The 56771-nt window shown below is 50.0% G+C and carries 60 protein-coding genes and 1 pseudogene (2 of these 61 running past the window's edge); 33 read left to right on the plus strand and 28 right to left on the minus strand.

From position 1 onward, the window contains the following. The 14 genes from BQ7489_RS05665 to BQ7489_RS05730 all read left to right on the plus strand — a co-directional run. Window positions 1-1669: the 3' portion of a hypothetical protein gene (locus tag BQ7489_RS05665; protein ID WP_029429258.1), read on the plus strand. Its footprint begins 887 nt before the window's first position; only the last 1669 of its 2556 coding nucleotides appear in the window; its start codon lies beyond the left edge, outside the window; the stop codon is at window positions 1667-1669. Next, window positions 1666-2388: a hypothetical protein gene (locus tag BQ7489_RS05670; protein WP_004294455.1), complete on the plus strand. Its 723-nt coding sequence runs from the start codon at window positions 1666-1668 to the stop codon at window positions 2386-2388. Before BQ7489_RS05665 ends, BQ7489_RS05670 begins: the two co-directional genes overlap by 4 nt. 19 nt (window positions 2389-2407) lie before the next feature. Then, window positions 2408-3175: a DUF5045 domain-containing protein gene (locus tag BQ7489_RS05675; RefSeq protein ID WP_004294454.1), complete on the plus strand. Its 768-nt coding sequence runs from the start codon at window positions 2408-2410 to the stop codon at window positions 3173-3175. Between the two features lie 13 nt (window positions 3176-3188). Beyond that, window positions 3189-4322 (plus strand): hypothetical protein, encoded by a 1134-nt coding sequence (locus BQ7489_RS05680; protein WP_007219889.1) that lies wholly within the window; start codon window positions 3189-3191, stop codon window positions 4320-4322. 27 nt (window positions 4323-4349) lie between these two features. Beyond that, entirely contained in the window at window positions 4350-4964 is a 615-nt protein-coding gene (traK, locus tag BQ7489_RS05685) for a conjugative transposon protein TraK (RefSeq protein ID WP_004294450.1), read from the plus strand. A gap of 13 nt (window positions 4965-4977) precedes the next feature. Then, a complete protein-coding gene (locus tag BQ7489_RS05690) occupies window positions 4978-5361 on the plus strand; it encodes a hypothetical protein (protein ID WP_004294448.1) in 384 nt (127 codons plus the stop codon). A gap of 72 nt (window positions 5362-5433) precedes the next feature. Beyond that, window positions 5434-6585, plus strand: coding sequence for a conjugative transposon protein TraM (gene traM / locus BQ7489_RS05695; RefSeq protein ID WP_072530311.1), 1152 nt, complete (start codon window positions 5434-5436; stop codon window positions 6583-6585). Window positions 6586-6598: 13 nt separating this feature from the next. Beyond that, a complete protein-coding gene (locus tag BQ7489_RS05700) occupies window positions 6599-6952 on the plus strand; it encodes a hypothetical protein (RefSeq protein WP_004294446.1) in 354 nt (117 codons plus the stop codon). Further along, window positions 6949-7791, plus strand: a complete 843-nt coding sequence (locus BQ7489_RS05705) for a DNA-methyltransferase (RefSeq protein ID WP_004294445.1) — start codon at window positions 6949-6951, stop codon at window positions 7789-7791. The genes BQ7489_RS05700 and BQ7489_RS05705 overlap by 4 nt, the downstream gene beginning before the upstream one ends. Continuing rightward, window positions 7770-8621: a conjugative transposon protein TraN gene (gene traN, locus BQ7489_RS05710; protein ID WP_004294444.1), complete on the plus strand. Its 852-nt coding sequence runs from the start codon at window positions 7770-7772 to the stop codon at window positions 8619-8621. The genes BQ7489_RS05705 and traN overlap by 22 nt, the downstream gene beginning before the upstream one ends. After that, entirely contained in the window at window positions 8618-9130 is a 513-nt protein-coding gene (locus BQ7489_RS05715; RefSeq protein WP_004294443.1) for a hypothetical protein, read from the plus strand. The genes traN and BQ7489_RS05715 overlap by 4 nt, the downstream gene beginning before the upstream one ends. A 58-nt stretch (window positions 9131-9188) precedes the next feature. Further along, window positions 9189-9809: an Lcl C-terminal domain-containing protein gene (locus BQ7489_RS05720; RefSeq protein WP_017140658.1), complete on the plus strand. Its 621-nt coding sequence runs from the start codon at window positions 9189-9191 to the stop codon at window positions 9807-9809. A gap of 4 nt (window positions 9810-9813) precedes the next feature. After that, on the plus strand, window positions 9814-10302 hold the full coding sequence (locus tag BQ7489_RS05725; protein ID WP_004294441.1) for a hypothetical protein: 489 nt from the start codon (window positions 9814-9816) through the stop codon (window positions 10300-10302). Window positions 10303-10309: 7 nt separating this feature from the next. Beyond that, complete coding sequence (locus BQ7489_RS05730; RefSeq protein ID WP_004294440.1) at window positions 10310-12496, plus strand: type IV secretory system conjugative DNA transfer family protein; 2187 nt, start codon at window positions 10310-10312, stop codon at window positions 12494-12496. Window positions 12497-12681: 185 nt separating this feature from the next. Here the strand turns inward: BQ7489_RS05730 and BQ7489_RS05735 are convergent, their stop codons facing one another. From BQ7489_RS05735 to BQ7489_RS05765, 6 genes are all read right to left on the minus strand, one after another. Then, window positions 12682-14334: an ATP-binding protein gene (locus tag BQ7489_RS05735; protein ID WP_004294439.1), complete on the minus strand. Its 1653-nt coding sequence runs from the start codon at window positions 14332-14334 to the stop codon at window positions 12682-12684. Between the two features lie 273 nt (window positions 14335-14607). After that, on the minus strand, window positions 14608-14820 hold the full coding sequence (locus BQ7489_RS05740; protein WP_004294438.1) for a hypothetical protein: 213 nt from the start codon (window positions 14818-14820) through the stop codon (window positions 14608-14610). Window positions 14821-15061: 241 nt separating this feature from the next. Then, complete coding sequence (locus BQ7489_RS05750) at window positions 15062-15439, minus strand: hypothetical protein (protein WP_004294437.1); 378 nt, start codon at window positions 15437-15439, stop codon at window positions 15062-15064. A gap of 34 nt (window positions 15440-15473) precedes the next feature. Beyond that, entirely contained in the window at window positions 15474-15746 is a 273-nt protein-coding gene (locus tag BQ7489_RS05755) for a hypothetical protein (protein WP_004294436.1), read from the minus strand. Window positions 15747-15756: 10 nt separating this feature from the next. Then, window positions 15757-16059, minus strand: a complete 303-nt coding sequence (locus BQ7489_RS05760) for a hypothetical protein (protein WP_004294435.1) — start codon at window positions 16057-16059, stop codon at window positions 15757-15759. After that, complete coding sequence (locus BQ7489_RS05765) at window positions 16041-16238, minus strand: hypothetical protein (protein WP_004294434.1); 198 nt, start codon at window positions 16236-16238, stop codon at window positions 16041-16043. Before BQ7489_RS05765 ends, BQ7489_RS05760 begins: the two co-directional genes overlap by 19 nt. Window positions 16239-16608: 370 nt before the next feature. Here BQ7489_RS05765 and BQ7489_RS05775 point away from each other — a divergent pair, with 370 nt between their 5' ends. Further along, window positions 16609-16923 carry a helix-turn-helix domain-containing protein gene (locus tag BQ7489_RS05775; protein WP_004294432.1) on the plus strand — a complete coding sequence of 105 codons (315 nt, stop codon included), beginning with the start codon at window positions 16609-16611 and terminating at the stop codon, window positions 16921-16923. Beyond that, complete coding sequence (locus BQ7489_RS05780; protein WP_072530314.1) at window positions 16920-18218, plus strand: type II toxin-antitoxin system HipA family toxin; 1299 nt, start codon at window positions 16920-16922, stop codon at window positions 18216-18218. The genes BQ7489_RS05775 and BQ7489_RS05780 overlap by 4 nt, the downstream gene beginning before the upstream one ends. Window positions 18219-18282: 64 nt before the next feature. Here the strand turns inward: BQ7489_RS05780 and BQ7489_RS05785 are convergent, their stop codons facing one another. The 15 genes from BQ7489_RS05785 to BQ7489_RS05860 form a co-directional block, all read right to left on the minus strand. Beyond that, the gene (locus tag BQ7489_RS05785; RefSeq protein ID WP_004294430.1) at window positions 18283-18759 is read right to left on the minus strand and encodes a hypothetical protein; all 477 of its coding nucleotides are present in this window, start codon (window positions 18757-18759) and stop codon (window positions 18283-18285) included. Window positions 18760-19222: 463 nt separating this feature from the next. Next, window positions 19223-19738 carry a DUF4313 domain-containing protein gene (locus BQ7489_RS05790; protein ID WP_004294429.1) on the minus strand — a complete coding sequence of 172 codons (516 nt, stop codon included), beginning with the start codon at window positions 19736-19738 and terminating at the stop codon, window positions 19223-19225. Window positions 19739-20268: 530 nt separating this feature from the next. Next, window positions 20269-22014: a ParB/RepB/Spo0J family partition protein gene (locus BQ7489_RS05800; RefSeq protein ID WP_004294427.1), complete on the minus strand. Its 1746-nt coding sequence runs from the start codon at window positions 22012-22014 to the stop codon at window positions 20269-20271. A 39-nt stretch (window positions 22015-22053) separates the two neighbouring features. Beyond that, window positions 22054-22317 (minus strand): hypothetical protein, encoded by a 264-nt coding sequence (locus BQ7489_RS05805; RefSeq protein WP_007219653.1) that lies wholly within the window; start codon window positions 22315-22317, stop codon window positions 22054-22056. 462 nt (window positions 22318-22779) lie between these two features. Next, window positions 22780-23034, minus strand: a complete 255-nt coding sequence (locus BQ7489_RS05815) for a hypothetical protein (RefSeq protein ID WP_004294425.1) — start codon at window positions 23032-23034, stop codon at window positions 22780-22782. A 6-nt stretch (window positions 23035-23040) separates the two neighbouring features. After that, window positions 23041-23796: a ParA family protein gene (locus tag BQ7489_RS05820; RefSeq protein ID WP_004294424.1), complete on the minus strand. Its 756-nt coding sequence runs from the start codon at window positions 23794-23796 to the stop codon at window positions 23041-23043. 374 nt (window positions 23797-24170) lie between these two features. Further along, the gene (locus BQ7489_RS05825) at window positions 24171-25925 is read right to left on the minus strand and encodes a hypothetical protein (RefSeq protein ID WP_004294423.1); all 1755 of its coding nucleotides are present in this window, start codon (window positions 25923-25925) and stop codon (window positions 24171-24173) included. 6 nt (window positions 25926-25931) lie between these two features. Continuing rightward, window positions 25932-27236, minus strand: coding sequence for a hypothetical protein (locus BQ7489_RS05830; protein ID WP_004294422.1), 1305 nt, complete (start codon window positions 27234-27236; stop codon window positions 25932-25934). A gap of 13 nt (window positions 27237-27249) precedes the next feature. Beyond that, window positions 27250-28146, minus strand: a complete 897-nt coding sequence (locus BQ7489_RS05835) for an SH3 domain-containing protein (RefSeq protein WP_004294421.1) — start codon at window positions 28144-28146, stop codon at window positions 27250-27252. 26 nt (window positions 28147-28172) lie between these two features. Further along, on the minus strand, window positions 28173-29033 hold the full coding sequence (locus tag BQ7489_RS05840; RefSeq protein ID WP_004294420.1) for an energy transducer TonB: 861 nt from the start codon (window positions 29031-29033) through the stop codon (window positions 28173-28175). Between the two features lie 30 nt (window positions 29034-29063). After that, window positions 29064-29492: an energy transducer TonB gene (locus BQ7489_RS05845; protein WP_004294419.1), complete on the minus strand. Its 429-nt coding sequence runs from the start codon at window positions 29490-29492 to the stop codon at window positions 29064-29066. Between the two features lie 41 nt (window positions 29493-29533). Further along, entirely contained in the window at window positions 29534-30367 is an 834-nt protein-coding gene (locus BQ7489_RS05850; RefSeq protein WP_004294418.1) for an SH3 domain-containing protein, read from the minus strand. A 593-nt stretch (window positions 30368-30960) separates the two neighbouring features. Next, complete coding sequence (locus BQ7489_RS05855) at window positions 30961-31374, minus strand: single-stranded DNA-binding protein (RefSeq protein WP_004294417.1); 414 nt, start codon at window positions 31372-31374, stop codon at window positions 30961-30963. A 51-nt stretch (window positions 31375-31425) separates the two neighbouring features. Then, entirely contained in the window at window positions 31426-31797 is a 372-nt protein-coding gene (locus BQ7489_RS17560) for a hypothetical protein (RefSeq protein ID WP_007219658.1), read from the minus strand. A gap of 44 nt (window positions 31798-31841) precedes the next feature. Further along, window positions 31842-32288: a hypothetical protein gene (locus tag BQ7489_RS05860; protein ID WP_004294415.1), complete on the minus strand. Its 447-nt coding sequence runs from the start codon at window positions 32286-32288 to the stop codon at window positions 31842-31844. An 82-nt stretch (window positions 32289-32370) separates the two neighbouring features. Here BQ7489_RS05860 and BQ7489_RS17565 point away from each other — a divergent pair, with 82 nt between their 5' ends. Further along, the gene (locus BQ7489_RS17565) at window positions 32371-32694 is read left to right on the plus strand and encodes a hypothetical protein (RefSeq protein ID WP_017140666.1); all 324 of its coding nucleotides are present in this window, start codon (window positions 32371-32373) and stop codon (window positions 32692-32694) included. Here BQ7489_RS17565 and BQ7489_RS17570 read toward each other — a convergent pair. The 5 genes and pseudogenes from BQ7489_RS17570 to BQ7489_RS05885 form a co-directional block, all read right to left on the minus strand. Beyond that, a complete protein-coding gene (locus BQ7489_RS17570; protein WP_137570003.1) occupies window positions 32676-32957 on the minus strand; it encodes a hypothetical protein in 282 nt (93 codons plus the stop codon). The two genes, BQ7489_RS17565 and BQ7489_RS17570, sit on opposite strands and share 19 nt — an antisense overlap. Before the next feature lie 145 nt (window positions 32958-33102). Next, window positions 33103-33501, minus strand: coding sequence for a hypothetical protein (locus tag BQ7489_RS05865; protein ID WP_007219661.1), 399 nt, complete (start codon window positions 33499-33501; stop codon window positions 33103-33105). Window positions 33502-34025: 524 nt separating this feature from the next. Continuing rightward, entirely contained in the window at window positions 34026-39002 is a 4977-nt protein-coding gene (locus BQ7489_RS05875; RefSeq protein ID WP_004294413.1) for an N-6 DNA methylase, read from the minus strand. Window positions 39003-39413: 411 nt separating this feature from the next. Further along, a pseudogene (locus BQ7489_RS05880) lies at window positions 39414-40047 on the minus strand (hypothetical protein). A 56-nt stretch (window positions 40048-40103) separates the two neighbouring features. Then, window positions 40104-40328, minus strand: a complete 225-nt coding sequence (locus BQ7489_RS05885; protein WP_004294411.1) for a DUF7688 family protein — start codon at window positions 40326-40328, stop codon at window positions 40104-40106. Between the two features lie 383 nt (window positions 40329-40711). Between BQ7489_RS05885 and BQ7489_RS05895 the strand changes: the two genes are divergently transcribed. Continuing rightward, the gene (locus tag BQ7489_RS05895) at window positions 40712-41881 is read left to right on the plus strand and encodes an ATP-binding protein (RefSeq protein WP_004294410.1); all 1170 of its coding nucleotides are present in this window, start codon (window positions 40712-40714) and stop codon (window positions 41879-41881) included. A gap of 67 nt (window positions 41882-41948) precedes the next feature. Beyond that, on the plus strand, window positions 41949-42767 hold the full coding sequence (locus BQ7489_RS05900; RefSeq protein WP_004294409.1) for a phosphoribosyltransferase family protein: 819 nt from the start codon (window positions 41949-41951) through the stop codon (window positions 42765-42767). A gap of 137 nt (window positions 42768-42904) precedes the next feature. On the opposite strand, the gene BQ7489_RS05905 is transcribed toward BQ7489_RS05900, so the two are convergent. Continuing rightward, window positions 42905-43387, minus strand: a complete 483-nt coding sequence (locus BQ7489_RS05905) for a hypothetical protein (RefSeq protein WP_007219669.1) — start codon at window positions 43385-43387, stop codon at window positions 42905-42907. 152 nt (window positions 43388-43539) lie between these two features. Here BQ7489_RS05905 and BQ7489_RS05910 point away from each other — a divergent pair, with 152 nt between their 5' ends. After that, entirely contained in the window at window positions 43540-44310 is a 771-nt protein-coding gene (locus BQ7489_RS05910) for a LuxR C-terminal-related transcriptional regulator (protein WP_007219670.1), read from the plus strand. 58 nt (window positions 44311-44368) lie between these two features. Here the strand turns inward: BQ7489_RS05910 and BQ7489_RS05915 are convergent, their stop codons facing one another. After that, on the minus strand, window positions 44369-45121 hold the full coding sequence (locus BQ7489_RS05915; RefSeq protein WP_007219671.1) for a M23 family metallopeptidase: 753 nt from the start codon (window positions 45119-45121) through the stop codon (window positions 44369-44371). 140 nt (window positions 45122-45261) lie between these two features. On the opposite strand from BQ7489_RS05915, the gene BQ7489_RS05920 reads away from it, so the two are divergent. The 13 genes in view from BQ7489_RS05920 to BQ7489_RS05980 are tightly spaced (at most 41 nt apart) and all read left to right on the plus strand, a layout consistent with a single transcriptional unit that may run on beyond the window. Next, window positions 45262-46020: a DUF4099 domain-containing protein gene (locus BQ7489_RS05920; RefSeq protein WP_004294405.1), complete on the plus strand. Its 759-nt coding sequence runs from the start codon at window positions 45262-45264 to the stop codon at window positions 46018-46020. A 20-nt stretch (window positions 46021-46040) separates the two neighbouring features. Beyond that, window positions 46041-46265, plus strand: coding sequence for a hypothetical protein (locus BQ7489_RS05925; protein WP_004294404.1), 225 nt, complete (start codon window positions 46041-46043; stop codon window positions 46263-46265). A 24-nt stretch (window positions 46266-46289) separates the two neighbouring features. Next, window positions 46290-47864, plus strand: coding sequence for a hypothetical protein (locus BQ7489_RS05930; RefSeq protein WP_004294403.1), 1575 nt, complete (start codon window positions 46290-46292; stop codon window positions 47862-47864). Between the two features lie 8 nt (window positions 47865-47872). Beyond that, a complete protein-coding gene (locus BQ7489_RS05935) occupies window positions 47873-49321 on the plus strand; it encodes a toprim domain-containing protein (RefSeq protein WP_004294402.1) in 1449 nt (482 codons plus the stop codon). Between the two features lie 41 nt (window positions 49322-49362). Further along, window positions 49363-50766 carry a toprim domain-containing protein gene (locus BQ7489_RS05940; RefSeq protein WP_004294401.1) on the plus strand — a complete coding sequence of 468 codons (1404 nt, stop codon included), beginning with the start codon at window positions 49363-49365 and terminating at the stop codon, window positions 50764-50766. Further along, window positions 50763-51260, plus strand: a complete 498-nt coding sequence (locus BQ7489_RS05945) for a PH domain-containing protein (protein WP_004294400.1) — start codon at window positions 50763-50765, stop codon at window positions 51258-51260. Before BQ7489_RS05940 ends, BQ7489_RS05945 begins: the two co-directional genes overlap by 4 nt. Then, entirely contained in the window at window positions 51241-51936 is a 696-nt protein-coding gene (locus BQ7489_RS05950; RefSeq protein WP_007219674.1) for a hypothetical protein, read from the plus strand. Before BQ7489_RS05945 ends, BQ7489_RS05950 begins: the two co-directional genes overlap by 20 nt. A gap of 28 nt (window positions 51937-51964) precedes the next feature. Beyond that, window positions 51965-52648, plus strand: a complete 684-nt coding sequence (locus BQ7489_RS05955; RefSeq protein WP_004294398.1) for a hypothetical protein — start codon at window positions 51965-51967, stop codon at window positions 52646-52648. A 14-nt stretch (window positions 52649-52662) separates the two neighbouring features. Further along, entirely contained in the window at window positions 52663-53328 is a 666-nt protein-coding gene (locus BQ7489_RS05960; RefSeq protein WP_004294397.1) for a hypothetical protein, read from the plus strand. Window positions 53329-53353: 25 nt separating this feature from the next. Next, the gene (locus BQ7489_RS05965) at window positions 53354-54184 is read left to right on the plus strand and encodes a M23 family metallopeptidase (protein WP_004294396.1); all 831 of its coding nucleotides are present in this window, start codon (window positions 53354-53356) and stop codon (window positions 54182-54184) included. Between the two features lie 23 nt (window positions 54185-54207). Further along, window positions 54208-54492: a hypothetical protein gene (locus BQ7489_RS05970; RefSeq protein WP_029429260.1), complete on the plus strand. Its 285-nt coding sequence runs from the start codon at window positions 54208-54210 to the stop codon at window positions 54490-54492. Window positions 54493-54507: 15 nt separating this feature from the next. Then, complete coding sequence (locus BQ7489_RS05975; RefSeq protein ID WP_004294394.1) at window positions 54508-56313, plus strand: hypothetical protein; 1806 nt, start codon at window positions 54508-54510, stop codon at window positions 56311-56313. 27 nt (window positions 56314-56340) lie between these two features. Then, window positions 56341-56771: the beginning of a zincin-like metallopeptidase domain-containing protein gene (locus BQ7489_RS05980; protein WP_004294393.1), read on the plus strand. Its footprint extends 1906 nt past the window's final position; only the first 431 of its 2337 coding nucleotides appear in the window; the start codon lies at window positions 56341-56343; its stop codon lies beyond the right edge, outside the window.

The raw sequence follows: 56771 nt of genomic DNA on the forward strand, positions 1-56771 counted from the left end.
TCTGGACGAGACAGCGGGAAACTACTACACGCAACGGTGGTATATCGGCCGACGCGAGCAAGGGAGTATCGCCCTGTGCGATTACTACCCGCCGACGGACGATAACAGCATACTGAACGGTGGAGAGTGGACGCGTTTCGAGACGACCGATCCCGGCTTCTATCCCAATGCATCACAACGGGAGCAGGCACTCGCCAATTCGGAACGGTATGCCGGATGGTCGAGAAGCCGGGTACAGCAACTCAACAACCAAAACGACGGCTATACCTATAATATTAACTACTGGCAGAACGGTTACATCATCAGCCGGGGCGGCAAACAGACGAAGAAAGCCTATGCCTACGAAATCCATGTGAAGAAAAGCTGGAACCGGGAGGAAATCATTTACGAGGAGGTGTTCGATTCTTATTCGATGGACCTAAACACGTTCAAGGCGCAACTCAATGCCCGTCTCTCGGAGTTCAACGACAACGAGGAGGGTTATACCTATTATATAGCTTCCGACGCACGGAACTATTATCAGGCAACGGATGCCGCAAAGTTACAGGGCTGCGAGAGCGTGACCATCAGTGTAACCTGCTCGGACGGGGCTACGCTCGGTCAGGGCACGACACAGTACAAATGCCGGAAGTGCGGCAAATCCCTGAACGCCCATTCAAAGGAGTGTGCCATGCAGACCACGGTTACGGAGAACGAATTGGACTTATCCGAGTTGGACGCCATGCTGCAGGAGGCGGAGAAGCAAGTGGCCGTCCTTCAGTCGCAAATCAATGCGTTGGAGAATGAGAATGCCGACCTGCTGAAAAAAATCGCCGAGGCGAGCGTGGAAGATGCGGCGGTGTACCGACAGCAGTACAATGCGAACAAAACACAGATAGACCGCCTGAAAAGCGAGCTGTCCGAATGGCAGAAGAAACAGCAGGAATATACCGACGCAAAAACCGAGGCGGCGGGCGATAACGATGTGGCAACGGACGACTATTACCGCATACCGGCCATCATGCAGGACTGCAAGACGGCTTACAGCCTGTCGTGGCAGGACGGCGGGGCGTGGAACGGCTACACCTATGTCCGTAAGGCGACCATGCCGAATATCAACGGGGTCATCACGTTCAAGGCAACGGTCTCGATAGCCCGCAAACCGAAATATTTCCTCGGTATCAAGATACACCGTGCCATCGTGCAGATCAGTTGGGAACTGACCACGGAATATACCGACACGTATGTGGCCGACGTGCTGACGCTCGACCCGAACCTGTCGGACGCGGAGAAAACGAAACTGGTGAACGACCGTATTGCGGAGATTGCACGGGAGCATCCTTCGTGCAAAATCACGACGGAATACGCCCGTACCCCGCCATTGGAAGAGACTCCGACCGGAGAGGTGTACCATCTGCTGTGGTCGAGCGACCGGCTCGAAATCGCACGGGAAGTGGATTCCCGGATTACAAAAATATATGCAGACCTCGTGTCGCTGGAAAAGATGATGCACTATAAGCGGAGTATCATCGACGTGCTGAAGGACGTGCTGCCCGAACTGGACATGGACGAGGGACGCAGGCTGACGCTCGTGGAGGAATGCCACGAACGTTGGGTGGAGAATGCGCGAAACCTGCGGAACGGAAACGGCAGGAACGGCAAAGACAGCGGAAAGGAGGTGCGGCCATGAAACGTGCCCTGCTGATGACAGTCGTGCTGCTGGCTCTCCTGCCCGGCATCGCCAAGGCGCAATGGACCTTCGACATCGTGTCGGTAGAAGCTTACATCAACGACCACAAAAAACAGCGCAGTCTGCTGCTGGCCCGCAGTACGCTGGAATACAGCAACAAGCTGCTGCACGAATACAGCCGCGAGGAGATCGGCGAGTACAAGGAACTGAATGTGGACTTGGACCGCTATACCCGCGCCTTCGACGTCATCGACGTGATGTACCAGTCCTTGCGGACGGTACTGAACGTGAAAAGCACTTATACGGCGGTCAGCGACCGTATCGGCGATTACAAGAGACTGCTGGAAGATTTCAACGAGAGAATCGTGAAACGGGGACGCATCGACCCCGGCGACGTGGTGATACTGGCTATCAACGAGAAAGCGATACGGGACATCGCCGATGACGGGGAGCAGCTCTACAAGTCGGTAAGCGACCTTGTATTGTATGCCACCGGAGCAGCGGCCTGTTCTACTTCCGACCTACTGCTGGTGCTGGAGGCAGTGAACACGTCGCTGGACGACATCGAGCGACATCTGAACCGGGCATATATCGAGACGTGGCGGTACATACAGGTGCGTATCGGCTATTGGAAAGAGAAGATTTACCGTCCCAAAGTCAAGGAGATTATCGACGGGGCTTTCGGACGGTGGCGCAAAGCGGGACGGCTGGATTATTAACGAACGATGAAAGGGAAAAATGAAACGAACATTATTACTCATGGCGGTTGTGACAATCACAACTGGCGGCATCAAGGCGCAGTCGGTCACTTACAACCACGATTCGCCGAAACAGAATCAGATTACGGTCATGGAAACCGGCACGGGTGCTCTGTCGCCCGAACTCTACTACACGCTGCTGCACAACAAATACAAGAAGTCGGCGGCGAGTAAGAACAAACTGTCGTTCCGCACGCTGGCGGGTGTGAACCTGTACAACCAGACGGACGAGGCGGAAGCCATCGACTCAGCGCTGGTCAAGCGTGCCGAAATCGAGGCGCTGAACGTGGCCGACCGGCAGATCGACCTCGCGTGGCTGGCCGAAGGCGATAAGATAAACGCTCAAATGGAACGGCTTCAGCGTAACATCGACCGAATCCTCCTTGCCGGAGGCACGACGGACGACAAGGAACGGTGGACGGAATACTACCACGTGTACCAGTGCGCCATCAACGCCACCAAGGATGCCTATATGCCCAATGCGCAACGGAAGAAGGAATACCTGCGGATTTATGAGGACGTGGTACGACAGAACGAGATTCTGGTCGGTTTCCTTGCCCGAAGACAGAACGCTACGGTTACGGACGGGCTATTGAACGCAACTGTCGACCGGAGGCTGAACAAAGGCGGTATCGTCCGAGAGGCAATGGGCCGGTGGAACGAATCGCGTTTCACAGTGCGAGGGTCACAATCGGACGGTGGCACGGATACAGGAGACGGAGACGAGACGGTAAACAGAGGGAACTAAAAGCATATAACCTATGGCAGACGGAAACATACTTTCAGATTTCGGTATCGACCTCTTGGAAGAGGAGATCGACGACGTGATTTTTCAGACCAACGAGTTCCTGACCGATGCGACCTTTACGGGGTCACAAGGACCGTTCTGGTGGATATTGCAGATGTGCATGGCGCTGGCCGCACTCTTCGCCATCATCATGGCGGCAGGTATGGCGTACAAGATGATGGTCAAGCACGAGCCGCTGGACGTGATGAAACTTTTCAAGCCGTTGGCCGTGTCGCTCATTCTCTGCTGGTGGTATCCTCCAGCAGATACGGGCATGGCTGGCAGCGGGAGCAACTGGTGCTTTCTGGACTTCCTCTCCTATATTCCGAACTGTATCGGTTCGTACACACACGACCTCTATGAGGCCGAAGCCTCGCAAATCTCGGATAAGTTCGAGGAAGTGCAGGAATTGATTTACGTGCGCGACACGATGTACACCGCCCTTCAGGCGCAGGCCGATGTCGCCCATACGGGTACGTCGGACCCAAACCTCATTGAGGCGACGATGGAACAAACTGGCGTGGACGAGGTTACTAACATGGAGAAGGATGCAGCGAAGCTGTGGTTCACGTCGCTGACTTCGGGGGTCATCGTGGGAATAGACAAAATCATCATGCTGATAGCCCTTGTGGTATTCAGAATAGGTTGGTGGGCCACGATTTACTGCCAGCAAATTCTTTTGGGAATGCTCACCATTTTCGGACCTATCCAGTGGGCGTTCTCGCTCCTGCCCAAATGGGAAGGTGCGTGGGCGAAGTGGCTCACGAGGTATCTGACGGTACATTTCTATGGGGCGATGCTCTACTTCGTGGGCTTCTACGTGCTGCTGCTGTTCGACATCGTACTTTGCATACAGGTAGAGAACCTAACGGCGATAACGGCAAGCGAGCAGACGATGGCGGCTTACCTGCAAAACTCCTTCTTCTCGGCGGGCTATCTGATGGCGGCAAGCATCGTGGCCCTAAAATGCCTGAACCTCGTCCCCGACCTTGCGGCATGGATGATACCGGAGGGTGACACGGCGTTCTCAACCCGAAACTTCGGCGAGGGCGTGGCACAGCAGGCCAAAATGACGGCAACAGGCGCAATGGGTACGGTAATGAGATAACAAAGTAACGATAAATATTCAAACAAAATGGTCATCAAGAATTTAGAGAACAAAATCAAACTGGTCGGAATTATTTGTACCGCCTTTCTTGTGGGCTGCGTCATCATCAGCGTGTCGAGTATCTGGACGGCCCGCACGATGGTTACGGACGCTCAAAAGAAAGTATATGTGCTGGACGGCAACGTGCCCATACTGGTACGCCGCACGACAATGGAGGAAACGCTCGACGTGGAAGCCAAGAGCCATGTCGAAATGTTCCACCACTACTTCTTTACCCTTGCTCCCGACGACAAGTACATCCGCTACACGATGGAGAAAGCGATGTACTTAGTGGACGAAACGGGCTTGGCACAGTACAATACGCTCAAGGAGAAAGGTTTCTATTCCAACATCTTGGGAACGAGTGCCGTCTTTTCGATTTTCTGCGACAGTATCACCTTCAACAAGGAGAAGATGGAGTTCACTTACTACGGGCGGCAGCGTATCGAACGGCGCAGCAATATCCTGATGCGCGAACTGGTTACGGCGGGACAGCTCAAGCGTGTACCCCGGACGGAGAACAACCCGCACGGGCTGCTCATTGTGAACTGGCGCACACTGCTGAACAAGGACATCGAGCAAAAGACAAAAAGCAACTATTAACTCTACCAGTCCTATGAATATCAAAGGATTCAGACGTATGCTGTTCGGCGAGAAGATGCCGGACAAGAACGACCCGAAATACAAGGAGCGCTACGAACGCGACGTGGATGCCGGGCGACGCTTCGCCAAAGCGACACGTATCGACAAGGCAGTGGCCAAAGTACAGGGTTTCGCCAACGCCCACCGGACGCTGTTTCTCGTCATCGTATTCGGCTTCGCCATCTGCGGGCTGACATGGAATATTTACCGCCTGACGGTGGTGTACCGCCATCATCCAGTCCGCCGAACGGCCACGGAAATGCAGGATTCCGTGCTCCGGGAACGGCATAAGATGCTTTCCGTACCGCATGTACGAAGATTCGATACGAAGGAAAGCGGTACGGAAAGGCCGGAATAGAACGGCAGGCTTATGAATATGCCGTTTGAGAGAACTATAAGCAAGTATGTGCAACTCAATTAAAGGGAAACAATGAACAATATCTTCAAGAGAATCAATTTCAGGCAGCCGAAGTATGTGCTTCCGGCTATCCTCTATATCCCCCTTCTCGGCACGTCGTACTTCATTTTCGACCTGTTCCATACCGAGAAGGCCGAGGTACAGGACAAGACACTCCAGACGACCGAGTTCCTGAATCCCGAATTGCCAGACGCCCAAATCAAGGGCGGCGACGGTATCGGCAGCAAGTATGAGAACATGGCCAAATCATGGGGCAAGATACAAGATTATTCCGCTGTGGACAACATCGAGCGGGACGAACCGGACAATAACCAAGAGGAATATGAATCGCAGTACACCGAAGAGGACATCGCCCTGCTTGACCGGCAGGAAAAGGAGAAAGATCTGGCAGCGGAAGCGGCCGATGCCAAGAGGCGGGAGCAGGAAGCTCTCGCAGAACTGGAAAAAGCACTCGCCGAAACGAGGTTGAGAGGACAACGGGAGGTCATGCCGTCCGAAACGGACAGCACCGCAACGGCGGCTCCGCCAGACACGATGACGCAGGCCAAGGGAACCATCGACGAGGAAAGCCGTTCGGTCAAAGCTCCTGCGGAGACGGACAAGGCAAGCGAGGTGGTGAAGAAGGTAAAGACGACTTCGGACTACTTCAACACACTGGCGAAAGACGCTCGGGAACCGAAACTCATCAAGGCGATCATCGACGAGAACATCAAGGCCGTGGACGGCTCGCGTGTGCGGCTGCGCCTGCTGGACGACATCGAAATCAACGAGAGCGTGGTCAGGCGTGGTACTTACCTGTATGCCACAGTGAGCGGTTTCTCTTCCGGACGTGTAAAAGGAAGCATCAACAGCATATTGGTGGAGGATGAACTGGTCAAGGTCAGCTTGTCAATCTACGATACGGACGGGCTGGAAGGACTTTACGTACCCATCAGCCAGTTCCGCGAGACAAGCAAGGACGTGGCGAGCAGTGCCATGTCGGGCAGCATGAACATGAATACCAGCGGATACGGTAACAGCCTCGCCCAATGGGGTATGCAGGCGGTGAACAATGCCTACCAGAAAACGAGTAATGCCATCAGCAAGGCTATCAAGAAAAACAAGGTGAAGCTGAAATACGGGACGTTTGTGTATCTGGTGAACGGACGGGAAAACAGGAACTAAAAGGGCAGTGACAATGGAATCAGATATATCAAAACTTCATAAGGGAACGGACGGCTTCTATTACGAGGACTACATCGCTCCCGATAAGCCCGAAACATTCGTCGGGAAGCTCGTAAGTACCGAATGGTGGCACAAAGGGGTACGATTCGCCCTGATATGCAACTTTCAGGCAGAAGACGGGCGGAGGATTGCCTTATTCGCCTTCCAAAAGCATACCGGTTTTTACGGGCCGAGAGACGGTGCGGTCAATTTCAAACATGTGGAGAAGAATACCCTCTGGGAGTGTGAAATCCGGAAAACCCGGACGGAACGCTGTACCTGGATGAGCGCCCGGCAAATTGTAGAACCGAAAACAGACGCAATATGATAGAGACGGATCGCATTTACCTTATGGACTGCATGGAGGGCATGAAACAGATAGCGGATGGTAGCGTGGACGCCATAATCGCCGACCTACCTTACGGGGTGTTAAATCGCAGCAATCCGTCGGCGAACTGGGACCGCCAGATACCGTTAACAGCCTTGTGGGAGCAATACCGGCGGATTACCAAGCCGGACAGCCCCATTATCCTGTTCGGGCAGGGGCTTTTCTCCGCATGGCTCATGCTGTCGCAACCCCGGCTATGGCGGTACAACCTCGTGTGGCAGAAAGATCGGGTGACGGGACATCTCAATGCCAAACGTATGCCGCTCCGGCAGCACGAGGATATTCTGGTATTCTATAAAAAACAGCCGGTCTATCATCCGCAGATGACACCGTGTCCTTCGGAACGGAGAAATCACGGGAGGCGTAAAACGGAGGGATTTACCAACCGTTGTTACGGAACGATGAAACTCTCACCGGTACGCATAGCCGATGACAAATATCCGACCTCGGTCATCTTCATGCCGAAGGAACACAAGAAAGGTGCGTTCTACCACCCGACACAAAAGCCCGTGGCGTTGATGGAGTACCTGATACGGACCTACACCGACGAAGGCGATGTTGTACTGGACAACTGTATCGGGTCAGGCACAACCGCCGTGGCCGCTATCCGCACGGGACGGCACTACATCGGATTTGAAATCGAACAGGCGTACTGCGAGATTACCGAGCGGCGGATTCAGGAGGAACTGGAATGCAGGAACAAGGCACAAGAGGAAAAAGAGATAAGGGAAGAAAAACAAATCAATAAATCAATGACATGGACAAAAAAGGAATCGTAACGGCATTTCTTCTGGCGGCAGGGCTACTGGGAATGCCGAATGTACAGGCACAACGAACCTACGAGGAGATGGAACAACTTACGGTAAATGAACAGGTAACAACGGTCATCACGGCCTCGGAACCGGTACGCTTCGTGGACATCTCCACCGATAAGGTTGTCGGCGACCAACCGATAGATAACATCGTCCGCCTGAAACCGAAAGAGGGCGGACACGAGGACGGCGAGGTGCTGGCCATAGTGACCATCGTAACGGAACGCTACCGCACACAGTATGCACTGCTCTACACCACACGGGTGCGGGAGGCGGTAACAGACAAGGAAATCCAGTTGCAGGAACGAAACGCCTACCACAACCCGGCGGTCTCGATGTCCACCGTGGAGATGACACGCTTCGCCCGGCGTATCTGGAACTCGCCCGCGAAGATCCGCAACGTCGCCACCAAGGCACACCGCATGACCATGCGGTTGAACAACATCTACGCCGTGGGAGAGTATTTCTTCATCGACTTCTCGATAGAGAACCGGACGAACATACGTTTCGACATTGACGAGATACGGGTGAAGCTGGCGGACAAGAAACTGACCAAAGCGACTAATGCGCAAGTCATCGAACTGGTCCCGGAACTGGTGCTGGAGGCAGGCAAGACGTTCCGGCACGGCTACCGGAATGTGGTCGTGGTTAAGAAAATGACGTTCCCGAACGACAAGGTACTGACCATCGAGATGACGGAGAAACAAATCAGCGGGCGTGCCATCAGCCTGAATATCGACTATGAGGACGTGCTGTCGGCCGATTCGTTCAGCACGGCATTGCTGGAGGAGGAATGACAATGAGAAAGACGATTATCCTGACGATTGCCTGCATGTGCCTCGCCGTCGGTGCGAATGCACAACGGGGCAGCGGCCGCCTTTCGCTCAGTGCGGGGCTGCTGTACAAGAACGGGCTGGACGTGACGCTGGCCTACGAACACGAGATGAACTACCGCCATGCGTGGGAGTTCTTTGCCAACGGCTACCTGCAATGGGCAGAGTGCGAATCCTGCAAGCATGTATGCCCGAAATCTTTCTGGCAGAATTACCGTACCTACGGCTTCGGCGTGGCTTACAAACCCTGCGTCACGAAGGGACGCAACCATTACGGAAGCCTCCGTATCGGGGCTTCGGGCGGAAGCGATACGAGGAAGTTCCTTGTCGGGCTGCATTTCGGCTACGAGCACAACTATGTGTTGCGGGCGGGCTGGACGCTATACTGGCAAGTCAAGGGAGACGTGATGATAAAGGGGGCCGATGTGCTGCGTACAGGGGTCGCCCTTGGTATTAAACTACCTATAAAATAAGGGAAATATGAAACAGAACATTATCAGAAAGGCTTGCCCGATTTTGCAGGCTGTCTTTATGTCCGGGGTGTTGGCCGCCTGTGACGCACATATCGAAGTACCCGACACGGCAGTACGTCCCGGGCACGTCCTCTGTGTGGACGGCAAGGCCGTGCCGTACAGCGAGTACGAAAATTCCGGGAAACAGGCGATTGCCGTCGTCTTCCATACCTATTCCGACGGAGAAACGGAAGGCAACGGGTATGCCGTTTATCTGTGGGACATGGCACCGAAGGCTTTCGCCGACAGCCTCGGCGTCGAGCAGGGTACGTCGGCAGACATCACGGCATACGACGGGAATGCGAACACGAATGCACTGCACGGGACGGACGAAACGACTTCTCCGATGGCCGAATCCGTTTTTGCCCTGTGGAAATACGGGCAGAGCGCCTATGTGCCCTCAGTGGCGCAGATGCGTCTGCTGTACGCGGCACGTGGCATCATCAATCCGGTCATCGAGAAATGCGGCGGAGACCCGCTTCCGACTGAGGCCAACGAGTGCTGGTACTGGACATCGACGGAGGTGGAAGGACAGCAGACGGTCAAAGCATGGCTCTACTCGACAGCCAGCGGAGCCATGCAGGAAACGCCCAAGACGCAGGCGCATAAAGTGCGTCCCATTATAACCATCAACAACTGAATTTATGATTATGAACGGAATTAAAGATTTCAATGCACCACAATATGTGGATATAGTACATCCGGACAAAGGATTTTTCGGGTATCTGTTGAGATGCAAATGTCCTAAGCAAGAGGACGTTTCCGGTAATTACATATTCCTCGATGATGGAATAGACTGCTACGAGAGGTTTCCTTCCGCAAAGAACCGCAGGGAAGAAATCCGGACGGAATGGAACGGTCGTATCAGCCATTACCATGATATTTTCCAAGGGCAGCTCTACTATGTCAATAAAGAATTGATTGAAGGTTTCATTGATTTCATGACTTGTGGCTCTGACGATGCTGTCCGGATTTTCCTTGAGAAGTTTACAGCGGAAGTACGGGCTTCTGCAATATATGACGCTTTAAGGCTTAAACCTCTATATGCAGTTTCCCATGTCTGCCAGCTTACTGCTGATAACCGTATACAATGGCCTCATATCCATGTCCTCTGGGGCATTAAAAAGAATTGACATAGCAATGGAAGAGAGCAAGGAATTACAGGGATTTTACCAGATATTCCGTGCGGTGGTGTATGTTTCCGTCCTCATGGAGTTCTTCGAATATGCCATCGACCCGGCGACCTTGGACCACTGGGACGGCATCCTTTGCAATATTCACGGACGTATTAAGCAATGGATGATATACAACGACGGGAATCTCGTGTACAGCAAGTTAGCCACGATACTGCTTATCTGCATCACCTGTCTCGGAACACGGAATAACAAGCATTTAGAGTGCAATGCACGCACTCAGGTCGTGTACCCGCTTGTAGGCGGTCTGTCGCTGCTCGCCCTGTCGGTATGGCTGTTCAACCACCCGATGGAAATACGACTATACACCCTGCCGCTGAACATCATTTTCTATATGGCGACTTCCCTTGCGGGTGTGATACTGGTACACATTGCACTGGACAACATACCAAAGTTCACCAAGGACGGTCTGATGAAAGACCGTTTCAATTTCGAGAACGAGAGCTTCGAGCAGTGCGAGGAACTGATAGAGACCCCGTACAGCGTGAACATTCCCATGCGGTACTATTACAAAGGCAAATTCCGCAAAGGCTGGACCAATATAACCAACTGTTTCCGTGGAACATGGGTCGTCGGAACACCGGGATCGGGTAAGACATTCAGCATTATCGAGCCGTTTATCCGACAACATTCGGCCAAGGGATTCGCAATGGTGGTCTATGACTACAAGTTCCCGACGCTGGCCACGAAACTTTATTACCACTACAAGAAGAATCAGAAGCTCGGCAAAGTGCCTAAAGGGTGCAAGTTCAACATGATTAACTTCGTGGACGTGGAATACAGTCGCCGAGTAAACCCTATCCAAGCGAAGTACATCAACAACCTCGCCGCGGCGAGCGAAACGGCAGAGACGCTGTTGGAGAGCCTGCAAAAGGGCAAGAAAGAGGGAGGCGGCGGCAGCGACCAATTCTTCCAGACATCGGCTGTGAACTTCCTCGCTGCCTGTATCTATTTTTTCGTGAACTATGAACGCGAACCTTACGATGCCAAAGGGAACAAGTTGTACGCCGAGAAACGGCAAGACCCCGAAACGAAGTTCTGGAAACCGACAGGCGTGGTGCGGGACAAAGAGGGCGGAGAGATCGTGAATCCGGCCTACTGGTTAGGCAAGTATTCGGACATGCCGCACATCCTTTCGTTCCTAAACGAGAGCTACCAGACCATCTTCGAGGTACTGGAAACGGATAACGAGGTAGCACCATTACTCGGCCCGTTCCAGACGGCTTTCAAGAACAAGGCAATGGAGCAGCTGGAGGGTATGATAGGCACGTTACGTGTCTATACCTCGCGCTTGGCGACCAAAGAGAGCTACTGGATATTCCATCGTGACGGGGACGACTTCGACCTGAAAGTGAGCGACCCGAAACATCCGAGCTACCTGTTGATAGCGAATGACCCGGAAATGGAAAGCATTATCGGCGCTTTGAACGCCTTGATATTGAACCGTCTCGTTACCCGCGTAAATACTGGGCAGGGCAAGAACATTCCCGTGAGCATCATCGTCGATGAGCTGCCGACACTGTATTTCCACAAGATAGACCGCCTGATCGGTACGGCACGAAGCAACAAGGTAAGCGTGACGCTCGGCTTCCAAGAGCTGCCGCAGCTTGAAGCGGATTACGGAAAGGTAGGTATGCAAAAAATCATCACGACGGTGGGCAATGTGGTGAGCGGTTCAGCCCGTGCCAAGGAGACACTGGAATGGTTGTCCGGCGACATTTTCGGCAAGGTGGTGCAAATCAAGAAAGGCGTTACGATAGACCGGGACAAAACCTCTTTCAACCTGAACGAGAATATGGACAGTCTCGTGCCCGCTTCGAAAATCTCGGATATGCCGACAGGCTGGATATGCGGACAGACAGCACGAGATTTCATCAAGACGAAAACCGGTATGGGCGGCTCGATGAACGTGCAGGAAGCGGAAGAGTTCAAAACCTCGAAGTTCTTCTGCAAGACGGATTTCGACATGAAGGAAATCAAGAAGGAGGAAGCGGCGTATGTACCGTTACCAAAGTTCTACACGTTCAAGTCGAGGGAGGAACGGGAACGCATTCTTTACCGGAATTTCGTGAATGTGGGAATGGAGGTAAAAGAAATGATAAAGGACGTTCTGAACAAACGAGGGGCTAAATAGGATTCCGATATGAGGGAAAGTAAAAAAAACGCCTGCAATGATTTCGTGTCCATTGCAGGCGTTTCTTGCTCCCTATCTATTGTAGAAAATCCTGTGGTCCAAAACCAGCTTCTTGCGGTCCCTAAAAAAATCATTGATAAACAATGTGTTATAATCTTGCGGCCCAAAATCGGTTTCTTGCGGCCCTACACGAAAGAAGGGAAATCAGGTGTTTTTATATAACGGGTATATTTACCAGCCCCCTCTTTTTGTATAATACCAGCATCTTCCATTTTGGAGATAAATGCCCGAACCTGTTTTTCGGACAATATATCTGCGAATATTTCCTTGAGGGCAGCCCGGTTGATAAAACCATTTTTACGGAAACAATCCGATACCGACTTAAGATGGTTCATATTCAATCCTTTCAGTTTTTCAGCCGCTTCATTCCGGTACTCTTCCGACAAGCGGTAAGCTCCATTTTCGTCTATTACAAGACCTTCTTCAGATAATTTTCTCAAGATATTCCCTTCAAGTCCCTCGTAATCCCTCATTGCGATTTTATACAAAGTCAGCAATTCAAAGACATTCAGTTGTTCAGCAGGTGTCCTTTTGCTCTGCTCGTTCCTGATGAAAACGACAAAATCCTTATCCAGTACGGGAGCCTTGAACGTGAGACTTACCTGATAGGGGTCTGTTCCCGAATAATCCGGCAGTGCCTTTCCCTCCATGATACAGTTGTAGAACATCTTGTCAACCCCTTGGCCGGAACGCTCCACCAATCCTGTCTTCTGCAATATCTCACTCATCAGTTTACTACGCGGAACGCTGTTTACCGTCAAGATGTTATTTATATCCACACCTGAAGGGAAACCACCGGCATTGGTAATGGTTATGCTGTCGGGATATTGCTTGATGACCACATCGCTCTGAATCAACATCGAACGGTGGCAGCAGGCATTCAAGATTGCTTCCCTGATAGCCTCCTTGTTGAATGAAGGTATGTCAAATATATATGGGCCGTCATTGTAATGCAGAAGCGGATTGCTTGCCGGTTGGTTAATGTAATCCCAAACCTTGTCAATGGCTATAAACAGTGGCAGCTGAAATTCCTTGCGTGCGGTGTATTGTATCATCGAGTGATACATCCTGAACTCCACGACAATGTTGTTCTGCGGCAGGTATTTCCGTATGGCTTCGGGCTTTCCGAGCAGGATAAGCGCCGCATAGTTCAACTTTCCGTCTTTCAACAAATCCAAATCCGACAACACCTGTTCGTCGGGGTAAGTCCGGAAAAGTGGATTTTCCTGTTTACGGGCATACTGGCTCTTCATTTCCGCAATGGCTTCCTTATCCAGATCCCCTATGGTAAGCCCCTCGCATATCTTGGCCGAGAAATCCGGTTCCTGTTCCGACAATATCCTGAATATTTCGGCATCGGACATTTCACGCAGGCTTTCTCCGGTACGCATGAGAGGTACGCCCTCAAACCTCAATAGTCTGCCTATCGGCCGGGAGGGTACGGAGAGGACAAGCACACGCTTACCGTCCTCGTAAAGCTCGGTCGCTTCTATCCTTATTCCCAACCTTTCGTAAATTTCATCCGTGAGTTCTCCCACTTTGTCTTGGGCAAAATCCGAGCCGACAACCGTATGAGGCATTTTATCCGCCATACCCAATACCAGCCGCCCGCCTTTTTCATTCGCCAAAGCGACAATATACCCCAACACACACCGCCGCCTTTCTTTCGGATCAACATGCTTTCCACCTGCAAACGGGTAATTCCGCTTTGCTTCCTTAAATTCTATATGGTCTTCGCTTTCGCGTAGTTGTTTCAAATCCTCAATCATCATTTCCATAAATGTAATTTCGGTATAAAATAGAGTGCAAAGGTATAAAAAATGTGGGAGATACAGGGTATTTACAGCTATTTCTCTTAAATACAAATTAAGTACACATCAATAAAAATCGATATGTACTTAATTCATATAAAACTGTTTGCAGGTTCACATCATAAAAGTACAGTACCTCTATCCCAGTGTGAAGTTTGTTTTACGAACGACCGAAATCGCTTACGAACGACAAATTTTGTGTCACATAAAATAGAAGATCACGAAAATAAGGGACTGTTGTCAACCGGCATAAGCTCCGCTGGGCAAATGTTCATTTAGTGCATTTACAATATCTTCTCTTGCCGAATTAGAATCGACGGACATCGTTAATCCTCCTGATTGATTCGGTGATAAACTAAGATTAGTACAGCCATAGTCTCTTTGAATATAGCCATATGCTATTCTCACAGCCTTTTTATCTGTCGTTCCATTGATATTAATTTCATGTGTCATAATGTAAATATGATTAATTTCCTACTCTTTGAAGGGCTTTTCGGATTCCGCCCGTTATTATTTTGTGAACCTGCACCGCAAATATAAGGGGAACAGGCAGCCACAGACAATCCGTTTTACGAACGACCGAAATCATTTACGAACGGCAGATTTTTATCCATTTCCATCGTATCATGCACAGAAAAGCCGTACCCTGTTCGTTTTCCGACAAGGCACGGCTTTCATCCCCCAAAAAGAGGAATCAGACAGTGACAACAGTTACATATAAATTCTGTCGCTCCTGTTCGCAGAATTTATCGTACTCGGCTTTGTCCGTACCGCTTTCGATAGCCCGGTCGATGACACCGCCCAGTTCGTCGAAACAAACCTCGCTGTTCACACATTCCACGTCCATTCCCTTCACAAGATAAACCTCGTAATAATCCGAGCCATTGAGCACGACGATGACATATCCCGCGTGCAGTCGTCCATTTACCTTGATGCGGAGTGCCGGCAACTCCCTGTACAGGGTGGCGGCAAATTCTTCGATACTCCACGACATGAGGACGGTCATGGGGGTTAATGTTACTAACTGTTCCTTAATGATCTGTGCAACCTGCATTACATATTCTTTTTCCATAACTCTAAGTTTATAAATTATCGTTCCAAGATTTTTACTCGAACCAGTCGGGGTTACTCTCTTTGAGTTCGGCAATCAGTTCGTTTTCGGGAAGCTGAATGCTTTTCTCGTCGGTGAAGTAGAAAACCTCGTCGTAGATACTTTCAGCTTCTTTGCTGGCGAAACCTTCGTTTTCGTCATCGAAACTGCAGGGCTGCAGGGCATCCAGCAGGGTGGTCGGGGCAATCAGCAATTCTTCGCCATCGTTGGCTTCCACAATACGGCATACATAGCTCTTGCCGCCAAATTGAATTTCATTTGTTCTCATATTATCCTCCTTATCTTAATGGTATATTACGTCCGTGTTCATTGAGGTATTCCATGATGCGCTTCGCTTCCTCGTGCGAGGCTTGGTTCCGTTCGTCATAACGCCGGTTGTCGTCCGCCATGACCTTGATACACGCCTTAATCAGGCGGTAGAGGCTTTGCTGAAGCGTGGGGTGCATGTCGGGGATTGCCGCTGCGAACCATTCGGGGTTGAAACTGAAACTGTTTACCGCCATTTCCCAATCTTTGGCGAGGCGGTACTCTTTGCTTTCTTTAATGTCCATATTCTTGAATTTTAATAGTTCTCGTTGCATATTCTGTCAAGTTCCCTAATTATGGGTGTCACCTCTTTTCCTGTAAGACTTTCTATGTCATACAGCAAATGCTCCAAGCGGTCATACGCCTTTTCTCCCGCTTTTGTAAATTCTCCGGTGCTGTCGAATGCGTTACCTTCACACCCCAGTTCTTGCAATAATTCTTCTAATGTCTTCATTTGTTGAATTTTTAACGTTTGTTTTTCTTTCCCTCTGCTCGGCTTCCTTGTTACCGGAGCCGCTTCGGGTTTTATGGTGCTTTCCGGGGCTGGCGAAAAAGCCCTTTCCGACGTTTTTTCTTGCCAATTACGCTTCGCAGAAGGAAGAATTTGCAAGAAATGCAATTCAAAACGACGGAATCAGGCGCGACAGCCCATATTTGCACCGATAAAAACCGATGCGGTGACGGACAGGAAAGCCAGACGGAAGAGAATACGGAAACCTGAAAGCAATAGAAAAGGACGACTGGAAGCTAAAAAAGAGAAATTATATATCTATATATGGATAATTGTTCGTATATTTGTATATAAATAGTGATATATTGATATTATGGAAGCAACGAACTATACTACAAACAGTGATATGCTGACACTTCTGGCGTCGCGGGTCAAGGAGTACCGTCTGGCAGCCCGCATGAGCCAAAAGGAACTGGCCGAACAGTCGGGCGTGAGCCAGACGACAATCAGCCATTTTGAACAAGGGGTCAGCCGTAACCTGACCTTGGCCAATTTCATCTCCCTGCTGCGTGCGCTCGGTCAGGAAGAGCGGCTCGCAGAGATTCTGCCGGAACTTCCCATGCCGCCGATGGCGCTTCGGGAAATCGAGAAACTGATACCTAAACGAGTAAGGAGGGGTAAGAAATGATAGAAAGTCTCGATGTAATCCTATGGGATAAAAAGGTCGGCACGCTTGTCGCCAATCGGGAAGGACACCGCAGCAAAGCCTGTTTCTACTTCGACAGCGATTATGTCCGCGACGGCTATGACATCGCCCCGCTCCGTGCGCCGGTAAAAGGGGTTGCCGCACAGCGCGGCCTGCCGGTCTATCCCGATGAAGAGCGGCTTTTCGGCGGCCTGCCGTCGTTCATAGCCGATTCACTGCCCGACCATTGGGGAAACACCGTATTCAACGAATGGGCCAAAGTGCATCATATCCGTATGAGGGACTTGTCCGCCCTCGACCGTCTTGCCTATATCGGACGGAGTGGCATGGGGGCATTGGAATTCGTCCCGCCCACTGCCGAGGAACTGGAGACACCGTTCAAGGTCAAAATCGCCGACCTCTACCAACTGGCCCGGCAGGCTTTCGAAGAAGCCGGACGGTTCAACGTCCCGGTATCGGGCAACCTGATGGTCGAAAGCCTGTTCAAGGTGGGCACGTCCGCAGGAGGGCGACGACCCAAGGCGGTGGTCAACGTCAATTTCGAGGAGGGACAATGTTACTCCGGACAGGTGGCGACCCCTTATCCGGGCTACACGCCGATGATCGTCAAGTTCGACGAACACCAGAAGATGCCGACGACACGGATAGAATACAGCTATTACCTGATGGCCGTGGATGCCGGGCTTCAGATGATGCCAAGCCGCCTGCTGGAAGGCGAGCAGACAGCGCACTTCCTGACCGAGCGTTTCGACCGCCGGAACGGCAAGAAGGTGCATATCCAGACATTGGCTGCCATGAACCCCTCGGCGGATTCTTACGAAGCACTGTTCGAGGTAGCTTGCCGTATCGGCGTGCCGCCGGGGGAACTCCGGCAACTGTTCCGCTCGATGGTGCTGAACGTGCTGGGCGGGAACGTCGATGACCATAACAAGAATTTCAGCTTCCTGATGGGCAATGACGGGGGTTGGCACGTTGCTCCAGCCTACGACTACACGTTCTCGGTCGATCCGGACGCGCCGTATTATGTAAACCGCCACAGCATGACGGTCAACAACAAAACGGAGGGCATTGCAGCAGAGGATTTGATGGAAGTAGCCCGCCGGTACGGTATAAAGGCCGCAGAGCCGTTCATAGAAAAGGCCATAGGTATCGTCTCGCGTTACCCGGAATACGGCCGGGAGGCCGGTGTCGGAGAGGAATGGATAAAGACGATAGAAAAGGAAATCACCGCACGAGTGGAATGCGTGAGCGACAACCGGACGGGCCGATTAAAATAGAACATGAGATTTCATGCAGGGAAAATGAACCCACCCGCTTTTGTGGCAGGTGGGTTTGTCATTGTCATTCCGCCCCTTTCTTGCTTAGGAGGGTCAACTGGTCGGGACGGTCGGGAAACCAATAGGCGTCGCTGTCAAGATACACGCATCTGCCACCGTTCCAAGGCTTCCTGAAAGCCAACACCTCTTTGGGGCCGAATACTACTCCATAATCGTTTGTAAATGCTACCATGTCGCCTACGGCCAAATCGTCCTCCGTTTCCATGACTTCGGAAAGGCGATTGTAAAACTCCATGCCTTCGGCTTCACGTTCCGCTTTCCAGCGCAAAAAATCCTCTTTGTGACTTCTGCCCGTGCTTATCGGCAATAATTCCGAAGGCAAAACCTCCGCTTCCGAAGTACCGGATGAAATCAGAATAATGCTGTCGTCTTCCATGTTTTCCGGTGCAGAAATCACTCGGTAAGCCCCGTCGGACAAACCGTTGTCCGGGTCATGCCAGTAAAGCAGATTCCCGGTCTTGATAAAATCGTATTTTCCCATTGTCTTGTAAGTTATTGATTATTTATTTCCCTTTTTTCGATCCCTTTCCTTCGGAACCGCTTCGGGGTTTTACTGATGCAGTACACGGTCATCGGTACAGCTTCATACGACGGCTCTTCTTGCCAATTACGCTTCGCTTGGGAAGGAAGAATTTGCAAGAAGTGCACTTCAAGCCGGCGAATCAAGCGCGATGTTCGACTTTCGCATCGGATAAAACCCGTGCGGTGAGGGACGGGAAAGCCGGACGGGAGAAACAGGCGGCTCGTGCCGCTATAAAAGGGAAAGAATGCAGTTATAAGAGGAAACGGGTGGTGGGGGGGGGTATTTGGGAGGCTGACTATAAAAGGACGAAAACGGGCGATAAAGACAAAGGAGATAGCGCACCGACTGTGTTATCGGTACGCCATTTTGTACATTCAAATTTCGGAACCCGATGCTTTTCTATTCGTGGAACAATCCTTTTTCAAAAACATTCTTCTCCGAATGGCTCGATGTTCGCTTTTTGAAAAATTTGCGGGTTATGCTGATAAAGAAGCGGCAGGTTCAACATAGCCATAGGGTATTCCACGAAGCCGCTCCTGCGCTTATACTCGGAATCGGTTGCCAGTCCGTTTTTCACCAAGAACTCCATTGCTTCGGGGTAATGATTGACGTCGATAAATGTACGGTCCGGCAGACCGAGTGCGTCCATTTCCTCCAAATTAACGGAAAGCACGATATATTCGTCTTCATCTTCCACCATTACCAAGGTGAGAGCTAACCAACCATTGCGGTAAAACTCTGGTACGAGGTAATACTGTTCGCCTCTGAACTCGTATTCTTTCTGCCTGAAAGAACTGTCCGGCTCTACGATTTCAAATTCATCTTCGCCTGTGGCAAAGGCTATCATAGGGTTACTGGCATCTACATACGCTTCACCTGCTTTGTAACACAAATACTCTTTGTTTTCCGAACGAACGATTGTAAATTGAATTTCCATAAACTTTTTTCGCTATTAATTGATTAAACATCGTTTTTATTTTTTCCCTTCTTTCGGAAGCCTTCAGGCTTCTCCCGTCGGGATTTGATTTTTACGTGCATCAAAGATTGCCTTTCAGGGAGAAACAGGCAAGGAATTTGGACAGAATTTTATAGTTGCGGTATTGAGCGTCCGCGAAATATGGACGATTGAAAATCGGGAAAGCTGCTGAAAAATTGTGTTCAAATAGCGTAGCGGTACTTGAATGTTCCTCCAAGGCAATACCTTTGCACCGGAAAAAGCATGTCCCGACGGGCAGAGCCGTCGGCGAAGGGATTTCCATACAAAAGGAAAACGAAGGGGTAAAAAGGGAGATCTGCCGGTGGCAGGTGCTAAAAAAGACAGCCGGGCTGCACTGCATGGCACAGCCCGGCTTCGGGCATTGCCGTACCGATGTCACGTATGCAGTCCTCACAGTTATCGTTACCTCCTTTTGTAGGTAATATGCAAATCAGCAGAACGGATTTCTCCGCCCTGCTTCTGAATTATGGTCAAGCTGCCGTTTCTTCAGGCTGTGGCAGTGCTTCGGGTTGCGCTTCTGCCGTGACTTGTGTTTCTTCGGTCTCGGCGGCTTCTGTCTGCTTCTCCTGCTGTTCCTTTACCAACAGCACGGCTTTGCGTTCCTCGATACGTTTATGGCGTTTCTCATACACCTCATTGTATTCACTTTCAATTCCGGCGAGCGTGTCGGGCATGTGCTTACGGGCAAAATCGAGCAAGAGGGTGGCGGCAGCGTTACTACCGTATGCGCCTTTGAAGCTCTCTATCAAGAAATCCCTACGGATAACGGCTTTCTGCTTGGCTGTGAGGTTGGCGATGATGTCCATCTTTTCTTCGTCCGTAAGATGTTGATAGACTTCTTTCTCTTCGATACCGAATATCTCGAAGTGTTCCTTGCGGAGAGACGACAGCAGGAAGAAATATATCATCTTTTCTTCGTCCTGCGTGAATTTGCTTTCGGACATATCGACATCCAAAATCTGTTTCTTGGTATCTTCTACCGTTTTCTCACGGGCTATTTCCTTGTTACGCTCGTCCTGCTTCTCCAGTTTCTCCATCGGGGAGAGCGTTTTTTCGGTTGCTTCGTTTGCATTGACGGTGGCACTTGCCTTATAGCGCAGTGTAATTTCTTTCTGCCCGATGCAGATATAAAACGTAAGTTCGCCCGTGTCGATTCGTTCATGGATTGACCTGCATTTTTCCATATAGTTGCTGAAATCCTGCTCGTACTCCTTGTATGCCTGTTCGTATTCCTCGATAGTGTCGTATTCTTCCTTTTCGGGAGCTACGGGCGTTTCGGGGTATGCCGTGGCATAGGTATTTAAATGCTCAACCTCGTACCCCATAGCGGTAAGGCGTTCCACTGCAACCACATTATTGTTGAAATCTTGGTAGCCCAACGATACGGAGGGGTATTGTTCCACAAACTGCAAGGCTTTCTCCACGAGATAGGAGGCGTTCATTTCGGCCAGACAACTCCGGTTGGCGCAATTTCCGCAACCACCCTCGCAGAACAACATCATGTTGTTGGTATTGTGGGGGCATGAGGCGCACAGGGTCTTATCGAATGCGTAACGGCTAAGGTCTGTCGTGAAATCCTGTTCGATAAACTTTGCTACCTCGGCGGCTTTCAGTCCTCGCCAACTGTTGTAAGAATCGGCTTTCAAATGCTTGTCGTACACCTCTTTCTGAATATCCGTACCGTACCGGCAAATTTCGCTCGCCACGCTGATTGTGATTTCGTCCTTTTCCAGAAGTTCGGCTATTTCGGGTATCAGTGAGACGAATTTCAAACGGGTACGGATATAGTTCTCGTTCTTGCCGAACTGCACGGCCAACGACTGCACATCATAGCGACCACTCTCTATAAGTTTTTGGTAAGCGTTGGCTTCTTCTATGGGGGTAACGTCCTTGCGTTGCAGGTTCTCCGTTACGGCCATTTCGGCGGCGGTCTCGTCCGAAACGTTCAGCAAGATAGCCGAAATTTCTTCCAATCCTGCCAAAAGGGAAGCACGATACCTGCGTTCTCCGAAAACAATCTCAAACTTTCCGCTTTCATCAATGGGGCGCACTCCGATAGGTTGCAATACTCCCTGCTGACGAATGCTCTCGGCCAGTTCGGCAAGGCTCACCTCGTCAAAGTACTTGCGTGGGTTATAACTGCTCGGCTGAATGTTTGCCAGTGCTACCGATACGATGTTTTTCTCTGCTACAGATTGAATGTTTGCTGTTTCCATAATTCATAAATTTTAAATTGTTATTAATTGATTGTTTGATTAATTAATGCCGTTTTTATCGGTGTCATACTCGTACATCTGCGGATTGTCGTACCCCTCGAACGATAGCCGGAACGTGTCGAAGTCTTTCCTGCTTGCCAGTCTGACGGTATCGTTTTTCCCGATGAAATAGGGTTCGAGCATTGTCCGAGACGGTGCGCCAAGCGTTACCCTGTCTGCCAACGTGCAAACTTTGTCGGGTTGTTCGGGCATGATATAACCCAGTGCGTACTCGTTGTAAACTACCAATTTGATTTTATCCATATCGCTGTCAATTTTAAGTTGTTTTTTTCTTTCCCTCTTTTCGGTTCCTTTCTCTGCCTGAACCGCTTGAGGTTTTACGGATGCGGTACACGGCTGTCGGTACAGCTTCATACGACGGCTTTTCCTGCCAATTACTCTTTCGCAGAAAGGAAGAATTTGCAGGAAATGCACTTCAAGCCGCCGTATCAAGCGCGACAGCAGACCTTTGCATCTGATAAAACACAACGGTGACGGCAGAGAATGAGACCGGGAAAGCGGTAAAGGAATCGGTAGAAAAGGAATATGCCTGTTAGGGTTAGAAAGGGAATAAAACGGGCAGCATGCCTGCGCTTGCAGGCAGGTAAAAAAGAATAGGCGGTAAGACTATAAAGGAGGAATGCGCCCTATGGAAACAGCGGGCGGGTAGAAAAGGACGCATGGCTGCCGTCTCCTTGGTGGGGAGACGCTGCAGCCATGATCTTTTTACTGTTCGTTCTTTTCCAGGTACTCTTTCATCGCCTCGTTCACGATGTCTTTCAGCGACATGTTCTTCTTGATGGCGAGGAATTTCATGCGGTTATGGATGCTCTTGTTGATGATAAAGTTGCAATGGACCGCCGTTTCTTTTTCCGTGGGGGCTGCTACCGGCTGCTTCCCGCCGGTAGATTTTTTCGTGGGCGACAGCAACCCGTCCAGTCCGCCCTTCATGCTGTCTTTCAGTAAATCGCTCTTGCTCATATCGGGTTATTTTAATTTCAGTACCTCTTGTGCCAGAGCCATGTAGTCCTTAGCTCCGTTGCTGTTCTTGCTATACTCGAAGATGTTCTTGCCCTTTATAGGCGCTTCGGCCAAAGATACATTGTCCCGTATAACGGTCTTGAACACCTTGTCGCAGAATGAATCCTTGACGAGTTCGGCCACGCTCTTGTTCAGCGTCTTACGTTTGTCAAACTGCGTAATGACGATACCGCCAATGGCGAGTTTCGGGTTCAAGCGTTCCTGGACGGTGGTAATCACGTTCATGATCTTGGCCATGCCGCGCATAGCGAGGAACTGTGCCTGTACCGGGATAATCAGGTAGTCTGCCGCAGTAAGGGCGTTCAGTGTCAGCAATCCCAGCGAGGGCGGACAGTCGATAAGGATATAATCGAATTTCCGGTGATCGAGCGATTTGGCTATCAGCCCGCTCAATATCAGTTCCCGTCCCGGCTCGTTGATGAGTTCGGCCTCGGCAGCCGAGAGATCGAGACAAGACGGTACGACGGTAACACCTCCTGCCGTTTCAACTAACGGCAAGGGGTATTTGCCTTTCATCGCCCCGTACACGGTCTGTTCCTCCTCAATGGAGAGGCCGAAGGATTCCGTGAGATTTGCCTGACCATCCATGTCGATAGCCAGCACGCGCTTTTTCTTTTGCTGCAAGGCCGCAGCCAGATTGATGGTGGTGGTCGTCTTTCCGACCCCGCCTTTATGGTTTAGAACCGCAATTATTTTTGTCATAACATATTGCCTTTAAATTCAATACAAAGATAATACTATTTTTAGTAATTACTAAATTTAGTATATACTAATTTACTACAATATATCATTTTAGTATATTAGTATTATAGTATTTACTATTATACTAAATATAGTATATGCTATACAGTAAGGCAGATTTGCTCTGTACTACAGTACTTTTTAAATGCAAGAATTAAGTGTATTCTTCAGAAAAAATCCTTCGAGTACACTTTACAGATGAGTACAAAAAAACAAGAGAATCCATAGCAATTATTGTAGCAATAGATTCTCTTGTCTAATAAGGCTTGGTTTATTTATCAGCAAATTTCAAATGAGAAAGGGTCAGAAAGTAAATCAATAGATATTTTACAAATTTACCAATACTCGATGGTTCGTTTCTCTGTATATTCTTCTGGAGCAGTATATTCATCGCCGACATAGTTCCCATTGTCATCATACTTATCGTATTCGGTGGTGTAGCTTACCTTCCGCTCTATCCAATTCTTGTGCTTGTCGAACTTGGTATAGGTATAGCGATAAGTGGTGTTACCTTCTTCCGGGTGCTCCTGTATCATCGTGGCCGGGTATTTGCTGTCACCTTCATAGCTGTATTTCCAAGTGACGTATGCCATGTGCGAAGTAAACTGATGACTGATGATACGATTGCGCTTATCAAACATATAGGTCTGGTCAAGTTCCGTGTTGGTATCAGCATCTGGACAAATATCCGTCCGCATACCATCTTTTGATTCGATGTTCACCACATAATCTCCCCATCCCTCCACTTTATAGGAAGTAGCTGTGGCATATTGATAGGCCGCTTCGTCTCCGAACTTGTTCTGCATGGCAATCAGATTGCCCGCCTGGTCAAATTTGAGTGATTCCTCATTGCCGTTTACCGACTTGACTTTACCGGACAACCCATAAATATCCGTTCCTTTGTAGCGTAAACTACCCATTAGGGCAGGTTGACCGTTTTCTTTTGCAGCTTTCATGGAAGCAATCGTTTCATCGTCCCAGTAATCAATGCTGCGGACAACTGTCAGGCTGGGAGCCTCACCCGCTTTGACAGCAGAAGAACGATCCCGATTCGATGTAAATCCGTCTCTGAAAGCCTTATAGTAGGTACGCAATGCAGGTATCTCATCGATGTTAGCCGGGAATGTAACGGTAGCTTGTGTCCAGTTTCCTTTTTCATCATATACATAATCGTAGGAGACGGTAAACGTCATGTCATCCACCCGCCAGTTGTTGCCTTTACTTTTATATACACCTCCGCTATACGTCCAAGTAGCCAAGTCTCCGTGTGAGTTATACGCAAAGCTGCTGGTACAAGTCAGTGTTTCGTTCCCCCCGTCAAATTCAACGGGAATCTTCTCTACGGCTTGTGTGCACAGATGGCCTGTATAGACATAGGTTGTCACCGATTGTCCTGTCTTGTAACTGTCGATGTCTTTCAAGAACATGTTCGTGGTCTTCGGTGTTTCAAAAGACTTCAAGTGAGCGAGCGAGTCAAACTGCATCTCATGAAGCGTCACGCCCGATTCATTGACCGTGCCATTCTTTTTTTCGGGCAGGATGGATTGCAATACCCCATTACCGTGATAGGCATACAGAAAAGTGGTTGTGTCATAATGTCCCCGCCCGTTCTTGTCGCGACGTATCAACCGACCTGCACTGTCGTATGTGAAGCCGTCATCTTTTTTCCGGCGTTTGTAACGTCCGTCATCTACCGATTTGATTTGGGTCAGATTGGAATTGCCGTTATATTCATACGAAATGACATCAAATCCGGTTGCACCCACATTGAAAGAAGTGCGCCGCTGTTCGGACAAACGGCCGTTAGGCAAGAACTCGTATTGCGAGGTGCTTGTCACACCCCATTGTGCATTGTGGTATTCGTAGGTGACCAGCTTCGGATAGTTGCGCAATCCCATCTTTGCCCAATCCGTAGGATAGTTTACGAAATAAGGCATCAGATGTTCCGCATTCATATCCACTCTTACCGGATCAAAATACACCTGAAGCGGTGTATAAGGCTGGTTGCTTTCTTCACTGCCACAGCTTGCTGCTCCTATCGACAGCAAGCAAGAAAGACCGACAGCTTGTATGGTCTGTAATGCTTTCATGTTCCGTTATTTTTGATTTGTTGGATGATTTTCCTTGCAGGGGACCTGCTTGGTGACAGGATGATAAGAGATATTCCAGACGGGATAAGCTCCGACCTTATCTACACAGCACGAATACAGATAACAGTTCCCGTGTATCGAACTTTCCGAACCCAGCAATCCGGAGATGTATTTGCATCCTTTTCCCGACACAATGATTTTGCCTTCATTCACCACCTGATGGAAAGAGGAACCTCCGAAACTGCCGATTACTCCTCCGATGGCGGAAAATTCAGCCAGCAGGTCATGCTTGATTTCGATGTTGCCTGCATTGTACAGATCCAACGGATAGATTCGTTCGTAGTTGTGAGGTGTCAGTTCGCCACATACCCCTCCGATATTAAATGTAGCAGATGTATTCTGTGTGTCCAAGCGGATGTTTCCCCAATTATGGAGATGCTCTATATCAGTTTCATTGGTTTTGAAAAGTCCGACAACACCACCGATGTAGCTATGATCAGGTTGGGCATCGGCCTTCCACTGCACGGTCAAATCGCCTTTATTCTCGACGCAGACATTCTCTTTGATAAAGATTTTACCATAATTGGTGGCCCTCCCGATGACTCCACCTATGTAGGCATCACTGCACGGATTAACGGTGAGGTTGCCCTCATTGATTACCTTGCCACGCAAAGCCACTTCCACTTCGGAGCCGTAGCTATCCAGGTCTCCGACAAGTCCACCCAGACAGAGTGTACAGATACCCTTATTGTCAGCGAATGAGATATCCACCTTGCTGGTACAATTCTTGATACACCCATTCTTGAACTTTCCCGCCAGAGAACCGGCAAGCAGGCTATAACCGTCTTCTCTCTTTTGAGCGTCGATGGTCATGTCACCTGCCAATGTCAGATCCTTGACCACAGCTTCTTTTTCACCACCCATTTCTTCAAACAGACCGACATCAAATACTCCTTTGGAACTCTCTTCAATGACCACCCGTATTCCGTCGAAGGTAATGGTATGTCCGTTGCCGTCGAACTCCCTAACCGGGAATTTAATCGGTGTCCATTCACCGCTGATTTCGATGTCCTTCACCAGTTTAATCCGCACTTCATCTGCTGGAATCTCCCTGCCTGCATCGGTGAGCAGCGTTTGTGCTTCCATGTTTTTATCCTTGATTTCGAACGTTTCGTTCAGGAAACGCAGTTCACTCTCTTTTCCGATTTCAAATACCTGTTCCGCCTCGTTGAAATGCAAGGCGGTGACTTTCTCTTCACACGATGTCAGCCAAAAAGGCAGGCAAGCGACAAGGTAAACCATTCTTTTCATGATGCTGCTCTTTTTACATATCTGCTGCATAATTCTCGCCCTCCATGATAAACATTCCCGACTCTTTCCAGTAATACACCACATAAGGCTCTACTTTCGACATTTCATTGATGTCCTGCGTGGGCATTCCACTAAAATAGGTAAAGACCAGTGCGTTACCCTCTATTTTTCCGGCATACGACTCCACGCTTGACATAGGAATGCTTTCACCTTGTGGAGGATACATGGTCGTTTTGACCATAAAAACTTGTTCTCCTTTCTTTTCCAGTGTGAAAGATATTAAGCCGTTGGCATAACTTTTTGTAAAGGCTGATTCTGGGATGGTATTATCTTTCAAGTAAAAAGCATACTCCGGAGAAATATATCCGATACGTTTGTCTTGGGCAGAAAGCTCTACCTTGAACCATCCCTTTTCTTTCCCCAAGAATCTGAAACTTTGTCCACGGTTGGCTTTCATTAAAGGACTACCCGATACAGGGGTGGAACGGACATTGATTTTATCTCCTCCACTGATGAATACATAGTTACATTTATCTTTCTGCTTAAACACTACCGGCTCTGAACCGGGTGGCAAGAAGGACAGTTCCTTCGTGGTGGGATTGTACTTGAACTCCGCTTTTTGTTTTCCCATACTGCTTTCTACGGCAACCGAAGCCTCTGTATTATCAATGTGATAGACGTCTACAATACTATAGGCAAGCCCATAGCCTCCTTCAAACACATTGTAAGCACCGTAACTGCCATCTGTCGGTGTGTTGTACAGGTCTATTTCCAACTGAATCTGGCTGTTGCCTTTCCAATATTCCCATTTGCCCACAAAGGGTTTTGTGTCATCTGCTTGTATAGACGCGTGTACACTCAAGAAGCCACAAACAAGGCTTATCAAACTTAGGCATATCAATTTTTTCATTATGCTGTTGCTTTATATGGTTAAAATTAAAGACTAAAAGTGACATATACGGCAGACTGTACCCGTACAGGCTGTCCGTCTTTGATTCCGGGTGTCCATTCCTTTAAGGACTTGACCACTCTTACGGCTTCGGTATTGAGATTGGCATGAACCTTTTTCACAGCCGTAACATCAGATACCGAACCGTCTTTCTCCACTATAAAGGAAACAAGCACGTCGCCCTGAATCTTCTGCTGTTTGCAGATCATGGGATAACGTATGCTTCGGGCAATATCCGCCAGCAATGCTTGGTTTCCACCGGGGTATTCCGGCTCCTTATCCACCTCGCTGCCTTTGTACACCTTATTGGGGCTTACCTTGGATTGTGCCGGTTCTCGTCTATCTTCCTTCGGAGTGGTTGGCATACCAAATCTTCTTTCGGGAGTATCTTTGTCTGTTTCTTTTTGCTCTTCCAGTTCCTGTTGTAATATTCTTTGCAACACTTCACTGGAGATAAGAAAACCGTTAAACTTGGAAGGAGCGTACCCGGAGAATGCCGATACCACTTCGAAACTGAATGTTTTTCCCTCCTCGATACGTGGGAAATAATAAGTGCCCGCTGTTTTTATCCGATTGCCCGGCATCAGGTAGAACAAGTCTATGGGCAAACTGCGGCTTGTCTTCTGTGCCACTCCCTTTATCTGAAATTTATAGCCGCCATTGGCGCGTCCCGTACAAGTAACGCTGGTAACATGCCAATAACGATCCACTCCGGCATCGCATTTGAACGGCACATTTACCGGATAACTCTTGGGAGGAATGGAAAAACTTGTTTGCGCAAAAGTCGCATGACTCATGAAAAATACCCCTAAGACAATGAGGCATAGTAAAATAGATAATCGCTTCATACGTATATCGTTTTATAGTTTTTAGATTCATCAGAGTTTAAACGTGATAGGCAGAGTGTATTCCACATTTACCGGTTTGCCATCCTGTGTACCGGGAATCCAACGAGGCATGGACTTCACTACGCGGACAGCTTCCTTATCCAAATAAGGATCTACAGACTTGGTAACACGAATATTTGAGATAGAGCCATCGCTCTTGACTGTAAATTTCACCAACACTTTGCCTTGTATTTTCTGTTCCTTGCAAACTGTCGGATACTTTAGATTCTTTGATAAAAATTGTACCAATGCGGTGATACCACCGGGAAATTCCGGAGACACCTCTCTCTTGTTCTGGGAAACTTTTGCCATCGAAGGCAAATCATTGATAGTTCTTGCCTCATTTGCAGCCTGTGTATCCAAACAATTGCCAATCAGCAGTGCGGATAGTAAACTGCTCAAAATAATTTGTTTTTTCATACAGTTTTATTGTTTAATTATCAATACGTTACATTATTCATTTATTTGCGATAAAATCCGGAACTGTCGCGTCCCCATTTGCCGCCAAATTGGTCGGTATAATCACACTCGCTATAGGGAGAATCTTGTGTAAGATGATATAATGTTCCAGAATCAGTAAAACTTGCTGTTTTCAAACCACTTGAACTGCTTGATGATGAACCGCTCCAAGACTCCGTCGCTCCCTTATGCAAGTCTTTAAAACCGAGAATACCCATAATAAGACCTATCCCGTTGCCTATACTGAATCCCCATTGGGCCATATCCCACATGGTACCAGAGTCTATCCAACCCAGCCAATCAAGAATAAAACCTACTGCCAATCCAATCGCTCCAACAATCAAACCTACAACCAGCATCAATGCGAAGAATTGTAACACAATCTTGATAATGTAGATGGCTATGCCTAAAAACAGTATCCACTTTATCGCTGTGAACCAAGCCGATTCTCCTTCGGAATCAAACAACCAAGAGGTTAAGTCCCATGACTCTTCTTTGGTGGAAGTACCCGCTTCGTCTGTTTCTGTTACGGCTTCCAGATACGATGCGCTGACATAACCCTGCCAGCCATTATAATTGATATTAGCCCATCCGTTTTCTATAGATACAACATCAATCACGTTATCCTTAGACAATTGTCCTAATAGTTTTCCGTTTTTATTGGCTGAAGCTCGTACATTAAGACCGTTGGGAGCGGTCACTCGATAATGATCTGCAAAAGATTGCGTACATAGGGAAAAATTAAGGATTAGAAACAAAACCCATTTAACAATGTTTCTGCTAACGAACATATTCTTCAGCATACAAATACTTTGCTGGCTATATCTGTTCATCATAAATTAAGACTCTTGCAGTCCCGTAGAGTCTGCTTGATTAAACCACGAAGCGTGGAACTGCAAATGCCACGTTCTAAGTCGGAGGTCGTAGGAATAACCTTTATTCAGAGTATGGTAATAGCAGCCCACGCTATAGCGTGAGAAACCAATTACGCTTTTCTCTCTGAATAGTCTTGAATTTCCTACGTTCCCGACTTCGAGATAAGCATAACGCTTCTTTCTTTTCTAATATGTCTTGGAAAGAGTTTCCTCAATCCGGCACAAAGGTAGTGAAATTTCATGAAACAGGACCTTATATACCGTGATTTTCTTAAAGTTAGGAGTGGATTTTAAGTCTATTGTGCTAAAACCAATATTAAATAAACTGCAAGAAAGACAAATCTATTAAATAATGGGCTAACATTTTCTGAAAAACTCTGTAAGGATAGAAAAAATGTTTGAGATGTATGAACTCTTAAGAAAGGACGAAACTAAAAAACAAAAATATAGTATCTACTAATTTTAACAAGAATAGGTTTACTAATTTCCTATTTTACTATGATTAGTAAATACTATATTTAGTATCTGCTTATTTTCAGATAGTTGTTATCTTATCAGAAGGGCAAATCCTCCTTTTCGTCCTGCGGGAAATCGGCGGGAGGAACGGGTGCGCTGTCTGCACCGTTTACATCGTTGTCCGCTCCGGCTGCCGCACCCTCGCGTTTTCCGGTATTGATAAAGGCAATGCTTTCTGCCGTGATGGAGAGCTGTATTTGGCTCTCGCCATTCTTGTCTTTCCACAGGGAAGATGACAGCGTACCGTCAACGAGTATGAGTCTTCCTTTCGTCAGATATTCGGACAAATGGATATGGTTGTCCTTGTTGCTACGTACCCTTATCCAAGTGGTAGTGTTTTGTCCTCTTGAATAATCGTCAACGGCTATGTCCATAGCCATGAATGAGCCGTGTACTCCTGAAATAACCTGGCAATCTTTGCCGATGCGTCCGATAGTGTGAACATGTAACATAATAGAAAATTGTTTGTGGCAAGGTGGTTGGTCCTGCCGTTACCTAACTGTTTATTTTTTCCCTTCTTTCGGTTCCTTTCTCTGCCTGAACCGTTCCGGGATTTTATAGATGCGGTACATGGCTGCCGGTAGAGCTTTATGCGACGGCTTTTCTTGCCAATTACTCTTCGTAGAAGGAAGAATTTGCAAGAAATGCACTTCAAGCCGCCGGATCAAGCGCGGCAGCCGACCTTTGCATCTGAAAAACCGGACGGCGATGGCAGAGAGGAGACCGTAGAGGTTATATCTATAACTGATATAAAGGGAAGAGGGCTTCGCCAAAGTATAAGAGCAGAGGGAAAGAGAGAGGTATAAAAGGAAGCCGCCAACGGAGTTGCGGTATTTATAAACGGATATCGTGCCCTCCGCCAATGGTGTTGCCATAGGCACGATTCCCGTTTATAGCCTATTTTGACCGGGCCGGTATCTCAAAGAGAGGAAGGCAGCAAATCCCCCATCCTCTGTTCCGGCATAGTGCAAAATCCCCGAACGATAGTAGCTCCGTTTACACCCTCAAGTCTGGCGAACATTTGCAACGCGTCAAATCCACAGTCGAACTGTTCCATGCTGACAGCGGGGGCAAAATGAACAATACCGTGGGGATAGCTCTTCGAGACACCTATCCACCCACGCAAATAATCATCGAAGCGTCCTTCTGCTTTTGAGGCGTAGAACTCTTGCGAATGGGAGCTGCAAATACTTTTGCCGTACATTTCATCTCCTAAAATCAAAGTGCCTGTTTGCGGGTTATACATAAAACGCCGATTGGTTATCTGAAGAATATCTATGATTTCCCGTTTGACGTCGATAACCATCAGGATTTTTTCAACCTGCCGTTTTGTGCGTTTGCCTGTTTTACAGTTTTTCTTGTCCATCTCTTGTCTTTTATGTGAAACATCTGTTTTTTACCCTTTTTTCGGTTCTTTTCTCTGCTTGAACCGTTCCGGGATTTTACAGATGCGGTACACGACTGCCGGCAGGGCTTCATACAGCGGTTTTCCCGGCCAATTACTCTTTCGCAGAAAGGAAGAATTTGCAGGGAATGCACTTCAAGCCGCCGGATCAAGCGCGGCAGCCGACCTTTGCAGTTGGAAAATCGGACGGCAACGGCAGAGAAGAGACGGGAACGGTCCGGAAAGTATGACGGTAAAAGGGGGTACGGCCTTGCCGGATATAAATGCAGGAGAAAATGAAGTAGAAAAGAGTGCGGCTTGGGCGGGTCAGGCAATGGTCTGCCGGGGCAAACATGAAAGGGATTCTCCTTATCCGTCCCACGCCTGAATTTCGACCGAGCGGAATGAAAGCGCGGGGCGGATAAGAAGTATCGCCGTTTGCCCTTGACGTGGCAGGTCACAAGGGAAAGATACGGAACAGAGGCGGAAAGTCCGAAACCAGCGGCATAAAGACCGGTCGGGCTGTGGAATACCGTGTTGTTTCGACAGGTCGAAGCTCCGGCATGGAACGGCACGATCCGGGCTGCCGCCGGTTTTGAACGGGCCTCCCGTACCTTTCCCTGACGACTTGTTACGGCACAGACTTTCCACTGGTTCACGGGTTGGGAAAGCCGGTATATAATGGGGAAACAGCCTGAAGGTAAAAAAGGAGGAAGCCTCGTTTTGAAAAAATGACCGCCGCAGCTATGGCGGCGATCCGTCATCATTGGCATGTGATGAGCAGGTTACATTTTGGTTATTCGTCTTCGTAGTATGGTATGCCATGCCTTACCACTGTCTTTTCCATTTCTTCCCACCAGACTTCACTATGGCGGTCGTCGTCAAAATCTATGGATTCATTGTCACCGAGCCGCAGCCTGTCGCGTGTCTCCATTTCCGTTTCAAACACGATCTGTTCCATCTGTTCGTCCGTAACATGACAGGTGTCGAATGGTTCCGGCAAGGATTCCAGTTCCCGGCGGGAGAGTTCGGATTTGCCGCAAACGAAAACCTTGTCGTAGAAAGCGTCCTCTTTCGGCGGCAGTTCGGGGTCTTGTTCCGGCAGCATGTCCGGACAATCTGAATCGTACAGGTGGTTCTCGCCGCGTTCCTGCGTCTGCCGGTTGTTTTCAAGCTCATACATTGTAAGTTTCATTTTTTGAATTATTTTTATGGGTTATACAAGTTATTTATTCACGTGGGCGTATCTTTTGTAATTTCTTTCCATGTTTCAATTTGTTTTTAAGTTTTTATTTCCCTCGGTTCGAACGATTACAGGGAGGGAAGTCCGATGCTTTTTTCTGCCTCGTCTTTGCATCATAGGATTTGCGGCAAGGATTCCATGAAAAATACGCTTGGAATGAAATGAGAAGGAAGATTTTTCATCAGGAAAATCGAAGATGGGCCTTGCGGCAAAGTTTTGAGATGCAATCAACTTTGCGGGAAAAAAGTGTCGGGCTTTGCGGTCGTCGGTCCGTGATGGTAACTCAATCTACAAGAGGTGGAAGCAGAAGTCTGCTTATAAAAAGGAGTATGATATAAAAGGAGTCATCGGAGGTACAAGGGGCAGATTCCGCTACAACCGGGTATGGCCGTCGGCAGACCGTAAGGTGAAAAAAATCCCCCTGCCCAGTCATTGTGAACTGAACAGAGGGAAAAGGTTAAATTTATGAATTACGGTCAGGCCGCTTTGTCGCCGGCCTCGTGTCCGGAAAGGACTGGCTGCGTGCGTTCCGCCTCTTTCATGCTTTCGTCAATCCGGTGCTGTAAAGCGTTGCACTCCTGTTTGAGCCTTGCCAACTCGTCCGCCTTGCTCCACTTACGGGCTATGATTGTCTCTAAGGTAGGTATCTCGCTCTCCAGCTTGGCTATCTTCTGCCGTTGTTCCTCAATCATGCCGGGCAGCTTTTCAAGGGCGGCTTGCGGGTATCGGGAGGATTCCACGAAGCCCAGAGGCAATGCTCCCGATATGCCGCAACGGTATTTCAGCCCGCTTACACCCTCGACGAGGAACGTGTTGCGGTAGAATGTACCGCCCATGTCATATTCACTGTACACCGACAGGTTCAATCCGGCATACGTGCCTATCGTGCTGATTGCCCCGTTGCGGTAGGTTTTGGAAATGCGGTGCAGTTCCCGTCCGGTCTCTTCCGCCGTAGCTTGTGCGAGGTTCAACAACCGGGTCGTCCGGTCTCCGGTGTAAGAGGTGATATACTCCCAGTCCTGTGTCATGCGTTCTGCCGCACTCTCGGCCTTTATCATATCTTCCTGATTGGCGGCTATCTTGCGTTCGGCCCTGATGCGGTCTTTCTTGAAAATGGCCTGTTCCTTTTCGAGCTGCATAATCTTGTTGTCGAGTTTTGTTTTCTCCAACAGGTCGGTATTTCCCGACAAGAGAGCCACGAACTCGGCGAAGTTCATGCCGTTGTCCTCGTCCATAGCGTCCTCGTCGATACGGCGCACGGCAATCGTGCCGTTGTTGATTTGGTTAATGAACATCTGCTTGTTCTTCAACAGGTTAAACTTGTAAGCGTCGAGTGTCTTTTCAGTGCCATAAATCACCACGTCCACAGTGTTGTTTCCCCAGAGCTTGACGGTGTTGCCCTTGCGTACCGCCCTGCCGTTGCGCTGTTCCATGTCAGCGGGGCGCCAAGGTATCTCCAGATGATGCACCGCCACGGCCCTTTCCTGTGCGTTCACTCCCGTTCCCAACATCGAGGTAGAGCCGAACAACACCCGTACCCTGCCACTGTTCATGTCCGCAAAGAGTTTCTTTCTCGCCCGTTCGGTCTTGGCGCACTGGATAAACTGGATTTCATCGGCAGGAATCCCCATAGCCACCAGTTTGTCCTTGATGTCGCTGTAGATGTTCCACTCGTTCGGCTTGTAGGTGGAAAGGTCGCTGAAGACGAACTGTGTACCCCGGTTGGCGGTCGAACGCACGTAGTAGTCGTAGATTGTCCGTGCGCAGATAGAAGCCTTGTTGTTCCCGTCGTCGCCGAACTTGTCGCCCAACAAGCGCATATCGAGGGACATCTTGCGTGCCACGTTGGTAGCGACAAGCATTTTTGCCTTGTCGAGATTGTCCGGTTGCGGAATATCCAACCCCAAATCTTCCCATTGTCCGCTGTGTGCAAAGGCGACGAGCCGCCCGATCATTTCCTCTTGTTGGATAGTGGGCGCACTGGAAAGGAAACGCACGTTTTTGTCCGGCACGTCGAGGTTTATCATGTCGGCGGTACGATAGTCGGTAATCTCCCGCAGGAACATCGCCAGTTCCGGCACTTTGATATAAGTACGGAAACGCTCTTTGCGCTTTATCGTACCCGTTACGTTCAGCTCGTAATCAGCGGTCTTTTTCGTGAAGATAGCCGCCCAAGCGTCGAAACAGCTTACTTGTTGCCGTTTGAGTTCCCTCGGACGCAGGTATTTGAACATCACGTACAGTTCGGTCAGCGCATTTACGACCACCGTACCGGAAAGGAACGTAGCCCCCAAGTCCTTTCCCGTGCGGCGTTGAATGTCCCGAATGGCAAACAAAAGGTTCATCGCCCTTTGCGAGCCTTGTGCGTTGCCGATACCCGCTACTCTCGTGTGGCGTGTCTGGAACATCAGATTTTTATAGCAGTGGCATTCGTCCACAAATATGTGGTCTATGCCCATCAAGCGGAAATCGACGGTATCGTCTTTCCGGCGGTCTATCTTCATCTGCAGTTCGGCGAGCTTGGCTTTAAGGTTCTGTTTCCGGGTTTCCAGTCCTTTCTGCATTCTGCCGCTCCGGTAGCGCATGGTGGACTGTTCCAACACTTCGAGGCTGCGCTCCACGTCGGCCAGTTCTTCCGAGAATATGTCGTACATGGTTTCTTCGGACTGCGGAATCTTGCTGAACTGGTCGTGTGTCAAGATAATACAATCCCAGTTATTGTTCTTGATCTTTGAAAATACCTCTTTGCGGTTGGCAGGGGTGAAATCTTCCTTGCCCGGATAGAGCACCTTGGCTGCGGGATATGCCTTGCGGAACGTGTCGGCAATCTCGTGCACGTTGGCTTTCAGTCCGATAATGAGAGGCTTCTGAACCATTCCGAGACGTTTCAACTCATAAGCGGCCACGCACATAATCATCGTCTTGCCCGTGCCGACCTCGTGCCAACAGATACCGCCGCCGTTCTGCTTTATCATCCAAATGGCGTCCTTTTGCGACGGATAGAGGCTGTCGTAGGAGAACTGCTCGAAAGAGAGGCCGGGGAATGTCTGCGCCGAGCCGTCGTAGTGCGGACGCACGTAACAGTTGAAACGCTCGTTGTATGTCCTTACCAGTTCGTCCCGGACTTCCAAAGGCTCGTTGTCGAGCCACTGGTTGAAACGTTCTCTGATTTCCTGTATCTTGGCGGCGGCTTCCTGTATGGCTTCCTCGTCCGGTACTCGTACCTTGCTGCCATCCCGGTATTCCTCTCTCGTTATTTCGGGAACGGTATCGTGCAGGGCGTGTACAAACAAGTCCTCGCCGTTGTAGCTGCGCACGGAATAGGTATTGTATGCCACAGGCGAATATCCCTGCAGCCGAATCAAGTAAGTGTCGTTCACGTCGAAATACATCACGTTCGCACCCACTCCGAAGAGTTCGGAAGCAAAATCGGCGTACAGTTTCGTATCTATCCACCGCTCGCCCATGTTGATGTCGAGTTCTTCATAGGGTATCGGTTCGGGTATGGCGTTCTCCAGTGCCTTTGCAGACGCTTCGACCCATTCTTTCTCCTTTCCGGTGAGGTCAGGGAGAAATGAAAGTGTCTCTTGCTGCTTGGCTATGACATTTCCGGCAAGGAACTTCCCTTTGTGCTCCCATTCTCCGGCTGCCGGATTGTAGAAGATTTCCCCTTGCAGGGCTTCGATGATTTCTTCTTCGTCCTTGCCTGTGGCTTGTGCCATGTAGTCCATATCGACCTTGCCGTAAAAGTTCAGACTGCTTGCCAGAGCTTCTATTGGTGTGAGCGTTTCCGTGTCGTTTATCTTTTTGAAAGCAACGGGTTCACGCATGATGTCGGCTTTGAAGATGTCCCTGCCGACCTGCATTTCTATCGTGAACACCTCCGTACCGAGACTGTCGAGCATGATAAACTCCTTGTTGTCGTTATCGTGGAAGAATCCCCATTTGGCAACAAAGGCGTCATATAGGGCATTGAGTTGTTTACGGAACTCCGGGTACTCCTTTTGTTCTTCCCGTTCCCTGCCGGACAGCTCGAAATACGCCTTGCGTATGGGGAAATAGTCGGCGGCCCTGTCCGTGTTTACCTTGCCATCGTCCACCGGCACGAAATCGACGGCTGTCTCCGTGTAACGGCTCGACTTGCGGAACCGGAGCGTACCTACCTGCCCCTCGAAAACGACCATTGCGCCGTTCTTCATCCATGTTTCCATGTCCTCTGTGTAGGCACGTATGCCTTTGGCTGTCTGCGGCTCGCCGAAAAGAGACATCTGTACGGGGGCGTTGTCTTGGCCGTGACCGCCGAAAAGAGCCTTGCGAAAATAGCGGTCGAAATCGTATTTGAGCAGTGCGGAAAGGTATTGGGACATGGCGTTTTCATCGCCTAACCACTGGTATTTGCGAACGTACTTTCCGAACTGGTTCAGCGCAATGCGACTGTCCGTGGCAAGGGCGGTCTTGGGGAGGGTAAAGATTTTATTCGCATAGTCGGTCATTGTTCCTGCCGTGTCGGCCTTTTCCTTGGAGACCTGCAAAAACATCTTCTCCCGTAACGAGAGGGTCGCCTTGCGGCTGTGTTTCTGGAATATCAAGAGGTCGCTCCCTACCTCTATGCCACTTGTCTGCATGAAAAGGGTATCGGGCAGCCGTAGGGCCGTTATGAGGTCGGCATGGTTGACGAGGTACTCGCGCACGAACTTGTTGCCCGGTGTGTCGGCAATTCCTCTCGGCGCAACGAACGCCAGTAGGCCGCCCTCGTTCAACAGCTCCATTGCCTTGACAAAAAAGTAGTTGTGTATGGTCTTGGCTGACTGTTCGTACATGCCGCCTTTCTTCCACATTTCCGCATCGAATACCCGGAAATTGCCGAACGGGATATTCGAGGCGATAACATCGAAGCTCCCATGCTCCAGATGCTGGTCGGCTATCGTCTCGAAACCTGCCGTTACCGTGGTTGTCTTATCATGCAGAAGCGACAGGATAAGTCCCGTAAGGCAATCTTTTTCAAAGGCGTAACCGCGAGTGTCGGGCATGGCGACGGGCAGAAAACCGCCGATTCCCGCACTGGGTTCGAGAAAGGTGCGCATTTGCAGGCCGTTATCCATGAATGTGGCGTGTATCTGCCGGGCTACTGCGTCTATGAGGAATTTCGGCGTGTAAAAAGCGGTCAGGACGGAGGATTTTATACTGTCGATGACGGCTTGCCGCATGGCATCGTCATAATAAGGATATGCTTCTATCAGGTCTTGCAACCTGTGGATATGCTCGGCCACATCATTGCTGACGGTGTGTTCCGTTCCTATGCTCAACACGTCTTTAATACCCCCGAAACCGGAATATCGGGATAATACCTCTTTCTCTTGGTCGGTGGCCTGTCGGTCGTCGATACGGATTTTCATTGCCGTTGCAATGGCTTCCACGTTTGCCACCAGTGATTTCAATTTGTTGTAACTCATAATTTAACCTTGTTTTTGTTTCCCTCTGTTCGGCCTGTTTGCGACCGCAGGGATTATTTTTCTGCCCTTTGAAGGTGGCAGGGACAATCGAACAAGGCTGAAGCGAAAAAATACGCTCGACAACGGAGAGGAAGATTTTTACGCCTCACTCGCGGCGTAGCCGGCATTGGCAGGATTGGAACTGCCGGATACCTTTGCGGAAAAATAATACCCCGCAGGTCGCTGCAAGGCTGGGCACGGAAACCGACAGCTAAAAGAGGGAGGTATGAGAATGGGTACAAGGGCAACAGGACGAAACGGGCATAGAAAAGGAGAAAATCATCGTATAACAGGGCATCGTGCCGTCGGCAGACCGAAATACAAAACCCGTATCGAGCCTTACCCGATACGGATTATAGTTTCATTGTACAATCAGTCGATGTCGTAACCTATCATGTATTCATCGTTGATAAGCAAGTAATAGTAACCGTTCAGACAGCCGCGATATTCCTTGCTAAAACCAGCCATCACATCGCCGTTTTCTCGCGGCTCGCACCATAGCGTACCGTCATATCCGCGAAAGTCGAAACGCACGGTAGAAAACTGTTTACCCTGTTTCACGGCTTCCCTGAAAAGGTGCATATCCACACTACCGCAATATTTTTCGATTGTGGAAAGCCGGATACACTGGCCGTCTATGCGTGTGCCGGTCGTAATGCGGTTCTCGTAAAGGGATTTTTCCAAATCGGCATTGGCGATTTTACGCAGCCAGTCATTCGCGTGTGTAGCGAGCTGGGCAAGTTTCTGGTATTTTAAAATCATTTTCCTGTCCGTGTCCACTGCCTGCCTCCTGCTCTTGGGACGGGTAATATATCTCCTCGATACTTGCCCAGTTCGTAAAAATATAGCCTCTTTTCCGTTTCCCCGGTGCGACAATGCCGATGACATTTTCGTTACGGTTGATAAACAAACGCCTGCGTTTCCCCTCAATCTTTACATACAATGACGTAGGGTTTTGTTCGTTGCGGAGATAGGCTTCCGCCGGGTGAATAGTAAATGCTTCCATATCTGCAAATCATTAAGTTCTGTTTTTCTCGTTGTTGAATTTTCGGGGCTTGCGGTTCAGGGCTTCGGGATTTCGCCCGTTCTTTGCAGTACCCCGTCCCGATAGAACTCGATAATACCGGGCTTGAAGCCCATCTCGCCGAGGGCTACATACTTGATATAATCCCGGTATTTTTCGCCGGAAAAGTTCTTGCCGCATAAGTTGTTGAAGAACATCGGGATAGAAAACCCGTCCTCGCTCGACAGCACCACTTTGCCGTCCTGTCTGATTTCATCTGTCATACTCGTTTTGTTTTTAAGAGTTCGTTAAACATTGAAAGCCGTTTTTTTCTTTCCCTGCTTTCGCCTTGCGGTGCAGGTCTGTTTTTCGACTTTTTAAGGCAGAGAGAGGATAAAGCATCGGCATAATGAGCCAAACCCGGATAGAAAACCGACTATGCAATGGTCTGTTTTCGCCATCCGAATGGAATGCGGCTTGGCGTTTATGCGCTTTGTCCTACATTCGCCGACAAAAAGAGAAAGGCAGATCCGCCAACGTGAGAGAGAAAATTGCCGATACAACAGAAAAAAAACGGCGACAGGCAGGAGAAACTACCCCGAAAAATTTGCGCCGCAACAGGATTTATGTAATTTTGCAGTCGTATTTCAAAATTGCATAAACAAATATGGAGACAAAATATATACGCAGGGAATTATCCGCCGTGATAGAAGAGGCGTACCGTTACTTTTCGGTCATAACCGTTACCGGGCCCCGACAGTCCGGCAAGACGACGCTGATCCGTAATCTGTTTCCGCACCTGCCGTACTACTCTTTGGAGAACCTCGACGTGCGGAGCTTTGCCGAAAACGACCCGGTCGCTTTTCTGAACCAGCACACGGAGGGCATGATTCTCGACGAAGTGCATAATGCCCCGAACCTTTTGTCGTATATCCAAGGTATGGTGGACGCTGATGCAGACCGACGCTTCATCCTTTCGGGCAGTTCGCAGTTCGCCATGCTGAAAAAGGTTACTCAGTCCTTGGCGGGACGTACCGCTGTATTCGAGCTGCTGCCCATGTCCTACTCCGAGATACGGGAGATAGCTGCCGATACGCCGCTCGACCATCTGTTGTTTAACGGGTTCTATCCCGCCATTTATTCAGGGCGCAACGTACCCAAATTCCTATATCCGGCGTACATGAAAACCTATCTGGACAAGGACGTGCGCGATTTGTTGCAAATCAAGGACATGATGCAGTTCCACACGTTTATCCGGTTATGTGCCGGGCGTATCGGCTCGTTGTTCAAAGCCTCCGAGCTGGCGAACGAAATCGGCATCAGTTCCCATACGGTTACAGCGTGGCTGTCTGTATTGCAGGCATCCTATATCGTGGCCCTACTGCCACCATATTTCGAAAATACGCGCAAACGGCTGACCAAAACGCCCAAACTCTACTTCACGGACACGGGGCTTGCCTGCCATTTGCTCGGCATCGAATCGCCGGAACAGCTTGCAAGGGATAAAATGCGGGGAGCGTTGTTCGAAAATTTCATCGTAACGGAAGCGTTGAAACGGAGATACAACCAAGGTAAGGAGAGCAACCTCTATTTCTACCGGGATTCGAACCAGAACGAGGTCGATTTGTTGTTGAAAAAAGGTTCGGAATTTTACGGTATCGAAATCAAGTCGGCAATGACTTACCATGCTGATTTTGAAAAGGCATTAAAACAGATGGACGGCTGGGTCAAAGGTCCTGTAGAGGGCAAGGCGGTGATCTATGCAGGCACGCTCGAAAACACCGCAGGGGAAATCAAACTCTTGAATTACACTCATCTGGACAATGTGCTGGATTGATTTCGAAGGAGACAAAAGGTACCGTCAATCAACCTAAACGATATAGACGTATTTAATCCGGCCGATTATGGAAGCGAAACTTTGGTTTATTCTTTTGTGCAGTGTCGTGGCTCTTCTCCTATATGTCATCGGTTTCTGGAGAAGGAAGGCCGGAGAAGCGGCATTCGCAGCCGCACGGGCAGCCGCTACCGCCGAGGATCGTGACCGTTATTGCCGTCTGGCTGTCATGGCGGGCCATCGGGAGGCCTGCAAGATGTTCTGTCTTGCCCGTTCGGACTTTTTCGAGGACCACCGACCGCTCGAACCGTTCAAGTCACACGGGATAAAGGTCGTTTTCTACGGGTATTACTATCCTTCGCGGTACACAGACCTGCTCAACGAAGAACAGCGTGCGTTCTGCCGTTCCCTCTACCAGTTCAAAGAGGGTGAGAATCACGGTATCGGCTTTTTCAAGGCATGTATGTCCGCCTTGAAGCTGGACGATGCCCCTTACCACATCATGTTCATGCCGTGCAGCGACGAGTTCAAGTATGCCCGGCGGTTCAAGCGTCTTGACTGGTACATTAGGACCCATCGGAAGGGACGGACTTCGGGGCTGTACGATGTCGATGTGTTCGAGCCACGCGACAGCCTGCACGAGGCCAAGGGCGGCGAAAACCGCATCCTTGAAAGGAACTACCGGATTACGGGGGATATAAAAGGGAAACAGGTCATCATCGTGGATGACGTGCTGACGAGCGGACAGAGTATGGCTGACTACAAGGAGGAGATAGAGCGGTGCGGTGGCAAAGTGGTGGCGGCCATTTTCTATGGCAAGACCGTCAGCGTACCGCCGATGTTACTGGTAAAGGCTGTGGTCTGGGGCGGCTACATTAAAACTGGTTGAAAAAAATTGTTGAAACCAGCAATATGAAAGAACAAATAGAATGGGAAAGAAGAGGTTACGCTATTTGCTGAAAGGCTTCCGCATATCGGGTAAACAGCATAACCTCCAAAGTTCTGTAAATAGTTTTTAGGCTTGTATTATATAATTTCCTGCCACTTTTTTTGCCTATGCTTATAAAATTTGAGAGCCCACCAAGCTGCAAACTGAGTTAAATAACCCGCATGCAATTCAATACTATCTGTATATCTTGTAACATTTTCTGCAATCTTTTCCATTTGAATATAATGATTCCATATAGTTACTCTTTTATTATACTCATTTGAAACTATCTCTCTTGACTTTTTGTCTATCTTAATTATGCTTATTGTATGTTTTCCAATAGGGATAAATCTATGAAGGAACAATTTGAAGCAAAATGTCTCTCCCTCTTTCCAGACGGAAGGAACATCGTCATAGGATATAAAACTTGCTTTGGGTTTACAAATCTCCCTTAAAGTATCAATATCTTGAATCTTACACCAAATATTTTCAATGTCAGTTTCAAATACTGATGTCACTACAATTTTGCAACCTACAACTCTTTTGCCGTCCCGTGTCGTTAAACAAATCTTTTTTATCATACAGAAACAATTAAAACATTAAACATCTATTTATCTTATACTTATACTCTTTTGCGTATCTTTGTGCAAAGATAGATGCTATATACTCCAAGGGCAATAGTCATTTATAATGAGTACAGTTTAACTGTTTAATAATAAATGTTGTAGCAAGCATGATGATTGATGAAATAGAACAGAAAATCATAAATATACTTCCAACATCAAACACTATGTTTGATGAAATTGATTATTCCATTCTTGAAAAAAGGAAAGAAGACTGGATTAAACTTTCAGAAATTACGCATAGTATTGTATTGGTGTTTGATTGCTACACTAATAAATTTGTTTTTGTTTCTGACAATATTCCTAAATTATATGGAGTTGATTCCCGCAGGTTGTTTGTTGACGGACATCGGCAGGTTATAGAACTTATACATCCGGACGATATAGATTATGGATTACTTGTAAGAAAGAAAATCTATTCGATATTACGTTCATTCTCCGATGCAGAAAAGATGAACTATAAAGCCATTCATGAAATGAGGATAAGAAATGTCCGAGGTGAATATATCCGCATAATAGAACAGGAACAAGTTCTTGAGTTGGATAAATCGGGAAATATTTGGCTTATGCTGTCAGTTATTGACATTGATGCAAACCAAGAACTGGAAATAACCAAAAGCCATCTGTATAACTTAAAAACAGGAGACCAGATTTTTATAGATTTATCTGATACATTGAATGAGCCTTTGACAAATAGAGAATTAGAAGTCTTACGTTTGATGAAGCAAGGTTTGTTAAGCAAGGAAATTGCAGATACCCTGCAAATTAGCATTAACACTGTAAATAGTCATAGGCAAAACATATTGCAAAAGTTAAAAGCAAATAATTCTGCTGAAGCTATAAATTTTGCCCAAAGACTGTGCCTATTTGACAAAAAATGATATTCTTGTTCCCGTTTCATAGAAACAGATAAGGTAAGAAGAATAAAATCATGGACAACTATAGTTCGGTCAATGCCGCCACACACTCTTCGCGTATGGATCTGATGTAATCCAGTATCACTGACGGGTCAATGCTTTTGCCTTCGAGTTTGCAGGAAATATGCAGGTGTTCACCGGTGCTGCGTCCTGTCGAACCGGTAATGCCGACGACATCCCTCGGTCGGATAGCCGCTCCTTTCCGGGTAAGAACACGTGATAGGTGGCAATAGCTGACCGTGTAGTCTCCATGCCGTAAGGTCACATACTTACCGGAGGATTTGTCCTGCCCGACTTTCACTACCACTCCCGCCATCATGGCCATCACCTCGTCGCCCCTCGCATGGAGGTCGATTCCGTTGTGAAACTTCTTTTTTCCGGTAAAAGGGTCTTTCCGATACCCATAAAGCGAATTGATTTTCATCCGGCGCAGCGGATAGCTTACGCTAAGGTAACGCTCTATCCATACGTGCTTGCAGGTGTCGGCGGGTAATGCCGAGGCAGCGTCTCCTGCCGACGGTAAAGTGTCTTGGACGGAAAGCGTGTTTCCGGGCAAGGTCGCCACATTATCCCTATCAGCAGAAACGACTTCGACCCTGTATCGGGATGGTACGGTCGAAACCGTATTGAATTGTGCTTGGACCGGGCCTGCGACGCCCGCAATGCCCGCCATCAAAACCAGTAGTTTCTTTCTCATGCGGCAAATATAACCAGCTCCGCCCAAGATGTCCCGTTTCCACGACCTTTTTCGACCAAAGTACAATAAAAAAGGCATTCAGAGTATGAATTTATGCGTAAAATCATACTCTGAACATAAAAATAAACACTCTTAATACACTAATATTATTCTATTATATACAAGTAAATGAAAAGAATCTATCTTTGCAAAGTATAATTCAAAATACAAAATTAAATATGAATACAGTACGATTTGAACTAATTGAATTACCCTATCCGACACTGGCCCGATTCGGGCTTACACAGGAGATGATCGAGGACTTGCCGATGCGTGTCCTTGACGAGATTTGCGACGGCAGACACTCTCCCGTGCTTCCGGTCCGTGTCCTTGACGAGAAAGGAGAACTGATTGAGAGCCGCAGCCGCTTCGCCCTTGTCCGCAGGGACGACGGCCGGCCGGACGTGGTGTTTTATCCCGTTTTGGAATCCTCGCCGCTGGAACGCTATGACGAGGCGCAACAGAAACAGTTGCTCGACGGCAAGGCCATCATCGCAGACGTGGAAACAGCGGACGGGCGGCACAGCAAGGCATTCGTGCAGATAGACGAGGGAACGAAGCAAGTGATGTATGTCCCTACGCCGATTATCGGGCGCAATCTGCAAGTGCTGGCCGAAATAATGCATCTCGGTCCGGTAGAGGTAAACGGAATGCAAAACGGCGAACCTCTGACACTGGTCGTGGACGACGAACCCGTTACGGTGGGTATCGACCTGCATGACAAGACCGGCATCCGCTTCTGTTCGGGTGACAGCCAGAAATGGAAGGAACAGCCCAAGCGAGAGTGGGACAAGTACACTTTCGGCGTGTACGGCTGCTGGGTGATGGACGACGACGGCAACCTCGACTACGTTCCCGAAGAGGAATATACCGAGGAACTGTGGAATGAACAGAAGAAAAGCGCCGAGCGTAACCGTGCGGCGGGACTTCACAAATAACATCTTAACATTCATCAAATATGGCAGAACACCAATATTATCCCGAAGAGGTACTTATCGAGAAGATGGAGCGCGGCGAATATGGCTGGCTCGACTATGTGAACCATTTTTCAGCCGAGTGGCAGGAGGAATATACCCGCTATTGCAAGGAGCACGGTCTCATGGTGGGCAACGAATCCGCTGCCGAGTTCGTCCATTACAAAGACGAGCAACTGGAAGCGGCGATGGAGAACGAAGATGCATAACGGAAACCTTTTTAACAACGGATTATGGCGATACGAAAGAATACCAACCCCCGAATGATGGACCTGCAACCCGAAATGCAGGACATATTGAGGCGTAACGGTATGCAGGCCCACGTAGTCAGCGACGACACGGGCTACCGGCTCGTGGTACAGGGCCACGATTCGCCTCTGCTGACCTATGACCTTACCGAGCGTCAGATGTTGGCCCTGACAGACTGGGGGACAAACTCGGCCAACAAGAAAGCCTACAACGTGTTCACGAGCATTGTAGGGAAAGACTTTTATATGCCCAAGAACTTCGTCCATGCCCGTAACGCCAACGGTCGTGTCGCTATGGGACTGCACGGCTACCGTATCGGTATCGGCGAATACGGACGTGTGGGACGGCTGGGTATGCCGCCTCCGTTCCTCGGCTGGACGCCACGCCACCAGTGGGGTTTCCATCTGCGGCGGGTCGGCGGACAACTATTCTATCCGGGACCACCCATTGTCCCTGAACGGTGGGACGGGCGAATGAAGCCGGGCGAATTGCAATCGGGCGGCTACGGATTCTATTACAAGTACAAGGACGGACAACCTATACAGTCCGCACGACAGACCGATGTCCTGCAGGACTTGCAAACGGTCATCACGCCGATGGTCAGCCGTCCGCGTAGTACGGAACCGGCTCGTACCTACAAGGAGTTGATTGCTTCTCCGGTCTATTTTTCCAACGAGAAATGGCAGGAGTGCCTCGCCTCACATGGTCTTATCGTCGATAAGGAGGCACGGACCCTGACCGTACAGTCCGAAAAGGTGGCCGCCGATCTGGTCTATGACCTGACGGAAGAAGAAACGGCCGTCCTGACCTCCAACTCCATCGAAGAGCAACCTGTCGAGAAACGACTGGAAGTCCTGAACGGGGTAATCAAGGCGGATTTCGCCGACAAGGTAACAATGGCGGATCTCGACAGCGAGCGGCGTATCGCCCTCGGCCTGCACCCCGAAGTACAGGAGGAACTGACGCAACGTCAGCAACAGGAGCAGGAAATTCTCTCCCCGCTGGAAACCCGACTCCGGCAGGAGATGCCGTATGGCGCAACCGCTTCCGTCGATGGACGGGATATTTCCGTGCTCGACGAGCGCAAGGGCTGGTACCGGGAAGAACGGCACGGCAGGGAGGTCGAGGTCGACGAAATAGCCGTACACCCATCCCCCATAGAGGGTAAGTACAAGATGACGGCCGTCATCGACGGGCAAGTCATCAGCCACGAGATCAGCCAGAAGGATTACGACAAATTCCTTGCGGTCGATGACTACCACCGCATGAAAATCTTTTCGAAGATATTCAGCGAGGTGGACATGAAGATGCGTCCGGAAGCGCAGCGCGGTCTCGGCGTGAAGATTTTCGCTGCCCTCACGGCAGGAACCGTCATCACGGCGGGCGTTGTCCACGGCTTGCGGCATCATCATCACGGTCCGGAGTTCTACGGCGAGCGTTTCGGTGGCCCGCCACACCCGTATTTCAAACCCGGTGTCGATACGCCGAGAGACGTGGCCATACGCAATTTCGAGGCACAGATGAATCAGGATATTAACGATATGAGAAGAGGGAGATAAAGACAACTATGAGAGAAGGAGACCTAACCTACGACGACTTCCTGCAAAGGCTGAACATTCAGGATGTGCTGATTGACGCAGGCTACCACCTGAACCGGCGCGACGGCCTGCGTTATCCCTCGTATGTCCGTCTGGACAGCGATGGGCGGCGTATCCGCGGCGACAAGTTCATCGTGACGCAACAGGGAAAATGCTGTTTCCAAGCCCAGCAGCAGAAAGTCTATAACATCATCTCGTTCATCAAGGAGCACCCGCAGTTTTTCGCTGAATATCGTGTGGGCATGTCTCCCGACCGGCTGGTGAACCTCGTGTGCAACCGGCTGCTGAACCATCCCATCGAGGACCGGACAACATGGATTATCCAGCCCAAGCGGGACATCCGCCCGTTCGACATCGCGAACTACGACATCCACAAGTTCAACCCGCAGGACCGGGAGACACAGAAGAAGTTCTATCCTTATTTCAAGAGCCGGGGTATCGACCTCTACACGCAATATGCCTTCCACCGCCACTTCTGTCTGGCGACGAAACATCGTGAGGACGGTGCGGCATACACCAATCTCGCTTTTCCGCTGACCTTGCCCAAAGGCGACGGTACGGTCGTGGGCTTCGAAGAACGGGGACGTGCAAGAATGAACGGAAGCGGCAGCTACAAAGGCAAGGCCGAGGGCAGCAATTCGAGCGAGGGGCTGTGGATTGCCAGCCCTGCCAAGACCCCACTTGCGGAAGCCAAGCGTATCTATTGGTTCGAGAGTGCCTACGACGCAATGGCTTATTACCAGCTTAACCAGAAATGGGACAAGGAACTTAGAAAGGGAGTGTTCGTCTCTACCGGCGGAGCACCGAGCCAGCAACAGTTCAAAGCCATGACAGAGGCCACTCCACACGCTTACCACCATCTCTGCTTCGACGGGGACCGTGCCGGGCAGATCTTCGCCATCAACTTCGCGCTCACCCATGCGGGCAAGACATTCACCAGCAACGTGACGAAAGACGACAAACTGCAGGTCCGTATCAGCGGCGAGGAGAACCAGAACTACGAAATAAAACTCGAACCCTTCGACTTTCACAGGATAGTCGGCACGCTTTTACGTCCCAAAGAAATCTATCGGGAAGATGGTACGCTTGACTATCGGACAATCGGCGACGGATATTTGCAGGAGATGAGCATGGTGTGCCAAGATGAGTACGAGATGGCTCTTGCCGAGGGTTCGGCCAGTGAGGAAACGCTGGAGGGCATGAGACAAAATATCATGGCCATAGAGGATGCGATCCGTAATCTTCCCGCTCCCGGCGAGGACGGCACCGGCCTTATTGTGTACGAGCCCGCTGAAAAAGGCTATAAGGACTGGAACGAACAGCTCTTGGCAAAGGCCAAGCTGCAAGAATCAGTTCACGAAGAGCCGGCCAGAAGAGAAGAACCCGAACAGGAACGGCAAGTACGTTTCCACCGATGACAACACGGCACACCCCACATGAAACAATAAAAGAGAAAACAATGAATGACAAGGAACTTACACAGGACGATTTTTTGCAAAGGATTGACATACGGGATATACTGCTCGATGCCGGCTACCGCCAGAACCGACGCTTCGGTCTGCGTCTCTCCTCGTTTATCCGCACGGACAACGAGGGAAAGCGTATCCGGGGCGACAAGTTCGTCATCACACAGCATGGGAAGTGCTGTTGCCAACCACCCCAGCAGAAAGAATACAACGTCGTTTCGTTCATCAAGGAGCACCCGACGTTATTCGCGGAATATTATGAGGGAATGGACCTGAACCAGTTGGTGGACCTCGTATGCAGCCGTCTGCTGAACATACCCGTCGAAGAGGAATACGAGGTGCCGATCGTACAGCCCCAACGGGAGATCCGACCGTTCGACATAACGGAATACGACATTCAGAAGTTCGACCCGAAGGACCGGGAAGTGCAGAAGAAATTCGCCCCCTATTTCAAGCACCGCGGTATTGACCTCGGCACGCAGCACGCCTTTTACCGGGATTTCTGTCTGGCAACCCGACACTGCGAAGACGGGCATAGGGACATCTGCCTCGCTTTCCCGATGGCGTTACCCCAAAATACGGACAGAATCGTAGGCTTCGAGGAGTGCGGACGCGCCCGCTTGGACGGACAAGACAGCTACAAAGGCATGGCAGAAGGCAGCAATACGGACGAAGGGCTATGGATCGCCAGCCCTGCCAGAACGCCTCTTGCCGAGGCCAAACATATCTACTGGTTCGGGAGCGCCTACGACGCGATGGCCTTTTACCAGCTTCATCGGGCGCAAAACCAAGAGTTGCGAAAGGCGGTCTTCATTTCGACGGGCGGTGACCTGACCGAGAAACAGATGCGGGGCGTGCTGGAGCAGACAATCCCCGCCCGGCAGCATATCTGTTTCGACAACGACCATACGGGAAGCGTGCTTGCCAGAAGTCTGCAAAAGGAGATATACCGCACGATACGTGAGGCCATCGAGGTAACACCCGAACGGAAACCGTACCTCGATTCCATACCGGACGGCGACGATCTGGACGGAGGGGAATTTTATCTGCTGCCCAAGGGCGGTCTGCAAGAGAGCTGCATAGAGTTCGATGCCGAGCGGGATGAAGCCTTTTCGATGAGCTCGAGCAGGCTGTGCGCCCCGGAAGACGTACAGGACCAGATAAACAGGATGAACAAATGCTACCGGGAGTTCCGGGTGAAACTGCGGGAGTTCCTCGGTATCGACAAGGAACACGACGTCGCCATTACCCGTAAAGAGCCGGACTATCGCTATACGAGCTGGAACGGACAGCTTCTGGCCGAACGGAAGCAGCAGGAAGCATCCGTCGGACAGGGACAGGAGCAGGAGCCGGAAGAAAAAGCCGGACAGGAGCGGCAGACCCATTTTCGCCGATGAGCGCACTGCATCCCATACAAGACAGCCGGAACGTCATCCTGCGGCCGCACGCCGGGCAATTCGTCATAGACGAACTGCCGCTGATGTTCGTGTGCATGGCGGGGCTGGTGCACGGCGGCATGGAAGGTCTGCCATTGAGTAGTATGGCGAGAGTCGTTTCCTTATTTCTGCTCATCGTGCTGCTGTATCGCTTCATCTACCTGCGTCGGATACGTTACAGGGTCGGCGAAGAACAGCTTGTCAGCGAACACGGCATTTTCATACGCAGGGTGGACTACATGGAACTGTACCGTATCGTGGACTTTCAAGAACACCAGAGCCTCCTGCAACAGATTTGCGGGTTAAAGACGGTTCGCATTCTCTCAATGGACCGGAACACGCCAAGGCTCGACCTTATCGGCATACGGCGTAGGGACGACATCGTGGCGATTATCCGTGAACGTGTGGAAATCAATAAACGAAAAAAGGGAATCTATGAGATTACGAATCATTAGTATATGGGTGTGTGTTGTATTTGTCGGTCTGCTTCCGCAACTGGCCAAGGCGCAGATTGCTGCCTCAAACCCGCTGGAATGGGCGGCGTTGGCCGAGGGCAATGAATTGATTAACGGCCAGATAGATAAACAAATCAAAGGACAGACGCAGACTGCCCTGATGCAAAACAGTATCGCAGCAGAGTTCAACCGCATACACGAGTGGGAGAAACAGTACAACAGCTATCTCAAGACGGCGAGCGGCTATGCCTCGTCACTGAAAGCCTGCACGCACCTCTATAATGACGGCGTGCGGATTTTCCTCACACTGGGAAAATTGGGTAACGCGATACGGAACAATCCGCAGGGTATCGTTGCCAGCATGAACATGAACAACCTCTATATCGAGACGGCGACGGAACTGGTTTCCGTGTTCACGTTGCTGAACGATGCCGTGGCCAAAGGCGGAACGGAAAACATGCTCACGGGGGCGGAACGGAGCAAAACCCTGTGGGCGTTGAACGATCAGCTTGCGGCATTCAGCCGGAAACTGCATCTGCTCTATTTGAGCCTGCGCTATTATACCCTGAACGACGTGTGGAACAACATAACGGCGGGTATGATAGATCGCAGCAACGGCGAGGTGGCCCGTCTGGCCATGTCCCGCTGGCGCAGGGCGGCAGCCATCGCCCGTTGAAAAGAAGGGAAATAAAAAACGAAGAACGATGAAGCGGATAATCTCGATATGGATTCTGTTGCTGTGCGCCGGTATCTCGAAGGTACAGGCGCAGAACGATGCGACCCTTGCGGGAATGATTCTGGTTTATACCAACAAGGCCGAGAAGGAACTGAAAAACCAAGAGAAGGTCATGCTGATGCAAACTACAGGGCATGTGTGGACGAAGGAAGAAGTGGAAGGCACGACGGACTTGCAACGGGAGTTCAACAATTACCTGAACTCGTTCCGCTCGATTGTCTGCTATGCGGCTCAGATTTACGGTTTCTACCATGAAATATCGCAGCTTACAGACAACATGGGCGACTTCACCAAACAATTGAGCAGACATTCGACCAACGCATTGGCCGTTGCCCTCTCCACGCGGCGCAACCAGATTTATCGGGAGATGATATTGAACAGCGTGGAGATTGTGAACGACATCCGCACGGCCTGCCTGTCGGACAACAAGATGACGGAAAGGGAACGTATGGAGATCGTGTTCGGCATACGCCCGAAACTCCGGTCGATGAACCGGACGCTGCAACGGCTGACCAAAGCCGTGAAATATACCACGATGGGCGACATCTGGCGGGAAATCGACGAGGGCGCACGCCCTGTCGCAGACAAGTACGACATCGTGAAAGCCGCCCAAAGACGATGGCGGCAAAATGGAAGAAATGTTAGACCCTAAAAAAGAATAAAAATATGGGAGCTTGGGATACGATATTGAAATACGGCGGAAAGGCCATGAAAGGCATGGGCAAGGCCGCCAATGCGACGGGGAAAAGTGCCGGTCATGCGGTACTGCATCCCTCGCAGACCCTTCGGGGAGCCGGGCAGGCGGTCAAGACGGCTACCGCCGGAGCTGCCGTCGGCTATGTGGGCTGGGAAAAACTGACCACCGACAAAAGTGTCGCACGGATCGTCAGTGAGGCCGTAGTTGGCAAATCCGCCACGGATGCCCTTGCAGGTACGACCGAAGACATGAAGGAACTGAAAGACAAAGCCGGAGAGACGGTCTCTGCCATAGGCGAGGCTGTGGGAGGCGCGGACTCGAAACTGAACGGGGTATCGAACTTCCTGCGGGAAGCCTCCGGCGGTGGGTTGTTCAACATGCTCAGCGGCTTTTTGCGAAACCTCGGAGGAGGCAATGTGTCGGGATTGAACATTGCAGGACTGATTGCGGCGGCGTACCTCGTGTTCGGACGTTCCGGCTGGCTGGGTAAAATCGCCGGTCTGTTTCTGGGCATGATGCTTATCGGTAACAATGCGGGCGTTGTCCGCACGGTTCCCTCGGAAACGGTATCGAGGACACAGACGCCGACACTCTCTCCGGAGGAACAAGCGCAAAGCGGAGGAATGAGAAGGTAGGAACACATAAAAAATATATATCACAATGAAATATACGGAAGAAATGATCCTGCACTCGGACAGCGGCTACTGTATGCCGTTCGAAGAGCCGCGGGGAAAAGACGTGGAACTGTCGCTCGGTTACGGTGAGCAGGTACACCCGACAACGGGAGAAAAGTTCTTTCATCACGGGATAGACTTCAAAGCGCGGTGCTACATGCTGTCGGCTGTGGCCAGCGGCATCGTGTCGGGCGTGGGAAACGACCCGGTACACGGCATTTGCCAGACAGTCCGTTACGGCGGGTACGAGGTGACATACGGTCATCTGTCGAATGTGTTCGCCCAATTCGGACAGCGGGTGGAAGCCGGACAAACGGTGGCTTTGAGCGGTGAACGGCTGCATATAGAAGTCAAATTCAAGGGCGAGGAGCTGAACCCGATAGAGTTCCTGACCATGTTGTACGGCAACATCAAGGCTTTGCAGGAAACCGACGGCAACGGCCCGGCAGGTTTTTACGATACGGAAACTGGGGTAACAAACGACTACGAGAAGGACCAAAGGGAAATAGAAGAGCTGATGCTCCGCTTTCTGCCGCTTTACATGGAGGATTTGCAGCGGGGAGCGTACACGGTGCCCGCACATACGGAACAGTCGCTACGCCACATCTTCACGATGGGAGCGATGAAAGAGTATTTCTACGAGCAGATGCCGAGCATAGCCAATCCCCTCGGACTGGGGCGCAAAGCCATGCCGCTTGCCAGCAAAGTTCAGAACCTACTGATAGCGGATTTCCTGAACTACCTTGCCCTGCGGCATGAGGTGTACCTCTCCACAATGGGCGGCGAGGTAAAAAAAAACTTCATGACGAAGCTGTAGCGGGCTGCGGACTCATCGACCCGCTGGCGGAGCTGGACATCGACATCCAGAGCTTCGACATATCGAGGATCGTCTCCGTCTATCCCGACCGCGCCGGAGTCCGCTGGTGGACGAAAGCATGGTTCAACAACCGGGAAGAAGGGGAAGCCTCGGTGGAAATCGAACGGGAACAGGCGGTACGCTTCATTCAAGACCGTATCGAAAAAGATGCATGGCTCGAAGAGTTTTTCCCCAAGCAAATGGAAGTGTACCACAACGCCATCGAACAAACGAAGGAACAACTGCTGAAACAGATAAACATGATATAGAAAGATATTGATTATATGGACGAAATCAAACATAGCAGGAGGTTTGCGGAAATAGAGACTCTCATGGGCAGTTATTTCCGCTATCATCTCGTCCCCGTCATGACGCAGACGCAAACCTACCTGACCGAGAAGCAGGGCGAGGAAATGAAGAAGTATTCGACTTCCATAAGCGGCATACTCGGCATGATGGCGTCGGCGGGCCAACCGCTCTCCGACCCGTACCAAACACTCAAGGTAACAGGAGAATGGAACTCCAAGACAACCGAAGACTACATCGGGATGTGCAAGGAACGGATTCTCTCGTCGGAGGAAATACAGCACGATCTCGCCTACATGGCCGGCGAGTGGCGCGATACCGTCGTGCTGGAAGTCGGACGCAAGCGTTACGATGAACTGTCGCAGGAATTGGGCTGCGACCTCGCCTACGCCTTCGTGGACTACCGCGTGGAGCAACTGATGATAGACCATCTGGTAAAGGAACGTATGCCCAAGTCCTCGGCGGACTACATCATCCGCAAAGCGGCTGAATCAAGTCTGTTGGGGTTGCCGCAGGCGTTAAGCCGCTCGCCGCTGGCCGAAGAGATAGAGAAGCGCGGAGAGGCCGCTTATCGTCCGAGCAAGTTGGAGAAAGGCGCAGGTTGGGTGTTGGGGGCTTCAGCCGATACCGTCATGCTGGGCGGTGCAGGTTCATGGGCAAGCTTCGCACGGTTCATCGGAGCGGATACAGCCATCTCGGCCGTTGCCGATCACTTCGGGGCAGAAGAGACACAGACGCTCTCTGCGGAGGAGTGTATCAGCAAGGGGGTGTTCGGCAGCGAAAGCAATGTGTTCGAGGGATTCCGTAAGGAAGCAGCGGCGATTCCACCCAAAGAGAACACACTCTTGTCCGAAGCCAACGGAGAGTTACAGAAAAAGATACCGATTATAACATTCGATTTTATGGATTGGTGGAAAACAGACAGTATAAATATGCCGTGGCGGGAAGAAACTGCCGGGGAAGAACGGAAGCGGGCGGAACGGTATAAAGATGTGCCGTTGGTGGTCGCTCCCGGACAGGAGGAAGCCTATCTGCAAGACTTGGAAAGAGGGAATACCGAAGCGGAACAAGCCGGTCAGGAATCCGAACAGAGGGAAAAAGAGGCGAAAGAAGTGCAGGTTTCCACAGTCTCCACCGAGAAAACGATACGGGAAGAGCCGTCCGGGCAAGAACCGCAGACCATACAGACCAACGAGAACGGTTGGGATGGGCTGACCCGTTTCCTCGGACTGGAAGGTTTCAGCGAAGTCATGAGTAATCCGGGCAGTGTGTTGGCCATGCTGCCAGACATGCTATTGGGTATATTCACAGGCAAGACGCAATCGCTGGGACTGAAAGAAAACCTGCTGCCGATAGCGAGTATCGTGGCGGGCATATTCGTCAAGAATCCGATGCTGAAGATGTTGCTTATCGGCTTGGGTGGTGCGAACCTGCTGAACAAGGCGGGACATGAGGCACTGGGAAAAGAAAGGACGGAGAGAAACGGAAATGTGGCCACGACCGACAAAAAGGTGCAGTACAGACGCTATCCCGATGAGCCGCTCAATCCACGTATTGTGAATCCGGTACTGCAAGGCAATACCCTTATTGCCACGATAGACCACGTGCCCTGCACGGTGCAGCTTAATTCCACGGTGGCGGACGCCTACCGTGCCGGTGCCTTGCCGCTGAACACGCTGGCCAATGCCGTGCTCGTCCAAAGCGACCGTCTCCGCCAGATGGCTTCGCAGAATTACGACAACGGACAACAGGAGACCATCGTGCGGACGCGAGGCATCCAGTAATCCCGTAACCGACAAAAAAATTGGAGTATGAAAGAGAAATCGCAAATAGAAAAGAATGCCGAGGAGCGACAGATAGAGTTGCTTTCCACGGCTTTGAACGAAGCGTCGAATGCCGGAGGACACTGGCTCAACGCCGCAGGCAAGGGCTTTCCGAAATTCTATCCGCGCGGCGTCGCCGTCAGCCCGTTCAACGGGTTGTTCATGGCACTGCATTCGGACCGGAACGGGTGCAAGACCAACCTGTTCACCCTTTACAGCGATGCCAAGGCACGTGGCACATCGGTACGCGAGCACGAGCAGGGAGTCCCGTTCCTGTTCTACAACTGGAACAAGTACGTCCATCGCAACAACCCGGAGGACATCATCAGCCGGGATGCCTATTTGAAACTGGACGAGGAGGTGCAGAAACAGTACAAGGGCATACATAACCGGGAGATCCGCACGCTCTTCAATATCGA

Source organism: Bacteroides ilei (assembly GCF_900128495.1).
Taxonomy (GTDB): Bacteria; Bacteroidota; Bacteroidia; order Bacteroidales; family Bacteroidaceae; genus Phocaeicola; species Phocaeicola ilei.

Excerpts from the sequence above, each read along its gene's own strand:
- BQ7489_RS05755 (WP_004294436.1), bottom strand. The coding sequence starts at position 15,746 with ATGAGAACAAATGAAATTCAATTTGGCGGCAAGAGCTATGTATGCCGT.
- BQ7489_RS05850 (WP_004294418.1), bottom strand. The coding sequence starts at position 30,367 with ATGATGAACAGATATAGCCAGCAAAGTATTTGTATGCTGAAGAATATG.
- BQ7489_RS05805 (WP_007219653.1), bottom strand. The coding sequence starts at position 22,317 with ATGGATAAAATCAAATTGGTAGTTTACAACGAGTACGCACTGGGTTAT.
- BQ7489_RS05690 (WP_004294448.1), top strand. The coding sequence starts at position 4,978 with ATGAATATCAAAGGATTCAGACGTATGCTGTTCGGCGAGAAGATGCCG.
- BQ7489_RS05675 (WP_004294454.1), top strand. The coding sequence starts at position 2,408 with ATGAAACGAACATTATTACTCATGGCGGTTGTGACAATCACAACTGGC.
- BQ7489_RS05875 (WP_004294413.1), bottom strand. The coding sequence starts at position 39,002 with ATGAGTTACAACAAATTGAAATCACTGGTGGCAAACGTGGAAGCCATT.
- BQ7489_RS05775 (WP_004294432.1), top strand. The coding sequence starts at position 16,609 with ATGGAAGCAACGAACTATACTACAAACAGTGATATGCTGACACTTCTG.
- BQ7489_RS05830 (WP_004294422.1), bottom strand. The coding sequence starts at position 27,236 with ATGAAAAGAATGGTTTACCTTGTCGCTTGCCTGCCTTTTTGGCTGACA.
- BQ7489_RS05960 (WP_004294397.1), top strand. The coding sequence starts at position 52,663 with ATGGGAGCTTGGGATACGATATTGAAATACGGCGGAAAGGCCATGAAA.
- BQ7489_RS05925 (WP_004294404.1), top strand. The coding sequence starts at position 46,041 with ATGGCAGAACACCAATATTATCCCGAAGAGGTACTTATCGAGAAGATG.
- BQ7489_RS05750 (WP_004294437.1), bottom strand. The coding sequence starts at position 15,439 with ATGGAAAAAGAATATGTAATGCAGGTTGCACAGATCATTAAGGAACAG.
- BQ7489_RS05920 (WP_004294405.1), top strand. The coding sequence starts at position 45,262 with ATGAATACAGTACGATTTGAACTAATTGAATTACCCTATCCGACACTG.
- BQ7489_RS05705 (WP_004294445.1), top strand. The coding sequence starts at position 6,949 with ATGATAGAGACGGATCGCATTTACCTTATGGACTGCATGGAGGGCATG.
- BQ7489_RS05670 (WP_004294455.1), top strand. The coding sequence starts at position 1,666 with ATGAAACGTGCCCTGCTGATGACAGTCGTGCTGCTGGCTCTCCTGCCC.
- BQ7489_RS05860 (WP_004294415.1), bottom strand. The coding sequence starts at position 32,288 with ATGGACAAGAAAAACTGTAAAACAGGCAAACGCACAAAACGGCAGGTT.
- BQ7489_RS05935 (WP_004294402.1), top strand. The coding sequence starts at position 47,873 with ATGAGAGAAGGAGACCTAACCTACGACGACTTCCTGCAAAGGCTGAAC.
- BQ7489_RS05785 (WP_004294430.1), bottom strand. The coding sequence starts at position 18,759 with ATGGGAAAATACGATTTTATCAAGACCGGGAATCTGCTTTACTGGCAT.
- BQ7489_RS05740 (WP_004294438.1), bottom strand. The coding sequence starts at position 14,820 with ATGACACATGAAATTAATATCAATGGAACGACAGATAAAAAGGCTGTG.
- BQ7489_RS05900 (WP_004294409.1), top strand. The coding sequence starts at position 41,949 with ATGGAAGCGAAACTTTGGTTTATTCTTTTGTGCAGTGTCGTGGCTCTT.
- BQ7489_RS05855 (WP_004294417.1), bottom strand. The coding sequence starts at position 31,374 with ATGTTACATGTTCACACTATCGGACGCATCGGCAAAGATTGCCAGGTT.
- BQ7489_RS05680 (WP_007219889.1), top strand. The coding sequence starts at position 3,189 with ATGGCAGACGGAAACATACTTTCAGATTTCGGTATCGACCTCTTGGAA.
- BQ7489_RS17560 (WP_007219658.1), bottom strand. The coding sequence starts at position 31,797 with ATGGCAACACCATTGGCGGAGGGCACGATATCCGTTTATAAATACCGC.
- BQ7489_RS05720 (WP_017140658.1), top strand. The coding sequence starts at position 9,189 with ATGTCCGGGGTGTTGGCCGCCTGTGACGCACATATCGAAGTACCCGAC.
- BQ7489_RS05915 (WP_007219671.1), bottom strand. The coding sequence starts at position 45,121 with ATGCCTTTTTTATTGTACTTTGGTCGAAAAAGGTCGTGGAAACGGGAC.
- BQ7489_RS05895 (WP_004294410.1), top strand. The coding sequence starts at position 40,712 with ATGGAGACAAAATATATACGCAGGGAATTATCCGCCGTGATAGAAGAG.
- BQ7489_RS05865 (WP_007219661.1), bottom strand. The coding sequence starts at position 33,501 with ATGAAACTTACAATGTATGAGCTTGAAAACAACCGGCAGACGCAGGAA.
- BQ7489_RS05905 (WP_007219669.1), bottom strand. The coding sequence starts at position 43,387 with ATGATAAAAAAGATTTGTTTAACGACACGGGACGGCAAAAGAGTTGTA.
- BQ7489_RS05700 (WP_004294446.1), top strand. The coding sequence starts at position 6,599 with ATGGAATCAGATATATCAAAACTTCATAAGGGAACGGACGGCTTCTAT.
- BQ7489_RS05885 (WP_004294411.1), bottom strand. The coding sequence starts at position 40,328 with ATGACAGATGAAATCAGACAGGACGGCAAAGTGGTGCTGTCGAGCGAG.
- BQ7489_RS05800 (WP_004294427.1), bottom strand. The coding sequence starts at position 22,014 with ATGGAAACAGCAAACATTCAATCTGTAGCAGAGAAAAACATCGTATCG.
- BQ7489_RS05835 (WP_004294421.1), bottom strand. The coding sequence starts at position 28,146 with ATGAAAAAATTGATATGCCTAAGTTTGATAAGCCTTGTTTGTGGCTTC.
- BQ7489_RS05825 (WP_004294423.1), bottom strand. The coding sequence starts at position 25,925 with ATGAAAGCATTACAGACCATACAAGCTGTCGGTCTTTCTTGCTTGCTG.
- BQ7489_RS05725 (WP_004294441.1), top strand. The coding sequence starts at position 9,814 with ATGATTATGAACGGAATTAAAGATTTCAATGCACCACAATATGTGGAT.
- BQ7489_RS05735 (WP_004294439.1), bottom strand. The coding sequence starts at position 14,334 with ATGGAAATGATGATTGAGGATTTGAAACAACTACGCGAAAGCGAAGAC.
- BQ7489_RS05715 (WP_004294443.1), top strand. The coding sequence starts at position 8,618 with ATGACAATGAGAAAGACGATTATCCTGACGATTGCCTGCATGTGCCTC.
- BQ7489_RS05955 (WP_004294398.1), top strand. The coding sequence starts at position 51,965 with ATGAAGCGGATAATCTCGATATGGATTCTGTTGCTGTGCGCCGGTATC.
- BQ7489_RS05815 (WP_004294425.1), bottom strand. The coding sequence starts at position 23,034 with ATGAGCAAGAGCGATTTACTGAAAGACAGCATGAAGGGCGGACTGGAC.
- BQ7489_RS17565 (WP_017140666.1), top strand. The coding sequence starts at position 32,371 with ATGCGGTACACGACTGCCGGCAGGGCTTCATACAGCGGTTTTCCCGGC.
- BQ7489_RS05765 (WP_004294434.1), bottom strand. The coding sequence starts at position 16,238 with ATGAAGACATTAGAAGAATTATTGCAAGAACTGGGGTGTGAAGGTAAC.
- traM (WP_072530311.1), top strand. The coding sequence starts at position 5,434 with ATGAACAATATCTTCAAGAGAATCAATTTCAGGCAGCCGAAGTATGTG.
- BQ7489_RS05950 (WP_007219674.1), top strand. The coding sequence starts at position 51,241 with ATGAGATTACGAATCATTAGTATATGGGTGTGTGTTGTATTTGTCGGT.
- BQ7489_RS05760 (WP_004294435.1), bottom strand. The coding sequence starts at position 16,059 with ATGCAACGAGAACTATTAAAATTCAAGAATATGGACATTAAAGAAAGC.
- BQ7489_RS05930 (WP_004294403.1), top strand. The coding sequence starts at position 46,290 with ATGGCGATACGAAAGAATACCAACCCCCGAATGATGGACCTGCAACCC.
- BQ7489_RS05975 (WP_004294394.1), top strand. The coding sequence starts at position 54,508 with ATGGACGAAATCAAACATAGCAGGAGGTTTGCGGAAATAGAGACTCTC.
- BQ7489_RS05790 (WP_004294429.1), bottom strand. The coding sequence starts at position 19,738 with ATGGAAATTCAATTTACAATCGTTCGTTCGGAAAACAAAGAGTATTTG.
- BQ7489_RS05940 (WP_004294401.1), top strand. The coding sequence starts at position 49,363 with ATGAATGACAAGGAACTTACACAGGACGATTTTTTGCAAAGGATTGAC.
- BQ7489_RS05840 (WP_004294420.1), bottom strand. The coding sequence starts at position 29,033 with ATGAAGCGATTATCTATTTTACTATGCCTCATTGTCTTAGGGGTATTT.
- BQ7489_RS05730 (WP_004294440.1), top strand. The coding sequence starts at position 10,310 with ATGGAAGAGAGCAAGGAATTACAGGGATTTTACCAGATATTCCGTGCG.
- traN (WP_004294444.1), top strand. The coding sequence starts at position 7,770 with ATGGACAAAAAAGGAATCGTAACGGCATTTCTTCTGGCGGCAGGGCTA.
- BQ7489_RS05780 (WP_072530314.1), top strand. The coding sequence starts at position 16,920 with ATGATAGAAAGTCTCGATGTAATCCTATGGGATAAAAAGGTCGGCACG.
- BQ7489_RS05845 (WP_004294419.1), bottom strand. The coding sequence starts at position 29,492 with ATGAAAAAACAAATTATTTTGAGCAGTTTACTATCCGCACTGCTGATT.
- traK (WP_004294450.1), top strand. The coding sequence starts at position 4,350 with ATGGTCATCAAGAATTTAGAGAACAAAATCAAACTGGTCGGAATTATT.
- BQ7489_RS05965 (WP_004294396.1), top strand. The coding sequence starts at position 53,354 with ATGAAATATACGGAAGAAATGATCCTGCACTCGGACAGCGGCTACTGT.
- BQ7489_RS05910 (WP_007219670.1), top strand. The coding sequence starts at position 43,540 with ATGATGATTGATGAAATAGAACAGAAAATCATAAATATACTTCCAACA.
- BQ7489_RS05820 (WP_004294424.1), bottom strand. The coding sequence starts at position 23,796 with ATGACAAAAATAATTGCGGTTCTAAACCATAAAGGCGGGGTCGGAAAG.
- BQ7489_RS05945 (WP_004294400.1), top strand. The coding sequence starts at position 50,763 with ATGAGCGCACTGCATCCCATACAAGACAGCCGGAACGTCATCCTGCGG.